This is a genomic window from Neorhizobium huautlense (assembly GCF_002968575.1).
Classification (GTDB): Bacteria; Pseudomonadota; Alphaproteobacteria; order Rhizobiales; family Rhizobiaceae; genus Neorhizobium; species Neorhizobium huautlense.
Genome location: NZ_PVBM01000001.1, coordinates 1 through 57,192, shown reverse-complemented (window position 1 = coordinate 57,192; position 57,192 = coordinate 1). Strand labels below are relative to the sequence as shown.

Here is a 57,192-nt window from a genome sequence, read left to right as displayed (position 1 = left end):
CGGCATTGCCCGGTTTTCCGCAGGTGGTTCGGCGGGAGCTGCGGAAGGCAAGTCGCGTGATACCGGGCGTAAAGACGCTGCCGGCGTCAAATTGGCGGCGGTCGATATCCCGCTTTCGATGACGATATCGGTGGGGCCGCCGATCATGATCAGATGTTCGATATCGTCGCGGCGAACGAGGACGAGGCGCCGGCGCGTGTCGACCGCAGCGGCATCAAGCACCTGAAGCCGAGGTTGACGGTTCTTTCCGCCTCGGACGAAGGGCGATGGACCGTTTCGGCCGCGAATCATCCACAAGACGCCTGCTAGCAGGAGAAGGCCTACACCCACTCCGACGACGGCGATCACGAGGCGGCTGCCATAGGTGCCTAAAAGGTCTCCGAACATGTGTTGCCACTCCTCATGCGAATGCTGGCGTAAAAGACGATTTTTTTCCTGCCGAGGCAAGTTGCCGATCGCCGTTGTCCAAACCTGACAACCGGCCTGAAATGACAAAGATAGGTCAGCTTGGCAAACTGTCCCGGGTTTTGTGGCCCTGTGGAGCTTTTTGCCGACTATGCAAGTTGCTAAGAAGGAATCGCGGGATTCTTCCCGCGGGTGACCAGGGCCGCGAGGCTGGCCGAAATGCGAGGAATTGATGACGAAGTTGCAGCAAGGCGGCAACTACGAAGCGCCATTGGTGGAACGGAGCGCACGCGGCGGCACCATCGTCCGGATCGTTCTTCTGGCTCTCGTGCTTTGCGGCGTTGCGGCCGGTTTCGTGTTGTTCCAGCACGCACTCGACAATGAGGTCGTGCTCGGTCTGCTCGGTATTCTTGCCATGGTGGGGATTTTTTTTCTTGTCTCCTCCCTGATAGGCCTCGTCGAGGTTATGCCGCAATCGCGATCGGACGAACTTGCACGCGGTTTTCTAGCCAGTCATCCCGACGGCATCCTCATTACTGATCCCAAGGGGCGTGTTCTTTACGCCAACGCCGCCTATGGCCGGATGACCGGTGCGACCAAGGCGAGCAATGTGCAATCGCTGGAAGCGCTGCTTTCCAGGACCCGCGAATCGACGGAGGCTCTTTACCGTTTGACCACCGCGTTGCGGGAAGGCCGCGAGGGGCATGAGGAGTTCAGGCTGCTGCAGCCGCTCGGTCGAGCGACGGGCAACGGTTCCGGTGCGCACTGGTATCGCCTCAAGGCGCGGCTACTTGGAGCTTCCGGCAAGAGCCAACTCGATATCTGGCAAATCACCGACATCACCTCCGAACGCGAGGATCAGGAGCGCTTCTTCCGCGAATTGCAGAACGCGATCGATTATCTTGACCATGCCCCGGCCGGTTTTTTCTCTGCCGGACGGAAGGGCGAGATCTTCTACCTCAATGCGACGCTCGCCGAATGGCTGGGTATCGATCTGACGAAGTTCACGCCGCGCTCGATGACGATTGCGGATATGGTGGCAGGCGAGGGCATGGCGCTGATCCAGTCCGTTCAGGCAGCCCCCGGACTGAAACGGACGGAAACCCTGGACCTCGATCTACGCCGCACCAACGGCCAGAGCCTGCCTGTTCGCCTCGTGCACAATGTCAGCGCCACCCGGGATGGCGCGCCCGGCGAAAGCCGCACGATCGTATTGGCGCGGCCGAAGGGCGGAGAAGGGGATCAATCCGCGTCTGCCATGCGGTTTACCCGGTTCTTCAACAATACGCCGATGGCGATCGCATCAGTCGACGGCGCGGGCAAAATCCTCCGCATCAACGCGCCGTTCCTCAAGCTGTTTGCAGGGGTGGTTTCGCGCGACGAGATCGACTCGGGCGTGGAGCTCGAGCGCATCGTGCACGAGAACACACGCCAGCAGCTGATGCAGGCGCTTGCCGCCGCCAAGGACCGGCAGGGGGACATTCCGCCGATCGACTCTCGCCATCCGGGCGATGAGAATCGTTATGTGCGCTTTTATGTGAATGCCGTGATCGACGAGAGCGACGAGGCGCCGGAGGAAGCGGCCATCGTATACGCGGTGGAGACGACCGAGCAGAAGGCGCTCGAGACCCAGATGGCCCAGACGCAGAAGCTGAACGCGGTGGGAACGCTGGCAGGCGGCATCGCCCACGACTTCAACAATGTTTTGACGGCGATCCTGCTTTCGTCCGACCATCTGCTTTTACAGGCGCGGCCCTCCGACGCGAGTTTTGCAGATCTCATGGAGATCAAGCGGAACGCCAATCGTGCGGCGGTGCTGGTGCGGCAGTTGCTTGCCTTCTCGCGCAAGCAGACCATGCGTCCGGCGGTGCTGAACCTCACCGATGTCGTGGGTGACCTGCGCATGCTGGTCGACAGGCTGATTTCCGGCACGAATGTGAAGCTGGAAGTGGATTACGGACGCGACCTGTGGCCGGTCCGCACCGACCTTTCGCAATTCGAACAGGTGCTGATCAATCTGTGCGTCAACGCCCGTGACGCGATGCCGACTGGCGGGACGATCCTGATCAAGACACGCAATGTGTCTGCGGAGGAGGCGTCGGATTTCCACCAGGCCGACCTCCCTTCGGAAGATTTCGTCATGGTCGAGGTCTCCGATACCGGCACGGGAATCCCGCCTGCAATCATGGACAAGATCTTCGAACCCTTTTTCACCACCAAGGAAGTCGGGAAGGGAACTGGGCTTGGCCTTTCGATGGTATACGGCATCGTTAAGCAGTCCGGCGGTTATATCTATCCCGAATCGGAAGTCGGTCGCGGGACTAGTTTCCGGATATTCCTGCCGCGCCACATTCCCGAGACGCCTGCGGTCACTCCAGGAGCTGCGGCTACCGCCGAGCCAGCGCCTTCCGTGCCTGTTCCGCCGGCGTCTGCCGCCGAGGACATGGACCTCACCGGAAAGTCCGCAGTCGTGCTTCTGGTCGAGGACGAGGAGGCGGTGCGTCGCGGCGGCAAGCGGATGCTGGAGACGCGCGGTTACACGGTCCACGAGGCGGGTTCCGGCGTAGAGGCGCTCGACATCATGGAAGAGCTGGAGGGCAGGGTCGACATCGTCGTCTCCGACGTGGTGATGCCGGAGATGGACGGACCGACGCTGCTTGCCGAGCTCCGCAAATCGTATCCGGACCTGAAATTCATCTTCGTGTCCGGCTATGCCGAAGATGCGTTTGCCCGCAACTTGCCGGCCGATGCCAAATTCGGTTTCCTGCCGAAGCCGTTCTCGCTGAAACAGCTCGCCGTCGCCGTCCGGGAAATGCTCGATTCGGATTAGGAAGATGCCGATCGAAATTCCGAACTTCCGCGATTCGTCCCGCAATTGCAGCGAGACGTTTGTTTTCCCAAGTGAATTTTCATGTGATTCATTGGCGTGAACATGACGGGAACGGAAGCCGAATAGCTATTTTCCGTCAAACTGTTGATCGGCTATTGCCAAATGAGAACAAAATAGGTACATCAGCTTTATCGGCTGCTTCATTGCTTGCGCGGCGGCAATAACCTAAAGGTGGGATCTCATGGCACAGAATAGTTTGCGGCTGGTAGAGGAAAAAGGCGTGGACAAGAGCAAGGCGCTGGAAGCGGCACTGTCGCAGATCGAACGTTCCTTCGGCAAGGGATCGATCATGAAGCTCGGCTCGAACGAGAATATCGTCGAGATCGAAACGGTTTCCACGGGCTCTCTGAGCCTCGATATCGCACTCGGAATTGGCGGTCTGCCCAAGGGCCGCATCGTCGAGATCTACGGCCCGGAAAGCTCGGGCAAGACGACGCTCGCATTGCAGACGATCGCCGAAGCGCAGAAGAAGGGTGGCATCTGCGCCTTCGTTGACGCAGAACACGCGCTCGATCCGGTCTATGCCCGGAAGCTTGGCGTCGATCTCCAGAATCTCTTGATCTCGCAGCCGGATACGGGCGAGCAGGCGCTTGAAATCACCGATACGCTGGTCCGCTCCGGCGCCGTCGATGTTCTCGTCGTCGACTCGGTCGCAGCGCTGACACCGCGCGCCGAAATCGAGGGGGAGATGGGTGATAGCCTGCCGGGTCTGCAGGCCCGCCTGATGAGCCAGGCTTTGCGTAAGCTGACCGCCTCTATCTCCCGCTCGAACTGCATGGTCATCTTCATCAACCAGATCCGCATGAAGATCGGCGTCATGTTCGGCTCTCCGGAAACCACCACCGGCGGCAATGCGCTGAAATTCTATGCGTCGGTTCGTCTGGATATCCGCCGCATCGGCCAGGTGAAGGAACGCGAAGAGGTCGTGGGCAACCAGACGCGCGTGAAGGTCGTCAAGAACAAGATGGCGCCTCCCTTCAAGCAGGTTGAATTCGACATCATGTATGGCGAAGGCGTTTCCAAGACCGGCGAACTGATCGACCTCGGCGTCAAGGCCGGCATTGTCGAGAAGTCCGGCGCCTGGTTCTCCTACAACAGCCAGCGTCTCGGTCAGGGCCGCGAGAACGCGAAGCTCTTCCTGCGCGACAACCCAGAGCTTGCCCGCGAGATCGAGATGTCGCTCCGCCAGAATGCGGGCCTGATCGCCGATCGCTTCCTGCAAAATGGCGGGCCGGATGCCGACGACGGCGACGCCGCCGCAGAAATGTAAGCGGTTCCGCCGCATTCAGGGTTTCCCTGGCCGCTTACTTTTGAGCCGGCCGCCATCGAAAGATGAGCGGCCGGTTTCTCGTTCGGTTGGAGGGTGGGGCGGCTGGACAGTTGGGGGTGCGGACGATACAAGCCTTTGGTTTCGAATAACAGCATCGCATCCGGCGGTAAAAAGGGCCTAGCATGAGCGGCGTGAATGAAATCCGGTCGACCTTTCTCGACTATTTCCAGAAGAATGGACACGAGGTCGTGGCCTCAAGTCCGCTGGTGCCGCGCAACGACCCGACGCTGATGTTCACCAATGCCGGCATGGTGCAGTTCAAGAATGTCTTTACCGGTCTGGAAAAGCGCCCCTATTCGACGGCTGCCACCGCGCAGAAATGCGTGCGCGCAGGCGGCAAGCACAATGACCTCGACAATGTGGGGTATACCGCGCGCCACCACACCTTCTTTGAGATGCTCGGCAATTTCTCCTTTGGCGACTATTTCAAGGAACGCGCGATCGAGCTCGCCTGGAACCTGATCACCAAGGAATTCGGCATCGACCGGAACCGCCTGCTGGTGACCGTGTACCATACGGACGATGAAGCTTTCGGCCTCTGGAAGAAGATCGCTGGGCTGGCTGACGAGAAGATCATTCGTATTGCGACAAGCGACAATTTCTGGGCCATGGGTGATACCGGCCCCTGCGGCCCCTGCTCGGAGATCTTCTACGATCACGGCGACCATATCTGGGGAGGTCCTCCCGGTTCGCCGGAGGAGGATGGCGACCGGTTCATCGAGATCTGGAACCTCGTCTTCATGCAGTATGAGCAGGTGACGAAGGAGGAGCGGATCGATCTGCCGCGTCCGTCGATCGACACCGGCATGGGCCTGGAGCGGGTTGCGGCTCTTCTGCAGGGGCAACACGACAACTATGACATCGACCTTTTCCGCGCGCTGATTTCAGCCTCGGAGGAGGCGACCGGCGTCAAGGCCGAAGGTGAACGCCGAGCCAGCCACCGCGTCATCGCCGACCATCTGCGTTCGTCCGCCTTTCTGATTGCCGACGGCGTTCTGCCGTCCAATGAAGGCCGTGGTTACGTGCTCCGCCGCATCATGCGCCGCGCCATGCGTCATGCGCAGCTTCTGGGCGCTCGTGATCCGCTGCTCTTTAAACTCCTGCCGACGCTGGTGCAGCAAATGGGCCGCGCCTATCCGGAACTGATCCGCGCCGAAGCGCTGATCGCCGAGACGCTGAAGCTTGAGGAAACCCGCTTCCGGAAGACGCTCGAGCGCGGACTTTCTCTCCTTTCCGATGCAACAACGACGCTCGGCAAGGGCGACATGTTGGACGGAGAAACTGCCTTCAAGCTCTACGACACCTATGGTTTCCCGCTTGATCTGACGCAGGATGCGTTGCGTGCTCGCGAAATCGGCGTGGACATCTCCGGGTTCACCGATGCGATGGAGCGGCAGAAAGCCGAAGCCCGCTCCCATTGGGCCGGCTCAGGCGACAAGGCAACCGAGACGATCTGGTTCGAGCTCAAGGAGAAATTCGGCGCGACCGAGTTCCTCGGCTACGATACCGAGGCGGCAGAAGGCGTGGTGCAGGCGATCGTGCGGGATGGCAAGACGGCTGAGAACGCTGCTACGGGAGAGCAGGTTCAGGTCGTCGTGAACCAGACGCCGTTTTATGGCGAATCCGGCGGACAGATGGGCGATACCGGTGTGATCTCCACCGACAATGCCACGCTGAATGTCACGGATACCCAAAAGAAGGGCGAGGGTCTCTTTGTCCATACCGCGACGGTTGCTGCAGGTGTGCTGAAGGTGGGCGAGGCGGTCGCGTTGACGGTCGATCATGTCCGCCGGTCGCGTATCAGATCCAACCACTCCGCCACCCACCTCCTGCATGAAGCGCTGCGGGAGGTGCTGGGCACGCACGTCGCCCAGAAGGGGTCGCTGGTGGCGCCGGAACGTCTGCGCTTCGACGTATCGCATCCGAAGCCGATGACAGCCGAGGAATTGCAGAAGGTTGAGGACATCGCGAATGCCATCGTCCTTCAGAATGCGCCGGTCGCCACCCGCCTGATGAGCGTCGATGACGCGATCGCGGAGGGCGCCATGGCATTGTTCGGCGAGAAATACGGCGACGAGGTGCGTGTCGTCTCGATGGGCAAGGCTATTGCAGGCCCCAAGGCCGGCAAGCTCTATTCCGTCGAGCTCTGCGGCGGAACGCACGTGAATGCAACGGGTGATATCGGCCTCGTGCGTATCCTTTCGGAGAGTGCTGTGGCCGCTGGTGTGCGCCGTGTCGAAGCCGTCACCGGCGAAGCGGCCCGTGCCTATCTTGCCGAGCAGGATGAAAGGGTGAAGACGCTTGCCGGTGCACTGAAGGTGCAGCCGGCCGACGTCGTTTCCCGGGTCGAGGCATTGGTCGACGAACGGCGCAAGCTCGAACGGGAACTGGCGGAAGCGAAGCGCCGGCTCGCCATGGGTGGCGGGCAGGGCGGTTCGACCGATGATGTCCGCGAAATCGCAGGCATCAAATTCATGGGTAAGGCATTGGCGGGCATCGACGCCAAGGACCTGAAAGGGCTGGCAGACGAAGGTAAGGCAAACCTCGGTTCCGGCGTGGTCACTCTGGTCGGCGTCTCGGAAGACGGCAAGGCGAGTGCCGTCGTGGCGGTAACGCCTGACCTTACCGGCCGCTTCAGCGCGGTCGACCTGGTGCGGATTGCTTCTGCAGCACTCGGCGGCAAGGGCGGCGGCGGTCGACCGGACATGGCTCAGGCCGGCGGTCCGGATGGCGCCAAGGCCAATGATGCGCTCGAGGCGGTTGCGGCTGCGCTGGGCGCCTGACCAATCTCAGGGAAGGCGGGCTGAACCCGCTTTCCCTCTTCAAGGAAAGATCAATGGGCGTGAACGCCATGATTGAGGACGAACTTGAAGGGGCCATTGACGGCCTGCTGCCCGCTCTGTTTCGCGACGCGCCAAGTTCCGTCTCGTTCAACAAGCTGCGCAAGCGCCTGCTCCGTCAGGTGCGCCAGGCGTTTGACGATTTCCAGATGCTGAAAGGCCAAAAGCGCTGGCTCGTCGGTCTTTCGGGGGGCAAGGATTCCTATTCCCTGCTGGCGATCCTGCTGGATCTTCAATGGCGCGGCCTTCTGCCGGTCGAATTGATGGCCTGCAACCTGGATCAGGGACAGCCGAATTTTCCCAAACATGTGCTGCCGGATTACCTTGCGTCGATCGGCGTGAAGCACCGGATCGAGTATCGCGACACCTATTCCATCGTGAAGGAGAAGGTGCCGGAGGGCGCGACCTATTGTTCGCTCTGTTCGAGGCTCAGGCGCGGCAACCTCTATCGGATCGCGCGAGAGGAGGACTGTGATGCTCTCGTTCTCGGGCATCACCGCGAGGACATTCTGGAAACCTTCTTTATGAACTTCTTCCACGGCGGCAGGCTCGCTGGCATGCCGGCAAAGCTTCTGAATGATGAAGGGGATTTGATGGTCTTGCGGCCACTCGCTTACTGCGCCGAGGACGATCTGGCAAAATTTGCCTCCGCCATGCAGTTTCCGATCATCCCATGCGACCTTTGCGGATCGCAGGACGGCCTTCAGCGCAATGCGATGAAGGCGATGCTTGCGGATATCGAGGCTCGCATGCCGGGCCGCAAGGACGCGATGCTGCGAGCTCTTGCCCATGTCAATCCGTCCCACCTCCTCGACCCGAAACTTTTCGATTTTTCCGGCCTCCAAGCCACAAGAACCTGAGACTTTTCAATGACCCCTCCGCTAGACGTCACCAAGCTTGCCGACCTTTTGCGCCTTGCTGCCAAATCCGAGATTTTGCCGCGCTTCCGAAGGCTGGGAAATGACGATGTCCGCTCCAAGAGCGAGCCGACCGATCTGGTGACGGAAGCGGACGAAGCGGCAGAGCGCTTGATCCGGCGCGAGATGGAGGCGATCGCCCCCGGTGCGCTTTTCGTTGGGGAAGAATCGGTTGCCGCCGATCCGTCCTTGCTCGGCAAACTCGCCGATGCGGAATTCGCGGTGGTCGTCGATCCGGTCGACGGCACTTTCAACTTCGCCTCCGGCATTCCGGCCTTTGGCGTGATGGCGTCGGTCGTGTGGAAGGGCGAAGTGATTGCTGGCATCATCTATGATCCCATGGGTGACGACTGGATCATGGCTGAAAAGGGTGCCGGTGCTTTTCTGCGCCGGCCGGATGGCGAGGCGATCCGACTTTCCGTTGCCAAATCCCGTGCGATCGATGCGATGGTCGGCATGGCTTCGCCCGGCTATTTCTTCGGGGAAGATCGCGAACGCATCCTCGGCAATCTCGCCAAGGTCCGATTCTTTGCAAACTATCGCTGCTCGGCTCACGAATATCGCACCTTCGCGGGCGGCCACGTACAGTTCGTACTCTACAATAAGCTGATGCCCTGGGATCATCTGGCCGGTACGCTGATCGCTGCCGAGGCGGGCGGTTATATCGCCCGCTTCGACGGCTCAGCCTATCGCCCGCACCACGTCGATGGCGGCCTCCTCGTCGCCACCGACAAGGAGAGCTGGCAGATGCTGCGCGACGAGATCATCGGGCACTAAACGGCTCGATCATTCCGGCCTTCGACGGTCCAACGCTAGACCCGTGGGTTATGCGGCTGGAAGAGTTTTCCCTTCTCGCCGATCAGCACGAAGATCAATCCGACAATAGAGACGGAAAAGAAGCCGACGACCAGTGGCAGCGCAGTACCGTCGAAAGCCTGGCCAATGGCCACGCCGATAAATGATCCGCCGACCGTACTCATGAAGCCAAGCGCCGAAGAAGCCGTGCCGGCGACGTGTCCGAGCGGCTCCATGGCCAGCGAGTTGAAGTTGGACCCGATCCAACCGAATTGAAACATCGCGAGAGAAAAGAAGACGAGGAACAGCAGGATCGGCATCGGCTGCGGGCCGAATATCTGCACGAGCATCCATATGAAGGTGATCGTTATGAAGCCGAAAAGCGAGCCGTGGGAGAGGCGCCGCATGCCGAAACGACCGACGAAGCGAGCGTTGAGGAAGGAAGACAGGGACATGAAGACGGCAACCGCCGCAAAGGCGACCGGAAACCATATCCCGAGCTCATAGATTCCCACATAGATCTGCTGCGCCGAATTGATGAAACCGAACAATGCCCCGAAGATGAAGGTGCTGGCGATCGTGTAGCAGAGCGCAATCCGGTTGGTCAGCACGATGCGGAACGCATCGAGGATAGAGGAGGCCGTAAAAGGTCTGACGTCGGCGGAATCAAGAGTCTCGGGCAGGCGGACATACATCCAGAAGCCCATGGCAAGCGAAATGACCGCTATGAACGCAAAGATCAGGTGCCATTCGCCGAAGAACATGATGACCTGTCCGGTTCCGGGGGCGATGATCGGTACGATCATGAACACCATCATGATAAGCGACATGACTTCCGCCATCGCACGACCGCCATAAACGTCGCGGACGATGGAGATGGTGATGACACGCGTAGCAGCGGCGCCAGCGCCCTGGATGAAGCGCAGGATAAGCATCGTGGCGAAGGAGGGAACGACGATGATGCCGATCGAGCAGACGACATAGATTCCGATGCCGAACAGCATGGGTATGCGCCGGCCAAAGCGGTCGGAGAGCGGTCCATACAGGAGCTGGGCGACACCGAGTCCAAAAATATAGGAAGAAACCACATATTGCCGGTGGTTTTCGCTTTCGACGCCGAGCGAGGCGCCAATCTCTTGAAGTCCCGGAAGCATGATGTCGATGGCAAGCGCGTTGAGAGCCATCAGCATAGCCATCATTGCTATGAACTCGGGCCGGCTCATGCCGCGCAAGCGATCAACGGCCGTTTGTGAAAAATTTGTCACAGCACTTTCCTAAACAATGGGAAAGGCGCCGTGGGAGCGGCGCCTTGAAATTCATTCTCAAAAATCTGGGGCGTCGCCCGGCGCATTCATGCTGCGCCGCGAACGGAGATTCCCTGCTCCTGGAGATGGCTCTGCAGCTCGCCCGACTGGAACATCTCGCGGACGATATCGCAACCGCCAACGAACTCGCCCTTGACATAAAGCTGCGGAATGGTGGGCCAGTTGGAATAATCCTTGATGCCCTGGCGAATGTCCGCGTCGGCGAGCACATTTACACCCTTATAGTCCAGACCCAGATAGTCGAGAATCTGAACGACCTGGCCCGAGAAGCCACACTGCGGGAACTGGGGCGTGCCCTTCATGAAGAGAACGACGTCGTTCGTCTTCACTTCGTTGTCGATGAATTCGTTAATTCCGCTCATGTCATATCCTTTCACATGCGGTTTCAAGGACCGCTGCGCTGCGTTATCTTCCCTAAATAGCAATGTGGCCGGTGGAATTCCAGCGGAATAACCTCGGTATGGCCTGCGAGGCGTATCTAGCGACTGCGCTGCTTGCTGCGGCTTGCAGCGGTGCGCCGGCGGCTAACCTGTTTCCGGGCCGGCCGTGTGGCGCGGGATGTTTTCTTGACGAAGCGGCCGGTCGAAGCAGATCGCGTCTGTCGTTTTTTCCGCTTGGTGGTTGTGCGACCGTGGGACTTCTTCAGAAGCTCCTTCACGACATTTTCCACCACGCCCGTGATGATCTCCTTGATAAGGTCGGGCATCGTCAGCTCAATCTGCGGGAGCTGATGTCTGTAGAGCCAAAGCGTGCAAAACTCCGCCCATATTGCCCTTCAGCGCCTCGTAGACCATCTGATGCTGTTGCACGCGGCTTTTGCCGCGGAACTGCTCCGCCACCACCTCGGCTGCGTAGTGATCGCCATCGCCGGCGAGGTCCCGAATTGTCACCCTGGCACCTGGAATGCCTGCCTTGATCAGATCTTCGATTTCACCGGGTCGCATTGCCATGATGTATTCCTTTTCTCCTCCGCAGACTCATGCGGACCTTTTTTAGGAGAGAGTGCCCCAAACCCGTTCTTCGGTCAAAGCGGGATAGCGGAAAACCTCAGATTTCACATGCCTCTGAAGCTCAATGATTCGAGAGCGAGTGCTTGAACCGGGTAAGGCTCGCCTTGGCGCGTTTTCCAAGCGGTTCGACCTGCTGACTTCTCGAAAAGCGGAAAATCCAGGCAGCACTGAAAGTGAGAATCATGAAGCCATAGGATTCGAGACTTTCTTCCATCACCACGATGTCCAGTTGCTCGGCAAGCTGGCTGAGACCGAGTACCACGGCTGCGAACCCCAACGGCCATGAGAGGCGGGGATGAATGGCGCGGGAGATGCCACCTCTGTGACGATACTCGAAAACGATCGTCGCGATCAGTAGGATCAGAACAGCTGCTGCGATAATAATCGGCAGCCACGTCTTCGAGACGCAATAAACTGTCACACTTCCACGGCATATTGGCATCTCGCGAGCAAAGAAGACGACTGAAATACAAGTTAAAGCAGTGGCGACGAAGCGAGCCAATATGCGTGTCTTTGTGGCTGCAGCGATCCCCAGCAATGCGGTGATCGCCAGCGACAAGGATTGCAGATCCTCGATCGGGCCGTCCTCTGCGAAGATCACGGAAGTGGGCATTCCCAGCTTTGCGAAGATCAGCCAAGCGAGGGCGTTCAGGCAAAGTGTAACGATGAGCGCGTCAAGCCAGATGCGCTTGTATTGCCAGGTGGGGCCTGACGACCTCAACCAGGCCAGGATCCGTGTGTGCATTTTTCGCGTGATATCCAGTTCGTAAACATGGATTTTTACGCGGCAGGATCGAGTCCATCAATCCCTGCGGAGCCATAAATATCAGAGACAACAGCGGATTTCGCTGTCGTCTCTGGAGAATTGCCGCTGGAATTCAGTTGGTTCAGGCCATGAATTGTGGAAACCAGCTTTCGTTGGCGTTCACAAGGTCGGTGACTGCGACATCGAGAAGCTCATCGACAGTCAGATTTTCGCCGGTCACGGTTCCGAGCAGCCGGAATGGGACGCCTGCGCTTTCTGCGCTCGCCTGCACGAAATTGGCCAAATCAGCCGACACGGCGATCACGTAACGTGCCTGATCTTCACCGAAGAGAAGAGCATGTGCCGGTCCGCGCTGTTCCTTGAGGCTAATCTTCATGCCCTTGCCGGACGCCATCGCCATTTCTGCCAGCGCAAGAGCAAGTCCGCCGGAGGAAATGTCGTGGCAGGCGGTGACCTGGCCGTTGCGGATCATGGACCGGACAAATTCGCCATTGCGGCGCTCGGCCGCCAGATCGACTTCCGGCGGCGGACCGTCAATCGTGTCGAGGATATCGCGCAGGTAGATCGAGGAGCCAAGGTGGCTGCCGTCGGTCCCGATCATGATCAGCCGATCGCCTTCTCTGGCCGAGCCGATCTTCGCCATCTTCTGCCAGTCGGGCAGCAGGCCGACACCAGCGATTGTCGGAGTCGGAAGAATCGCGATGCCATTCGTCTCGTTGTAGAGCGACACATTGCCGGACACGATGGGGAAATCGAGCGCCTTGCAGGCTTCACCTATACCCTTGATGGCACCGACCAACTGGCCCATGATCTCAGGCTTTTCCGGATTGCCGAAATTGAGATTATCGGTGGCGGCGAGCGGTTCCGCGCCGGTCGCGCAGATATTTCTCCAGCATTCGGCGACAGCTTGCTTGCCGCCTTCGAAGGGATCGGCCTCGACATAGCGCGGCGTGACGTCGGAGGAAAAGGCGAGGGCTTTTGTCGGATGGTTGTCGACGCGTACCACGCCGGCATCGCCGCCTGGACGTTGCAGCGAATTGCCCTGGATCAGCGTGTCATACTGTTCCCACACCCAGCGGCGGCTGGACTGGTTCGGCGAGCCGACGAGCTTGAACAAGGCGTCATTGTAGTCTGCCGGTACGGCAACTTGCGATGCGGGAAGGGGAGCGCGGCCGTTCGACTGGATCCAGGGGCGGTCATATTCCGGCGCCTCGTCTCCCAGTTCCTTGATCGGCAGGTTCGCCACTTCCTCGCCCTGATGCAGGATGCGAAAGCGCAGGTCGTCCGTCGTCTTGCCGACGATTGCGAAATCGAGGCCCCATTTATGGAATATTGCCTCGGCTTCCTTTTCCTTCTCCGGCTTCAGCACCATGAGCATGCGCTCTTGGCTCTCCGAGAGCATCATCTCATAGGCGGACATGCGGTCTTCGCGCACCGGAACCTTATCCAGGTCCAGTTCGATACCGAGATCGCCCTTTGCACCCATCTCGACCGCGGAACAGGTAAGGCCCGCGGCTCCCATGTCCTGGATGGCGATGACTGCGCCGGTTCCCATCAATTCGAGGCAGGCTTCCAGCAGGCACTTTTCGGTAAAGGGGTCGCCGACCTGCACGGTCGGGCGTTTTTCTTCGATCGACTCGTCGAATTCGGCGGATGCCATCGTCGCGCCACCGACCCCGTCGCGCCCCGTCTTTGCTCCGAGATAGACCACCGGCAGACCGACGCCTTCAGCTTTGGAATAAAAGATGGCATCGGTGCGGGCGAGGCCGGCCGCGAACGCGTTGACCAGGATGTTGCCATTGTAGCGCGGATCGAATTCCACTTCGCCGCCCACCGTCGGCACGCCGAAGGAATTGCCATAACCTCCGACGCCGGCGACGACGCCCGAGACCAGGTGTTTGGTCTTCGGATGATCCGGTGCACCGAAACGAAGTGCATTCATGGCCGCAACCGGTCGCGCGCCCATGGTGAAGACGTCGCGGAGAATGCCGCCGACGCCGGTAGCCGCGCCTTGATAGGGCTCGATATAGGAGGGATGGTTATGGCTCTCCATCTTGAAGACGACACAATCGCCGTCGTCGATATCCACCACGCCCGCATTTTCGCCCGGCCCCTGGATGACGCGGCGACCTTTGGTCGGCAATGTCCGCAGCCACTTCTTCGAGGATTTGTAGGAGCAGTGCTCGTTCCACATGGCCGAGAAGATGCCGAGTTCCGTAAAGGTCGGCTCGCGGCCGATCAGATCGAGAATACGCTGGTACTCGTCCGGTTTGAGGCCATGGGAGGCGACGAGTTCAGGGGTGATCGCGATGCTGTTCGGAATGGTCATGATCTACTCTGGATGACAGGGCCAAGCTTTGGCGCTCTTTAGCCTATGTCGCCGAAAGGTGCGACAGGAAAATGCTGCCTTGCAAGGTGACAGGCTAAGTATATCCGGGACAAAAAAAGCGCCGCAACGCGGCGCTTCATTCTTCAACGGGACGTGTGATCCGTCAGAACTTGTAACCGACCGCTATGCCGGCGTAGGAAAGGCCATCGTTCTGGTCGCAAATATCCGCATTGGAGGAATGTTCGATCGTGGCGAGAACGCGCCAGTTTTCCGTTATGTTGTAACCCACGGCGGCTGATTCATGAAACTGGGCACGGCAACCTACATTCGGCCGATCGTTGGGATTATCGAGGCTTGCATCGGTAAGCGAGCCGCCGAAACCGAGATCGATGAAGAGTTTGTCGGTGACATTGGCGGTCCAGGTAAAGCCCGCAAAAACCTGATTGGCGCCGCCGGAGGTCGACACGATCGCGCCGACATGCACCCTTGGACGCAGCATATGATCAAGGAAGCTTTCGGCGTGTCGTTGATCGAACGGGTCGAAAAAGACTGTGGCCGAAGGGAAAAGCCCTGGTTCGAACGTCTTCTTGTCATGGATTGATCCGGAGAGGCCGATACGGACTTCGTCGAAGAGGCGTTCCTGGGCCAGCGCCGCCGATGATATGGCGGACGCCGTCAAGACGGTCCCGACGACGCAACCCAACAGTGCTTTGTTCATTCCTATCGCCCTTCATGCGGACCACTGGCTCGCGGTCAATACGATACGCGTTGGCGCTCGCATTCTCCCAAGCGGAAGTGGTACAGCGAGAGGCGATAGCCGTCCAGCAACCTTAATTGGTTGTTATGAATTGCGGCGAAAAAACGTAAAGATTCATGCGGTTCGGTGCAGCTCTGCAACAGGTCGCGAGTGCAGGAGATTTGCCCGGTTCAGCAGCCGCTTGTGCCGCCGGCCCAGCGCAGAACGTCGCGCTTGATTCGTTCGCCGTCGGCAGTACCCATCAGCGGTCCGAAAGCGTCGAGACGGGCAGGATTGCCTTCCGCCTGGACGACGAGGACAGGTCGCGATTCCGGACTATTGCGCGGAACTGCAAGGATGCGAGGGCGGCCGGAGAAGGAGTTCAACTCAGGCGCCAACCGGTATGGCTTGAACGCTGCGTCTCCGGATTTGAACCAGCACGAGTTTGCCGCAAGCGCGACGCGTTCCATCGTCGGCAATGCGGCGCGATTCGGGCCGGATGCCGGGCGCTCCGACTGGCATGCGGAAAGCAGAAGGCCGAGGGCCGAGACGGCGAGTACCACGTGAAGGCGGATGGAGGGGGCCATCATAACGTCCTAAGGTGAAATCAGGATATCCAGTCGTCGAGCAGGAGACGACAACGTCAGGCGGTGGCGGCCACCACGTCCAGCGCAGAGGCAAAGATGCCGCGCCCGTCACTGCCACCGTGTGCGGCTTCGATCAGGTTCTCCGGATGCGGCATCATGCCGAGCACATTGCCGCTGCGGTTCATGACGCCTGCGATGTCACTCAAGGAGCCGTTCGGATTTGTGCCCTCTGCATAGCGGAAGACGACCTGCCCATTGTCTTCCAGAGAGGACAACAGTTTGGAATCGACAAAGTAATTGCCGTCGTGATGGGCGACGGGGCAGCGGATCACCTGGCCCTTTTCGTAAGCACGGGTGAAATCCGTTTCGGCATTCACCACCTCGAGCTTCACTTCCTTGCAGACGAACTTCAGCGACGAGTTGCGCATCAGCGCTCCGGGCAGCATGCCTGCCTCGACGAGGATCTGGAAGCCGTTGCAGACACCCAGCACCTTGACGCCTCTATCGGCCTTTTCCTTGATGGCCTGCATGACCGGCATGCGGGCGGCGATCGCACCGCAGCGCAGATAATCGCCATAGGAAAAGCCGCCTGGAATAACGATCAGGTCAACATCGGGAATTTCGGTCTCCGTCTGCCAGACGGTGATCGGCGCCCTGCCGGAAATCTTGGTGAGGGCGGCAATCATGTCGCGGTCGCGATTGAGACCGGGAAGCTGGACGACGGCGGATTTCATGGGGCGTTTCAACCTCAATGGCCTCGAAAGTATCCGGTTCCGAGGCAGTTGCAGATATCGATCCGGCGCCTGCAGCGCCGAATCCGCGTCTTAGTCGAGGGAGATCGCGTAGTTTTCGATCACCGTATTGGCGAGGAGCTTTTCGCACATGGCCTTCAGATCGGCCTCGGCTTTGGCCTTGTCGGCACCGTCGAGTTCGATGTCGAAGACCTTGCCCTGCCGCACATGGCCTACCCCGGCAAACCCGAGACTGCCGAGTGCGCCTTCGATCGCCTTGCCCTGCGGGTCCAGAACGCCATTCTTCAGCGTGACCGTCACGCGTGCCTTGATCACTGATCTAACCCCCGAATTTATTTGACCAGAACCGGACCCGTGCCCCGGATCGGTTCGTTTTCGTTGATGATGCCGAGACGGCGCGCTACTTCCGAATAGGCTTCCAAAAGGCCGCCCATATCGCGGCGGAAACGATCCTTGTCCATCTTCTCCCTGGTCTCGATGTCCCAGAGGCGGCAGCTATCCGGCGAAATTTCATCGGCGAGGATGATGCGCATCATGTCGCCTTCGAAGAGGCGGCCGCATTCGATCTTGAAGTCGACAAGCTGAATTCCGACCCCGAGGAACAGGCCGGAGAGGAAGTCGTTGACGCGAATTGCAAGCGCCATGATATCGTCCAGTTCAGCGGGGTTCGCCCAGCCGAATGCGGTGATGTGCTCTTCGGAAACCATTGGATCGGCGAGCGCATCGGACTTGTAGTAGAATTCGATGATCGAGCGGGGAAGGACCGTGCCCTCTTCGATACCGAGCCTGCTCGAAAGTGATCCGGCGGCAACATTGCGCACGACGATCTCGAGGGGAATGATTTCCACTTCCTTGATGAGCTGCTCGCGCATGTTCAGCCGGCGGATGAAATGCGTGGGAATGCCGATCTTGTTCAGATGGGTGAAGATGTACTCGGAGATACGATTGTTGAGTACGCCCTTGCCGTCGATGACGTCATGCTTCTTTTTGTTAAAAGCGGTGGCATCGTCCTTGAAGAATTGGATCAGCGTGCCGGGTTCAGGGCCTTCATACAGGATCTTGGCCTTGCCTTCGTAGATACGGCGGCGACGGTTCATAGTTTCTTGTCTCGTTGTTGGCGCCGCTCGCGGGCGCGATGGATGATGTTTGAGCGGTCCCTTATCGGAAAAGAAAGCGTTTCACAATGCAGGCCTCCAAAAGCTTTATGGGGCGAAGGTTTTGCGTAAAGCACTATCAGGAATCATCTGCCGGCCAGAGTACAGGGATTCCTGAAGCTTGTATTTCAGCCATCGCCAATGCCGAGCAAAAAGGGCGGCAATAAACAAGAAAAGCGGGGGTGCACGCTTTTCGCGCTCCGAATTGAGCCTTGGCCGGTTAACGCCTCTCAATAGAGCGGTACGGTCAATCGCGCCTACCTGTTGACCCTCGACCACAAAGTTCCAGAGGACATAGCCATCAAATTGCGTCATGATTTCGGCGCAGCGCATCCGCCGTTTATAACGGATCACCTGCGACGACGACCGTACCGTGCAGGAAGAGTTTCGTTTCTGTCAATTTTGCATCGGGATTTCGTCTTGCAACGAGCCTGAATCGATCTCGGCCAATTGCGCTTCGTTCCTCTTTTGATTAAGGGGGCAGGGCAAAAGTCCAGCTTGGGAGACCCGAAATGAGCGGCATCAGCGATCGCGAAAAAGCCTTCGAAAACAAGTTCGCCCACGATCAGGAGCTGAAATTCAAGGCGCTCGCCCGCCGCAACAAGCTCATCGGCCTTTGGGCTGCCGGTCTGCTCGGCAAAGCGGACGCGGAAGCCTATGCCAAGGAAGTGGTCGTCGCCGATTTCGAAGAGGCGGGTGACGAGGATGTTTTCCGCAAGCTTCGCGGTGATTTCGATGCAGCCGGCATTTCCGTCTCCGACCAGGATATTCGGGTGAAGATGATCGATCTGCTCGCTGATGCCGTAAAGCAGATCGAAGAGCAGTAAGTCTCATTTATTGAGGTGAAGACAAAGCCGCGCCGATCGGGCGCGGGGCTTCGAGCTATTGGGCTGAAGATTCCGTGGCCGCAAAGTCTTCTTATCAAGATCGCGGGCTCGGGCCGTGGGCTCGCCATTTGTCCGACCGAATGAAATCGGCAATCGCAGGCCCGGGCATCGGCCTTGCGAGTGCGTAGCCCTGTAGAACGTCGCATCCGAGATCGCGCAGGACCCGGATATGCTCGGGTGTCTCCACGCCTTCGGCGATGACTCGAATGTTTAGTGACTTGCCGATTTCGATGATCGAACCTACGAGCTTTCTTTGCTCTTGCGATTGAGAGACGAGACGTACCAGTTGGCGATCGATCTTCAGGGCCCGAGGGCACAGTCGAATGAGGCCGATGATTGACGCATGTCCCGTGCCGAAATCGTCGATATCGATATCGATGCCGAGTTTCCTGAGCCGGGACAGGTTCTTCAGGACGCGATCGTCACACTCGTCGAGGAATATCGATTCCAACAGCTCGAACGAGACGGTGCCGGGCTCGATCTTCAGCTTCTTCAGCTTTCGCGACAGCGACGGATCGTGCAGCCGACGGTAGGAAACGTTGACCGAGAGTTTCGGTATCGAGATGCCGTCACGCCGCCATGCGCGAAAATCCGCGAGCGCCTTGTCGAGAATTATCGCGTCGATCGAGGCCACCGCATCCAACTCTTCGGCGGTTTCGAGAAATTTATCCGGCGACAACATCCCGTGCTCCGGATGCATCCATCGTGCGAGCGTTTCCACCCCGGCGATCTCAAGGGTCGTGGCATCGAATTGGGGTTGGTAGAAGGGGATGAATTCGTTGCGTTCGAGGCCTAGCAAAATTTCATCGGACAGACGTTTGATGCTGATGATCTCGTTCTGAGTGTCCGCAGAGAAAAACTCATGACGGTTGCGGCCCTGGTTCTTGGCGCGGTAAAGTGCGATATCGGCGTTGAGAAGAAGGTGGCGGGCGTCGAATATGGGCCCTGTTTCACAAGCTATACCGACACTCGCGCCGAAGCGGCAGTCATGACCTTCATATAAAACAGGCTTGCGTAGCTCCTTGATGATGCGTTCCGCAAGATTGGACAGCTTGCGCGGAGATCCCTGGAAGTTTGACAGGATGACGAATTCATCGCCCCCGATGCGGGCCACGAAATCACCCTTACGAACAGTGTTTTTCAGGACGGTCGCGGCGTGTTTCAGCATCGCATCGCCGGCGCTGTGGCCAAGCGTGTCGTTGATTTGCTTGAAGCGGTCGAGGTCGATATGCAAGATAGCCAGGCCATGCCCGTTGCGGCCGCACTCCGCTGCCATGTGGTCCAGCATCTCATCCAGGTAACGCCTGTTGGGCAGATCCGTCAGATAGTCGTGCATCGCGTTGTGTTCGATGCGGCTACGGGCGGCTTCGAGATCGCGATTGCGGGCTTCGGCAAGCATTTTGGCGCGTTCCAGCTCACGATGCAGCATCACGTCGGCCGTCACATCCCAATTGGCCCCGACCATCTTCTGGTGACCGTTACCATCGATGAATGGCATGGTCCGGGTGCGGATTACACGCTCTGAGCCGTTCTGGAGGACGACCCTGTACTCGTCGGAAAAGCGCTCGGGCCTGGCGATGTGTCTGCGAACATTGGCCTGGACGCGCTCGGCATCATCAGGGTGAAGAAGGCTTTCCCATAGTCCGCCGATCACCACGGTCTCACTTTTCTCCAGTCCGTAGATCCGGAACATCCGCTCGTCCCAGTCGACTTCGCCGGTATCAAAGTCGGATTCATAAACGCCTATGCCTGAAATTTCCAAAGCCATATCCAGCCGGCGCGACATGCGCGCCATAGCCTCTTCGGCTGCCTTGCGGGCGCTTATGTCAGTGTCAGTACCGACGACGCGCGTGGCATTGCCGTGGGCGTCCCATTCGACGCATGCGCCCCGGCATTCGATCCATATCCAGTGACCCTGTTTGTGGAGCTCCCTATATTCAAAAACGGCGAAGTCTGGGTCGCCCGCATTTTGGCGTTCCATCGCATGAACCACATGAGCCCGATCGTCCGGATGCACCAGTTCCAGCCAGGCCTGCGTACTCGCAGCAAGCGGATCGTCGGGGGACATTCCGCGGATCTGCCGCCACACGGGCGAGTAGTATTTCTGGCCGGTGGCGTAGTTGTGATCCCATACACCCGAGACCGAACTCACAAGAGCATTGTTCCAGCGACTTTCGCGTTCGGCGAGATCCTCGATGTGTCGCTTCTGTTCGGTAATATCCGACAAGAGGACGGCAATGACTGTCTGTCCGTTAAAGGCAGTGGCGAGTGGCGCCAACGAGACGAGTGCAGCTCGGCTCGCAGCTTCGGATTTGTCGAGTCGGACTTCCAGCCTTTGGGGTGTGAGACAGGCGACCAGCTCGTCGAGCTTTTGGCTAAAGGTCGAGCGGTCCTGCGTGTGAACAAGATCTGCGAACAATCTCGGTTGGCAACTGTCGCCGATCCATTCTCTTCGAAACGAGGCGTTGGCAAATAGCAGCAGACCGGCGTCATCGATTGCAGCCATCGCAAAGGGAAGAACCTCAAAGACCGTTTCAACCACGCTGATATCAACTCCGCTGCCGAAGTTCAGAGGGCTTGAAAGAACATTTGACGGCATCTGTGCGCTGCCTGGCTCGGTGCTTGGGAGAGCGCAAGTTAGCAAAAGTCAATTAAATTCTACTTAAGATTGCCGTCCTAATTGCTGCACCTGAAATCCGGAGGGCTTCATTCAATTCGCGCCTAAGGTCTCAAGCGGCTCAGGAATTGGGCAAATACCATTGTTCCTTCCGGCCACGGCCCGTGGCCCGACTCCGCGTTGATATGACCGGCATAGCCAGCATCAACGAGCAGCGAACCCCACGCGGAGGCAATATCGTCGGCGTGTTCGAAGGAGCCGAATGGGTCGTTGCGGCTGGCGACAGTCAAGGAAGGAAAGGGAAGAGGATCGCGCGGATAGGGACCAAAAGTCATCAGGTGTTTGGGCCGTATGGCGGGATTGTCGACTTCAGGCGGAGCCACGAAAAAAGCGCCCGCGATGGTGTTTCTGAAATGCGGAATTGCGTGGATGACAGACGGGATTCCGAGTGAATGGGCCACCAGCACCACGGGACGGCTTGAGGCGTTCACCTCTTCGGCAACGCGAGCAACCCAATCGTCGCGCACCGGCTTCGACCATTCCGCTTGTTCGACGCGTCGGGCTGTCTTGAGCTTTGCCTCCCAGCGGCTCTGCCAATGGTGGGGACCGGAATTGGTATAGCCCGGGATGATCAGGATATCGGCTTCAGAGGCTTTCATGAGAACGCGATTTGAGTAGCAAAATGATCGAAGTCAAGTGAGAGGCGACATATGCGGAAAATTTTGCTAGAATATCGGCGCCGGTTACCTTGCGAAGCGTGTCGGCTCTTTTTCGTCGGACGTACATAGCTCGTCGATCGGTTTAGTGCACCTCTGATCCCGTTTCCCCATGCGGGCTCTCATGTGAGTAAATGCCGCTGCGGTCACCTCTTGGCTCGAAATGCTGCAGCGTGCGGAAAGCTAGGCTGAGGAGGAGAACCTTATGACGGCGTTTCATATCATGGCCGGAGCGGACAGCGGTTTTGCGCGCCCGGCAATCCGAAAGATCGGGATTGCAGACATCACCGACGCGCTCAGAATGGGCTGGAGCGATTTTCGCGAAAAGCCTTCGCACTACGTGTTCTTGTGTCTGATCTACCCGCTCGCCGGTGTATTCCTGATGGCCTGGAGCGCGGGTGCCAATCTGCTGCCCCTGCTTTTCCCCCTGATGTCGGGTTTTGCCCTGCTCGGACCGGTGGCGGCGCTCGGCCTCTATGAAATAAGCCGCCGGCGCGAAAATGGCGAAGACAGTTCGTGGCGGCACGCCTTCAGTGTGCTGCGATCGCCGGCGTTGCCGTCCATTCTGGCCGTCGGCTTTTTCCTGTTCGTGCTTTTCATATCATGGCTCCTGGTCGCACAGTCGATCTACGCCGCCTATTTCGGCGACGTGCCGCCGAGTTCGTTCTCGGCTTTCTTCAATGAGGTTATGACGACCCCTCAAGGCATGGCGCTGATATTGTGGGGAAACCTGGCTGGCTTCCTTTTCGCAGTGGTGGTCCTGGCGACGACGGTGGTCGCGTTTCCACTGATGCTCGACCGGGACGTCGGGGCGGCGGCTGCGATCGACACGAGCGTGCGGGCGACGATCGCCAATCCGGTGCCGGTCGCCCTGTGGGGACTGATCGTCGCTGCCTTGCTGGTGGTCGGGACGATCCCGATCTTCGCGGGGCTGGCGGTCATCATGCCGATCCTCGGTCATTCGACCTGGCATCTTTATCGCAAGCTCGTGGTATCTCCTTCGGTCCCGGCCCAAAGATGAAAAGAGCCCCTGGTCGCGGAACTGCGGCCAGGGGCTTTGCAAAAGGCGCTATTAGCTATCAGCCAAAGACACGGCTGAAGATCGTATCCACGTGTTTGGTGTGATAACCGAGGTCGAATTTTTCGCGGATATCCTCCTCGGTGAGCGCCGCACGGACCTCCTCGTCGCCGAGCAGCTCTTCCAGAAAGTCCTTACCTTCCTCCCAAACCTTCATGGCGTTGCGCTGCACGAGGCGATAGGCATCCTCGCGTGAAACGCCAGCTTGCGTAAGGGCAAGCAACACCCTTTGAGAATGAACAAGCCCGCGGAACTTGTTCATATTCTTCATCATATTCTCGGGATAGACGAGCAGCTTGTCGATTACGCTGGTCATGCGCGCCAGTGCGAAATCAAGCGTAACAGTCGCATCCGGTCCAATCATCCGCTCGACGGACGAGTGGGAAATATCCCGCTCGTGCCACAGCGCCACATTTTCCATCGCAGGCAGCGCATAGGAGCGGACCATACGGGCCAGACCCGTCAGGTTCTCGGTCAGCACCGGATTGCGTTTATGCGGCATTGCCGAAGAACCCTTCTGACCTGGGGAGAAATATTCTTCGGCTTCGAGGACTTCCGTACGTTGCAGGTGACGGATTTCGATTGCGAGGCGCTCGATCGACGACGCAATAACGCCGAGGGTGGCAAAATACATGGCATGCCGATCGCGTGGGATAACCTGCGTCGAAACCGGCTCCGGCTTCAGCCCCATGGCCGCCGCGACGTGTTCCTCCACCCGTGGATCGATATTGGCAAAGGTGCCGACTGCTCCAGATATCGCACAAGTAGCGATCTCATCGCGCGCTTCGAGGAGCCGGGTCTTGTTCCGGTCGAATTCTGCATAGGCCTGGGCGAGCTTGACGCCAAAGGTCGTGGGCTCTGCGTGAATGCCGTGGCTGCGGCCGATGGTGACCGTGTCCTTGTGCTCGAATGCGCGGCGTTTCAACGCTTCAAGCAGCTTGTCGATATCAGAAAGCAGCAGGTCGGTCGCGCGGACGAGTTGTACGTTGAAGCAGGTATCAAGGACGTCGGAAGATGTCATGCCCTGATGCACGAAACGGCCGTCAGGCCCCACGAACTCCGCAAGATGCGTCAGAAAGGCGATGACGTCATGTTTCGTGACCGCCTCGATCTCGTCGATGCGTGCGACGTCGAATTCCGCCTTGCCTCCTTTTTCCCAGATGGTCTCAGCAGCCGACTTGGGGATCACGCCGATCGCGGCCAGAGCGTCGCAAGCATGCGCCTCGATTTCGAACCAGATGCGGTATTTGGTTTCGGGCGACCAGATGGCGACCATTTCGGGCCGGGAATAACGCGGGATCATGGGTTTCTGTTTCCTAAAAGAGTATTGGCGCCGCTGTAGCAAGAAGCGGGCGTGAGCTCAAGTTTTCCGGCGGGTGATAGACAGTCAGCGAGGCGTATTCAGCGGGATGGCAATCCAGCGTCCATCTTGCCCTTCGAAGCCGGCGCTCAAGACCATGACCAGAGCCACTTCCACGGGCGTACTTCCGCCTGAGGATCCATTGACGATCCCACCCAGCCGATAGCCGCTGACACAGTTGCGAGAAAGAGGAATGTGCCGATCTTCGTGGACAATCTCGTCAGTCGGCATTCCGTCGCGTTCAGTAAAGCGAAGACGAAATGCAACGGTCCGGGATATCAGGCCCTCGCAGCGCGGATCGAGAGGCTGCGGAAGTTCCTCGAGTACGAGCGTGTTCGGCTTGCCGATCGCTGGGAGCGCCGCAACGCTCAAGTAACGCAGCCGGTGCGGATCTGCGTCAACCTCCGTGGCCGGGTTGAAAGCGACAAACTCTGCGGGATGATTGGCAAGTTCGTGGCTCTCGATCACCGCTCCGGCGTCGTTGCGGACACGCCAGCGGGCCTTTGCAATTGTCGCGTCATCCTGCTCCAGACGCACTCGAAACGGCGTTCCGGGAAGAAAGGTATCGTTGGTGAGATCGAGAACATAGATATTCGCATAGGGAAAACCGGATCCATCATGGATGCCGTATTCTTCATAGGCAAATGTGTGGCCATCGGCAGAAAAGCCGATCGGCTGGATGCTCGCGATATCGGCCGCGGATGTCGTATCTGCAAAGAACATTGCAGCACATGCCAATAGCGAATACCGCAAGCTAGACATCATCCGCGTCCATTCTCGGCGGCGGCCTTGAGCCGCGCAATATTCTCTCGATAGGCTGTGATTCCGTCGCCTTTGTAAACTGCGGAGCCTGCGACGAAGACATTGGCGCCGGCTGCCGTCGCCGCGCCGATGGTTTCGGCCGTAATGCCACCGTCAACTTCGAGCTCGATCGGTCTGTCGCCGATCAGGGCCTTGGCCGCGCGTATCTTTTCGGTCATTGCCGGGATGAACTTCTGGCCACCGAAGCCGGGGTTGACGCTCATGATCAAGATCAGATCGACGTCATCGAGAACATTCTCCATCGCCGCGAGTGGTGTCGCGGGATTGAGAGTGACGCCTACCTTCTTCCCGAGGGCGCGGATCGTCTGCAGCGAACGATGCAGGTGCGGGCCAGCTTCGGCATGGACGGTGATGCCGTCACAGCCTGCCTTGGCAAACGCCTCGAGATAGGGGTCGGCCGGAGAGATCATCAGATGGCAGTCAAAGAACGCCGATGTGTAGGACCGCAGCGACTTGATGACATCAGGTCCGAACGAGATGTTCGGTACGAAATGCCCGTCCATGACGTCGAGATGGACCCAATCGGCCCCCGCATCGACGACATCGCGCACCTCTTGCCCGAGCTTTGAGAAATCGGCGGCGAGAATGGACGGCGCTATGCGGATCGGCAGGGTCATCAGCGGAGGTCTCCAAGTTTTTCGCGACCCTTAGCATCAGCCGGTTGGGGGGACAATCGTCACTCGGTCGCAGGATGAACCAGAACAAAAGATGTCCCGCGCCATTCGAGCAGACGGAACGGATTTTCCTTCAGTTCATGCCCTTCGTCGAAGGCGATCGGACCGATCGCGGTGTTGAATGAACTCCTGCCTATAACTCCAGTCAGGGGCTGGTTCGCCGCTATGGAAACCGCCTCGTGCGCAAGCTCCACGGCGGCATAGGATGGCAGCATGTAGCCGTCCGGATCGATGTTTTTCGCCTGCAAGGCCGCAACGGCTGCAACTGCGGAAGGTAGTGCGGCGTAGTCGGGAAGGGCGACAGCGAGGACGCCTTCGCGGAGCGGCACCGGGCGGTTTGCAGCCCTCAGGGCATCGCCACCCATAAGTGCAAGCTGAAGATTTTCCGACGCGGCATCGCGGGCTATGATTGCTGCGTCGTTGCGGTCGCCGCCGACGAAGACCCGGGTTGCTCCGGCCTTTGCTACACGACGCACCAGCGCCACCTGTTGCTCCTGACCGGGCCGAAAAGTGTCGGAAAAGACCGGTGTTATGCCTGCCGGTTCGAGCTTCTGGCGGATCGCACTTGCAAGCTCGCGGCCATAGATGGTGCCGTCTTCGACAAATGCAATCGGCTCCGCTTTCCATAGGCCGAGGATGATCTCGGAGAGCTTTTCCGCCTCATCACCTTCAACTGGCGCCATTCGATAAAAAGGCCAGCCATTGCGCAGTGTGTCCTCCATCAGGATCTTTGAGCGGACGGAAATGCTAATAGCTGGAATTCGCGCTGCCTTCAGTTGCGGCAGCGCAGTCGTGAGGGTCTCTACGCACAGGAAACCTATCGCGGCTACGGCCTTGGCCTCAGCGAGGCTCCGGGCCACATTTGCGCCGCCGCTTTCCTCGCAGCTTTCCTCGACCTCGACGATCGTATCCCCGGTAGCTTCGGAGGCAGCGCGCGCGCCTTGAAAAATCTGATTTCCAAGTGAAGCATAGGGGCCGGAACGCGGGGCAACGACACCGATCACCGCAGCCGATGCCGATCCGCATCCCAGAAACGAAGCTAGCACTCCGGCGATAACAAAACGTCGTGCTGTCATGCTTTTCCTTGGATCTTGCCGTTGGGGGCCACATTTAGCTTTCTCGTCGCAGCCGTCAAAGAGAATCGGCTATAGGATGTAAAAACCCGCTGCTCCCGTGGACATCAAGTATTTTTGTCACCATATCAAGGGAGTGATGAGGGACGTGGCCCCTGGAGATGCCTTTGACGGACCAGCCTTTTCTCGATCCCGTCCTTTATCGCAACGGTATGGCGCGTTATGCCGGCCATGTTCAGGTGGTAACCACCGAGTTCAACGGGGTCAGGCGCGGCGTGACCGTGACTGCCGCCTGTTCGGTTTCGGACAATCCGCCAAGTGTGCTGGTGTGTCTGAACAGCAGCAATGCGAATAATGCAATCTTCGCCGAAAGCGGCAGATTTGCGCTGAATTCGCTGGCGGCTCACCATCAGGGATTGGCGACCGCCTTTGCCGGTTTGAGCGGAGTGCCGGCGGATGAGCGGTTTTCGCTGGGAAGCTGGAAGACCCTTTTCACGGGGGCGCCGGTTCTGTCAGATGCCATTGTCTCGTTCGATTGCCGGCTTACCGAGATCAAGCAGGCCTCTACGCATTTTGTTATGTTCGGTGAGGTGAAAGCAGTCCATTTCGGCCCGGAGGCATCCTCGCTCATCTATCTGGACCGCGGCTTTCGAACACTTTAGAACGCTGTTTGAAGGGGTACAGTCATGCCGGACGGAACTTCAGGCACATTGCCCGCCTCGATCGATGAAACAATCGCGTTTCTTGCCGCCGGTGACTATCTTGCCGGCAGGTCTCTTGCGACGGTGATCTTCCTGGCGCTCAAGATGAAGCGCCCGCTCTTTCTCGAAGGCGAGGCTGGCGTCGGCAAGACCGAGATCGCCAAAACCCTTGCAACAGCTCTCGGCAGGCCGTTGATCCGCTTGCAGTGTTACGAGGGCTTGGACATTTCCTCGGCAGTCTACGAATGGAACTATCCCGCGCAGATGCTGGATATCCGGTTGTCGGAGGTGACAGGCATCGAGAGCCGGGAGCGATTGGAGGCCGATCTCTTCTCAGAACGTCATCTCATTCGTCGCCCGGTGCTGCAGGCCCTTGGTCGACCCGGCCAACCGGCCCCGGTATTCCTGATCGACGAACTGGACCGCACCGACGAGGCCTTCGAAGCGTTCCTTCTGGAAGTGCTGTCCGATTTCCAGGTGACGATCCCCGAGCTTGGCACGATCAAGGCCTCCGAGCCCCCCATTGTCATCATCACGACCAATCGGACCCGCGAAATTCATGACGCGCTGAAACGCCGCTGTCTTTATCACTGGGTCGATTACCCGGACGCGGCGCAGGAACTCGAGATCATCCGCCGCAAGGTTCCGCAATGCGCCGAGACCTTGTCGCGCCAGGTGGTTGCCTATGTCCAGAAACTCAGAACGCTCGATCTCTTCAAGAACCCAGGTGTGGCGGAGACCATCGACTGGGCGACGGCGTTGACGGAACTTGACCGGATCGCGCTCGACCCGGAGACGATTGCCGATACGCTGGGCACTCTCCTGAAATATCAGGACGATATCGCGCGGATCAAGGGTGGCGAAGGTGAGCGGGTTCTTGCCGAGGTGAAGGCGGAACTGCAGGCGGCGGTGTAGGTCATGATGACGAGCGGAAGTCAGGACGGCATCGTCGTTCCACCCGTACCGGTGGGGGATGGGCGGCTGGCCGAAAATCTCGTCTATTTTTCCAGGGTGCTCCGTCGAGCCGGTCTGAAGACCGGCCCAGCCGCGGCTGCCGACGCGATCGTTGCGGTAGACGCAATCGGTATTGGCTCCCGTGAAGAATTTCACGCCGCGCTCTCGGCTGTTTTTGTCAAGCGCCATGAGGACCAGGCGGTCTTTGACGAGGCATTTCGGATATTCTGGCGCTCGCGCGACCTCGTGGGCAAGATGATTGCGATGATGTCGCCCAGAGTGCCTGACCATCATGAGCGAGAAAAGCAGAAGGCGGCCGCGACGCGAGTCGGTGATGCACTGACCGGCGATCAGCCGAAAGACACAACGCGCAAGGCACCTCCAGAGATCGAGATCGACTCGCGCTTCACCACCTCCGGCAGCGAAATCCTGAAGCGCATGGATTTTGCCCAGATGACGGCGACCGAACTGGCGCTGGCCCGCCGCGAACTCACTAGGCTGGTCCTGCCGCTCGACGAGGTCAAGACGCGGCGCTTCCGCTCATCAAACCGGCCGCCCACCATCGATCCACGCGCCAGCATGCGCCAGGCGATGCGGAGTGGGGGCGATCTCATCCTTCCGCGCTTTCGACAACGCAAGAAAGCACCGCCGCCTCTTGTGGTGCTGGCCGACATATCCGGCTCGATGAGCCAATATACGCGCATCTTTCTGCATTTCCTGCATGCGCTTACCGAAAGGCGGGCGCGGGTTCAGACCTTCCTGTTCGGTACGCGGCTCACCAATGTAACCCGGCAAATGCGTCGCCGCGATCCGGACGAGGCGCTTGCGGGCTGTACAGATGCCGTGCGCGACTGGTCCGGTGGCACGCGGATCGGCGCGACGCTTTCCGAATTCAACCGCCTCTGGTCGCGCCGGGTGCTTGGCCAGGGGGCTGTCGTGCTGCTGATCACCGATGGGCTTGAGCGAGAGGGCGTGAAGGAACTGGAAAAGGAAATGGATCGCCTGCACCGTTCCTGCCGGCGGCTGATCTGGCTCAATCCGCTGTTGCGGTTCGAGGGTTTCGAGGCAAGGGCGCAGGGTGTTCGTGCGATGTTGCCGCATGTGGACGAATTCCGGGCCGCCCATAATCTGCAGTCGATTGCCGATCTTGCCGTCGCATTATCGGATGACCACACGAAATCGGCGGATCCGCGCCGCTATATACATTCACGGAGGGTCGCATGACTGCATCTGAAACTCTCGATCCATTGCTGACCGCGCAGACCTGGAGAGAAAGCGGTCGCGACGTTGCCGTCGCCACCGTGGTCGAGACATGGGGTTCGGCGCCGCGCCCGTCGGGCAGCCATCTGGTCATCGACGGCGAAGGCAATTTCGAAGGCTCGGTCTCCGGCGGTTGCGTTGAAGGCGCCGTCATTACCGAAGCGCTCGACGTCATCACGTCAGGCGTCCCGAAGATGCTCGAGTTCGGGGTAGCGGACGAGACCGCCTGGCGCGTCGGGCTCTCCTGCGGAGGCAAGATCAAGGTCTATGTGGAAAGGCTTGCCTGATGGAGCTTCAAACGCTCGCAAGGCTTAACGCGGCTCGGCAGGCCCGCAAGGCTGCCGTCGTCGCAACCGATCTTTCCGGCGGCGGGGTGCGGTTGATCCTGGAAGGCGAATCCGTTCCAGGTCCGCTCGGTGAGGAGGTCGCCAAGGCGTTCCGAAGCGGCAAAGCGACGACAGTGGAGACGGACGGGCGAGCGCTTTTCCTTAATGTTCATCTGCCGCCGCCGCGTATCGTGGTGATCGGAGCCGTGCATATCAGCCAGGCGCTGGCCCGCTTGGCCCCGGTAGCCGGCTACGATCTGACGATCATCGATCCGCGTACCGCGTTTGCGACGGAGGAGCGTTTCGGTGGTGTCGAACTGGTCGCCGATTGGCCGGAGGACGTGCTGAAGGAGCAGCCGCTCGACGCCTATACCGCTCTGGCCGCGGTTACGCACGATCCGAAGATCGATGACTTTCCTCTGTCGGAGGGGCTCAGGGCCGGCTGTTTCTATGTAGGAGCGCTCGGGAGCCGCAAGACGCATGCAAAACGCGTGGAGCGATTGAAGGAAATGGGACGGACGGACGAAGAGATCGGCCGAATTGCCGCTCCGATCGGATTGGATATCGGTGCCGCAAGCCCGGCGGAAATCGCCCTTGCCACTCTCGCTCAGATCGTCCAGGCCTTCCGCCGCCGCAATCTTGTCACTGATGGGTGATCGGGAATGAAGTACGGAACCTTCAACCTCGACGAAGCGGAAGGCGTGGTGCTGGCGCACAGCATCCGACTGCCTTCAGGCCGCATCTCAAAGGGACGGATTCTGTCCAAAGAGGATATAGCCAAGCTATCTCAGGAAGGCGTAGCGTCCGTGGTGGCCGTGCGGCTCGATCCGGGTGACATGCTTGAAGATCAGGCAGCCGCCGCCATCGCCAATGCCATCGTTCCCGACAATCTGCGTTTCTCCGACGCCACCACGGGACGGGTGAACATCTATGCCAAAGCGGATGGTCTCTTCGTCGCCGACAAGACCGTAGTCGACGCACTGAACCGGATCGATCCGGCGATGACGCTCGCCTGTCTGGCCGACCATGTCACGGTCCGCGAAGGCGATATGGTGGCGACCGTTAAGATCATTCCTCTGGCGGTCAGCGGCGACAGGGTCGGGGAGGCCGTTGCCCTGCTGTCTGGAGCCATCCCTTTTCAAGTGAAGGTTTTCCATCCCCGCGCGGTGACATTGGTCGCGACAGAACTTCCGTCGCTGAAGACGTCGGTCATGGATCGGACGGCCAAACTTCTGGAACAGCGCCTTGCAACATCCGGCAGCCGCCTGACGAAGGAAATCCGTATCCCACACTCAGCGGAGCGGCTGACCGAGGTTCTTCGGGAGATCAAGGCCCAAGAGACGAGCGAGCCGGCTATGATTGTCGTTTTCGGCGCTTCCGCCGTGGCAGACAAAGACGACGTGATACCTGCCGCGATCCGCCGGGCCGGCGGAGAAGTGCATCACGTCGGAATGCCGGTCGATCCCGGCAATCTGCTCGTGCTCGGCCGGATCGGGGATGTGCCTGTGCTTGGTGCCCCCGGCTGCGCACGTTCTCCAAAAGAGAACGGTTTCGATTGGGTGTTGAGCCGCTTGATGGCGGGCGAGGCCGTGACGTCGTTCGATATCACCGGCATGGGAGTGGGCGGACTGCTGATGGAAATCGCCAGTCGCCCCAACCCCCGCGATTCTGTCGTGAAAAAGACGGCGGATCTGTCGGTGGGTGCGCTGCTACTGGCGGCAGGCCAGGCACGGCGCATGGGGAATGCCGGTCTTCACAAGCTGCTGGCGGAGTTCGATGGTATACCTCTGGTACGGCGCACGGCGACGATGTTGCAGAGTTCGCAGGCGTCTCCCGTCGTCGTCGTTACGGGCCATCGCCGCAAGGACGTGGAAACGGCGCTGACCGGTCTGAATATCTCGGCCTGTTTCAATCCAGATTACGCATCCGGTATTGCAAGCTCCCTGGTCGCCGGTTTCTCGAGCCCGGAACTTGCATCGAAGGACGGTATCTTGGTGATGCTGGCGGACATGCCGGGCGTGACTGCCGAGCACGTGGGCATGCTGATCGCTGCGTTTCGCGAGTCCGGCGGCGACGTGGTGATCCGGTCGGTGTCCGGCGGGAAGCGAGGAAATCCGGTTATACTGCCGAGAGCGGTCTACGCGGCGGTTCTGGAGCTTCAAGGTGATGTGGGTGCGCGCGCCATCATTGAGAACTCGGGCTTGCCCATCATCGATATCGACATCGGCCCCGCGGCGCATCTCGATGTGGATACGCCGGAAGAGGTGACGGCAGCGGGCGGTATTCTCAGGGGGTAAGGATGGACAATGCCGGGATCGAGGAGATGTTTGAGGGGCTTGGCCCCGTATCGATCCGCCGTATGTTCGGCGGCAAGGGTATCTATCATCAGGGACTGATCATTGCGATCGACCTGCGCGACGAGATCATGCTGAAGGCGGACGAGGTTAGCGGTCCCGAGTTCGCCGCAGCCGGTGCGCGGCAGTGGGTATACGAAAACAAGAAAGGTACCGCCGTACCTATGCCTTATTGGTCGATACCCGAAGAGGCATTCGACGATCCCGATGAAATGAAAAAATGGGTGCGGCTCGCATTCGAAGCCGCATTGCGGGCAAAATCTACCTCTTGAGGCTGGTCCGCTTTTAGCCATGGGCGTTTCGGTCCGCCGGGCTTGTCTCTATTGCTTTTGCGCCGTTTCGAGGTGCGAGAATGCCTTGGCAGAGAACGCTGAAAGCGGCTGTGGGGGATCCTTCGGATCGAACCAGCCTATTTCAGACAGTTTGTCCGGTTCGGTCAGAGTCGGTTCGCCGTAAAAATCCCGTGTGACATAGATCAGCGAGACCCAATGCTGCCGGTCCGCCTCGATAATCTCTTCAGCCATGCAGAGAAACTCGACACTGCCGATTTTGAGGCCCGTTTCTTCTTCCGCCTCGCGGCGCGCTGCATCGGAGGACGGCTCCATCGGATCAACTTTGCCGCCGACGATGTTCCAGAAACCGGCTTCCGGTGCCTTCATGCGCCGGCAGAGCAAGACTCTTCCGTCGTCGCGCAGGATAACGAGACCTGCACCGACGCCAGGAAAATCAATACCAGGTCTTGCCACCGAAGTTTAAGCCTTGGTGCCGTTCGCCACGATCAGCATGAATGCGGGGATATCGTCGCCGAAGCCGATCGGCGTCGGGCCATCATCGTGGTCCCGGTGGTAACGCTGGCGGCGCTCGCGATTGTCATCGTTTGCGGGTGCCGGGCTTGGCCGCGTATTGCGGTTGCCGCCATTGTTCTGCGGCTTCCTGTCTGCCTTGCGTTCCGGTTTCACGTTTTCTACCCTAGCTTCCACAAGTGCCCCTTCGGCTGCTTCAATCGAATTATCCTGGATCTTCGTGTCAGCCTTGTGACTCGAATCGCCGCGCCCCGAATCGCTTCTTCGGCCGCGGCCGCGCTCCTTATCACGATCGCGACCTTTGCGGCCACGATCATTCTCATGGCTTTCCATGGGAGCGGGCAGGGCAGTCAGATCGCCGCTCAGCCAGTCGATCTTTTCACCGATCAGTTTCTCGATCGCATCCAGATATTTGGTGTCCGACCGGGTGACGATCGTAAAGGCTCGGCCCGATCGTCCGGCACGACCGGTGCGTCCGATGCGATGGACATAGTCTTCCGCATGAATCGGCACATCGAAATTGAAGACATGGCTGACGTCCGGAATATCCAGACCACGTGCGGCGACGTCCGAGGCGACGAGCAGCGTGATATTGTTGTCCTTGAAATTTGCCAGCATGGTCGTCCGTGAGCGCTGATCCATGTCACCATGTAGCGCGCCTACGGAGAAGCCGTGCCGCTCAAGGGAACGGAAGAGATCGGCGACGTCCTTCTTGCGATTGCAGAAGATGATCGCGTTCTTCAGGTCGTCCTGCGCCTTGACGAGATCGCGCAGTACGGCGCGTTTCTCGTAATCCTTGTTATGCGACGCGACGAGCCGCTGCGTCACTGTCTTGGCGGTCGTGGACGGCTTGGCCACCTCGATGCGCTCAGGATTTTGCAGGAAGCGATCGGCAAGCTTCTGGATCTCCGGCGGCATCGTCGCGGAGAAGAACAATGTCTGCCGGGTGAAGGGAATCATCTTGGCGATGCGCTCGATATCCGGGATGAAGCCCATGTCGAGCATACGGTCGGCTTCGTCGATCACGAGAATCTCGACGCCGGTCATTAGAAGCTTTCCGCGTTCGCAATGGTCGAGAAGCCGGCCCGGCGTGCAGATGAGGACGTCGGCGCCGCGCTCAAGCTTTCGGTCCTGATCTTCGAAGGAGACGCCACCGATCAGCAGTGCGACATTGAGCTTATGATTCTTGCCGTATTTGTCGAAGTTTTCTGCGACCTGCGCTGCTAGTTCACGGGTCGGCTCCAGGATCAGCGTGCGCGGCATCCGGGCACGGGCACGGCCCTTTTCCAAAAGCGTCAGCATCGGCAGAACGAATGAGGCAGTCTTTCCCGTTCCGGTCTGCGCTATACCGCAAATGTCACGGCGCTGCAGGGCGTGCGGGATTGCCCCGGCCTGGATCGGCGTAGGGATGGTGTAACCCGCGTCAGTGACAGCGGAGAGGACTTTCTGGCTCAGGCCAAGATCAGCGAATGTGGTCAAAGGGAATTACGTTTCCGTTCCGGTTCTGTACGAACTCTGTGCTAGTCGGCGCAATACAGCCGACAACTGGTCCGCGACATAGGACCAAAAACGCTGAAAGTCAAGGAAAACAGGGAATTCCGCTGGGGGATTGGTGAATGAACATCCTAAATGGAGAAGCCGGCTATCGTTCGCAAGTAAAGAAATTGTCTTTTGCCAATTATCGGTTCAGTTGAGGTAGGTCGTGAGCTTCATTCCGGCGTTCAGGAAATGAATGGGATCGACGGCATTACCGCCTCGGCGAACCTCGTAGTGCACGTGCGGCCCCGTTGAGCGCCCGGTGGATCCGGCTCGTCCAACGACGTCGCCGGTGGCAACCGTGTCGCCCTCCTTGACCAGGACTTTTGACAAATGGCCGTAGCGTGTCGTCGTGCCTTGACCGTGGTCAATCTCGACCATGTTGCCGTAGCCGCCAGAAGGGCCAGCCGTGACGACCCTGCCGGAACCTGTCGCCTTCACCTCCTGACCGGTTTCGGCCTCGAAGTCGATTCCGGCATGCAGTGCCAATTTTCCCAGGAAAGGATCAATGCGATTTCCGAAGCGGCTGGTTATCGCATGGCCGGGGGCTGGATTGCCGAATGGCAGGTCGCGTGCCGTTTCACGCACGCTTTCCAGGCGGCTGAGAGCTGCATCGAGCTCGTCGAGCGAGGCGTCGAATGTGCCAATGTCTACCTGAGGCTCCACATAGGGGCCGCCGACGCCGTCGGCAGGGCCGGCTTTCGACGCGGAGGCGACCTCCACACCGGTCCGTCTGAGGATGGCGGTGATCGCATCAGCAGTCTGCGATGCGCCGGTCGTCAGGTCGGCGATCTTGACGAGTTGTTCCTTCTCGAGGTCTTTCAGCGAAAGCGTCACCCTGGAAAAGACGCGATCAGCTCGATCGGAGATATTTTCGCGCAATGATGTGTAGCCAAGGGCACTGGATGTGTCGAGTGGTGTAGCAGCGGTCTTTCCGGAAAGCAGCTTGTCGATGGCCTGCAAACCGCTTCCGCCGTTCATCGACGCCTGACGCTCCTTCAGGGGCGACTGCGAGGTGGCCGGAGTAGAAGGCTCCGGTGCCGTCAGTCCCGATTCCTCCGCACGATTCAGCAAGGATCCGAGCTTTCCGTGGCGCGAAAACAATGCGCTCTGCTGTTCCAGCAGCTTCTCAACCTTCTGTTCGACGACCTGCTGATCTAGCAACTGCCGGGAGGTTATTCGGTCCAGTTGAGCCCGCAGGGCTGCGATCCGATCTTCGTAATCGTGCTGCATGCGGGCTTGCCGAGCCATCGTCGCACCGATCAGGTCGTCCCGGATCACGAGATAAGAGGTCGCTGCGAGATAGCCGATCGCAAAAACGGCGAGAAAGCAGAATGTCAATGCGGCCATCCAAGGCCGAATGATCATATGGCGGACTTTCTCGCCGCTGGCGAAAATGAGGACGTGCTGAGGCGCCCGTTTCCCAAATACCCGGCTTTCGGTTCCCTTCGCCACGTGAATCCCCCAGAGATACGACTCGTTTTCGCCGTCGTCCCGTTGATGGGGATTACACATGCTTATGGTTAACGAATAATTGCCTCAGGCGTTGCTGCTTGAGCTCAATGAGCGATAGAAGGAGGGCGTCAGGCCCGCTTCTGCCCGCGCGACGTCATTGAACGGGGCTTTGAGGGACCCGCGGAAATTGGCGCGTACCAGTTGCTGAAATGTTGCCGCGGGATCTTTGCGCTCGCGGGCGCAGAGAAAGCGGAACCATTTTGCTCCGACGGCGACGTGCCCCTTTTCGTCGTTGTAGATCACGTCCAGAATCGCCGCCGTCTCGAGATCGCCGCTTTCACGCATCTTCGCCTGCAGCGATGGCGTTACGTCAAGGCCGCGGGCCTCAAGGATCAGCGGCACGACGGCAAGCCGAGCGGTGAGGTCATTGCGCGTAGAATGGGCTGCTTGCCACAGCCCGTCGTGGGCCGGCATATCGCCGTACTCGGCGCCAAGATCGTTCAATCGTGCCCGTACCATCCGGAAATGCTTGGCTTCCTCGAAGGCAACCTGCATCCAGCCGTCGAAGAAGGAATTCGGAACAGGTTCGGTGGCGAAACGCGCAACGATGTCGAGTGCAAGATCAACGGCATTGAGCTCGATATGGGCGATGGCGTGCGGGGTCGCAATACGGCCGTTGACGGTGTGCAGCGAGCGCTTTCCGACAGCTTTCGGCGGCACCAGTTCAGGCTTTTCCGGACGACCGGGACGTTCGGCAAGAGGAGGGTCGAGTGGAGAGCGCAGGGACAGCCGCCGTTCAAACCACCGGGTTGCCGTTTCCTGCGCAAGCCGTGTCTTGATGTCGAGATCGGCCGAAAGAATGGCCGTTGTGGCGCCGCCTCTCAAAGAAGTGATGGAGAATTCTCCCGGCATCTGACCGTCCTGTTATTGCGTCCTGAGGCTTTCAAGAACGTTCTCGGCATGGCCGGCGACTTTAACCTTGGGCCAGATCTTCGCGATCCGTCCGTCCGCGCCGATTAGGAAGGTCGTGCGTTCGACCCCCATATAGGTGCGGCCATACATGCTCTTTTCCTTCCAAACGCCATAAAGATTGGCAACAGCCGTATCTTCGTCCGAACCGAGAATGATCGACAGGGCGTGCTTCTTGGCGAATTTGTCGTGTTTCCTGATGCTGTCCGGCGAGATGCCAATGATGGCAGCCCCTGCTTTTTCAAATTCCGGCAGAAGCGAGGTAAAGGAGATCGCCTCCTTGGTGCAGGCCTCGGTGTCGTCTTTGGGATAGAAATATACGACGACCGGTTTTCCCAAAAACGCTTTCAAAGACACCGTTTCGCCACCGTCGCGCGGCAGTTCGAAGTTCGGGGCAATGTCGCCAACAGCCAATTCTGGCATGGTTTTCCTTTCTTTTGCCGGTATCTTGAATCATATTCGCCGCAATCGGTATATAGTGGCCGGCGAGGCGTCCAGCCACACACGCGAATATGGAAAGACAGATCTCAACCTGATGGCGGAAATTCGCGGAGAAAGGGTCGACTTCAACCGCAAGGACATCGTTCCACTGCACGAACTTCCCTCGGCCCGGGCTGAAGATCCGATTATCGTGAATTGTCCGCCTTTGCCAACGCGGATGAAGAGATTCAGCAAGGTTGTTGCACTGTTCGTGGTGCTGGTCATACTTGCAGTGGGCAGCGCCATTTTCGCAATCGAAGGAGGCGTCGCCGACAGCACGCTTTCGGCACGCGCCCAGGCCGCGCTCAACGATGCGATAGGTCCGCGGTATGCCGCGACCGTCGGTTCTACGGCCATCCGCTTTGACTCCGGCCTTCGCCTTGCCCTGGAAGCGCGCAATGTCGACATCGTCGAGCAGGCAACCGGCGAACATCTGAGCCGTGCCGGCGCCATGCGTATGGCAATCGATCCTCTCGCTCTCTTAAGCGGGCGCATATCGATCAAGCATATGGAGGCAGAAGATATCCGCCTCGATACCGCGCAATTGCCATCGGGAGACCCCCTGCCGCTGTCGGAAGTCCGGGTCGACGGCATGCCGGCGCTCCTCGAGCAGGCTTTCCAGCGTTTTGACGAAGCGCGGGGCCTCATGGAGCGAACAGGGACCGGTTCGATCGATATATCCGGAATCGAGATCCTTCTTCCTGCGGCGCCGGGGCGCAAGCCGATCGCACTTGTCGTGGACGATCTGAAACTGGCCCGCAGCCTCGATGGTGAGGTTGAGGTCACTGGCGCGATAAGCCTCAATGGCCGGCGCGCTACGCTGACGGCCGCGTCGAAGACGATTGAAGGTGTCACCACATCCTTATCGGCGAGGTTGGCTGGACTGGAGGTGACACCTTTTCTGCTCCAGCGAACCGAAGACGGCGCTCCTCGTGAAGGCATCGAAGGGTCGCTTGATCTGGATCTCGCCGCGGTCCGGGCGCGCGAGATGACACAGCCGCGCATCACGGCGACGTTGCGTCAATCTCCCGGGCATTTCTATTTCGATGGGCTTCAACAGTTATTTACAGGCGCAACGATCAATGTTGCCTACGATTTTTCGAAGAACTCGATCGAGCTTCTGAGATCGGAGGCGCGTTTCGGGCCGACCGTCCTTCCGTTTACCGGCGCCGTGATTGACCTCAACAGGCTCAATCCGGACGACAAGCGTGTCGGTTTCGGCCTCGATCTTTTGATCAGCGGCGGGACCGCCGTCGGAGCCACGGAAAGTGAAGAGCCCACGCGCTTCGATCTTAAGGCAAACGGGCGTTACCTCTCCGCAGACCGCGAACTGCAATTCGACGAGATGGCGGTCTCCAGCCCCATGGGACGGATGGCGGGGGCTCTCAAGGTCCGTTTTGGAGAACAGTCGCCGGAAATCAGTTTCGGGGCTCAATTGCCGCAGATGCAAGTCACGGCGGTAAAACAGCTTTGGCCGTTCTGGATGGCGCGAAGGCCGCGTGAATGGGTGATGGACAATATGTTCGGCGGCACGGTGACGAATGGTTCGCTCGCCGTCTTCATTCCGGCTGGCCGGATGAAAGGGCCGGGCGTTCCGATGGAGCTCAACCAGAACGAATTGCAGATCAATTTTGACCTTGCCGATGCCCGTATCAATCTGCCAGGCGACATCCCTCCGCTCCGCGATATCGACGGTCGCTTCGATCTCAAAGGAGAGGCGTTGGCAGTGGATATCGCACGTGCCATGTCCTTTTTCCCGTCGGGCCGCTCTGTCGTCGTGGATGGTGGCCGCTTTTCCATTCCCTCCACCTACGCAAAACCGTTGATGGCGGACCTTTTCCTGAAGCTCGCGGGACCAGCCGACGCGGTGACGGAACTTGCAAATTTTCGGCCAATCAGCGCACTCAAGGGGACAGAGTTCAAACCGGAGGACTTCTCCGGGAACGCACGGGTGGACCTTAGGGCACGCATGGGCCTTATCAAGGCCCACAACCCGCCCGAACCGACCTGGAACGCCCACGCGGAGCTTGACGACGTCAGCCTCGCGCCGGAGTTCTCCGGGCGTAAGATCGGCGCTCTCAACGGAACTCTGGATGTCGACACGCAGGTCGCTCGGCTTGTCGCAAAAGGCACGATCGACGATGTACCGGCCGATATCACGCTCGCCGAACCGATCGATTCGGCCTCACGCGCCAAGCGCGAGCGGATCATCAAGACCGTGCTCAACAACGAGCAGCGTCAGAAGCTGGCGCCCGGCCTGTCGGAAATTGTCGACGGATCGATATCGGCGCAGTGGACCTGGGTTGACGAAACGCGCCAGACCGTGGCGCTGGATCTTGCCCGGGCGACGCTTTCCGTTCCGTGGCTCGGTTGGACGAAAGGCAGCGGGATACCGGCCAAGGCCCAATTCGAACTCTCCGAGGCGGGCGAACATACCAACATCCGGAATTTCGAACTCTCCGGAGAAGGATTCGGTGCTCGCGGCAACCTGTCTCTCAACCGAGACAGTCTGACAGCGGCTGAGTTTTCTCATGTGCAACTTTCACCAGCCGACAATTATGCGGTTGCGGTGAAACGCGGGAAGGACAGCTTCGACATATCGATCACAGGATCAACCGTGGACGTCCGTCCGGTCATTACGCGGCTCAAGGCTGACAAAGTGAGTGGAAGCGGCGGTGGCCGCGGTCGCGACGACCAGGATAACGCTACGGTCCGCGCCAAGCTTGAGCGCCTGATCGGATTTAACGACCAAGTCCTGTCGAATGTGTCGGTGCTGTTCTCGAGCCGAAACGGGAATATTTCGAAGGCCGATTTTTCCGGTATTACGGAAAGCGGACAGGCGGTCGTCAGCGAAATGAGCCGTGGCGATACGATTTCGCTGACGAGCGGCGATGCCGGTGCCGTCATTCGCTTCATGAACCTTTACAACAACCTGCGGGGCGGGCTCCTGAACCTGCGGCTGAGAGCTGAGGGTGAAGCCTGGGCGGGGTCTCTGGACCTGAGAAGCTTCTCGCTCGTCAACGAGACGAAACTCCAGTCGCTTGTGTCTACACCCGACCAAGAGGGACGCAGCCTGAATTCCGCGACTAAGCGCAACATCGACGTGACGTCGGCGAAGTTCCAGCGGGGTTTCGCAAGCCTGCTTTACCGCAATGGCACGTTGGCGGTGGAGAACGGTGTGGTACGCGGCGAACAGATCGGCGCGACGTTCCAAGGGCTGGTGCGTGACAGCAAGGGCAATATGGATATGACCGGCACCTTCATGCCGGCCTACGGGCTGAACCGTCTGTTCGGAGAATTGCCGATCATCGGCGCCATCCTTGGCAACGGACGTGATCGCGGCCTGCTCGGCATCACCTTTAAGCTCGAAGGGCCTTTCGACAAGCCGCGGCTGACGGTCAATCCGCTATCGCTGATCGCGCCCGGTATCTTCCGGCAGATCTTCGAATTCCAATGAAAAGGGCCGCAGTTGCGGCCCAAGGCGAAGTCTCTCTTGCGTCCAATCAAATCGGCCGGACAAGGATATGCTTCTTCTTGCCGAGCGACAGTTTGATGACGCCATCGGCGGTCACCTCACCGGTGCCGATCATCTTGCGTTCGTCGCTCACGCTTTGGTCGTTGATGCGAACCGCACCGCCCTGGACGTGACGACGCGCTTCGCCGTTCGACCCTGCCAACCCCGCACGAACGATGAGGGTCAACAGTCCTATGCCGGCATCAAGCTCGGCAGCCGGCATCTCGACAGAGGGCAGATTTTCGGAAAGTGCGCCCTCTTCGAAGGTCTTGCGCGCCGTCTCTGCTGCCTCCTCGGCTGCGGCACGGCCGTGCAGGATCGCCGTAACCTCCGTGGCAAGGATCTTCTTGGCTTCGTTGATCTCCGATCCGCCTAGCTGCGAAAGCTTGGCGATCTCATCCATGGGCAACGTGGTGAACAGCTTTGCGAAGCGGACAACGTCCGCGTCCTCGGTATTGCGCCAGTACTGCCAGAAGTCATAGACGGGCAGAAGATCCTTGTTCAGCCAGACCGCGCCGGACGCCGACTTGCCCATCTTGGCGCCGGAAGAGGTGGTCAGCAGCGGCGAGGTCAGCGCATACAACTGAGGCGCCCCCATGCGGTGACCGAGGTCGATACCGTTGACGATGTTACCCCATTGATCCGAGCCGCCCATCTGCAGCCGGCAGCCGTAGCGTTTCGCCAGTTCGACAAAATCGTAAGCCTGCAGGATCATGTAGTTGAATTCGAGGAAGGACAGGGACTGCTCGCGGTCGAGACGTGTCTTGACGCTGTCAAACGACAGCATTCGGTTGACCGAGAAATGCCGGCCGACGTCGCGCAGGAATTCTAGGTAGTTCAATGGACGCAGCCAGTCGGCGTTGTTGATCATCAGAGCCGGATTGAGCTCGCGATCGTAGTCGAGGTAATTAGCGAAGACGTGCTTGAGCGAGGCGATGTTGTCCTCGATCATCTCAACCGTCATCAGCTTGCGGGCTTCCTCCTTGAAGGAAGGGTCACCGACCATGCCGGTGCCGCCGCCCATCAGCGAGATCGGTTGGTGCCCGGTGGCTTGCAGCCAGTGGAGCAGCATGATCTGGGTGAGATGGCCCACGTGCAGGCTCGAAGCTGTGGGATCATAGCCGATATATGCCGTCACGGTTTCCTTTGAAAACAGCTCATCGAGGCCTGTATCGTCGGAGACCTGATGGATGAAACCGCGCTCGTCGAGCGTGCGTAGGAAATCGGACTTGAACCTGGACATGATTTATCTCTGGCAGGATGGTGTTTTGGATACGTGCCGGGCGTCTAGCACTGTTTTTCCTGCCGATCACTTTAAAAGTGACGCCGAGGATGTTCAAATTCCGTAATGAAGCATCCGCAGAGATAGATTCGGCTCTCGATGGGGTTGATCTAGAACATGGTGCGGATCTCTTGCTGCTGCATAGCTAAACATTAACGTTTTTTTGTTTTTGAGGCTTTACTATCTTTCTGACACGCTAAACGGGTGGGTGCAGGGTGCTGCAGTGATTGGTTGATGAACGGTCCGGCCTTTCTCCTGGCGGTGAATTTTGTCATCGCCATCTGCTTTTCCCTGGTCTTCGTCGTGGTTTCGACGCGAAGCCGCTCACGAACTGCTGCGCTATGGTTTGCGGCAGGTTTTGCAGTCGCATCGCTGTCATCGCTGTGCGAATTACTTGTTGCCTATACCGAGCTGATAAGATTCTGGGCCTTCGGTGCCTTCGCAGCTGTGCTGGGCGGCCTGCTTCTTCTTCTGATCGGAGTGGGAGAGCTTTATGGCCGCAAGATCAAATTCGCCTATGCCTGCGTTTTTTTGGCCGCAAGCACTGTTCTCGACATGTGGATATACGATTTGCCGCGCGGCACCGTAGCCCATGCTTTTTCTTACCAGGCGCCCTTCGCGATCGTGGTACTGACAGGGGCGGCATCTGTTTTCCTGTCCACCCGCAGACTGATAATCGACAGAGCCCTGGGGGCGTTGCTGTTGGTGACCGGTCTGCATTTTTTTGCCAAGGCGGGTTTGGCAGTACTTTCCGGCGCGGGAACGACCGCCAAGGACTATATCCACACCAATTACGCCCTGATCTCGCAGAGTTCGACAGCCGTTCTCGTCGTGGCGGTCGGATTGACTCTGCTTTCGGTCCTGGTGCTGGAGATCATGGCCGACGAACGTAGCAATTCAGAGAGGGACGCGCTTTCCGGGCTGCCCAATCGACGCGGCTTCGAAAACGGCGTGAAGGCTGCCATGTCGCACGCTGCGAATGTCCGGCATGCAGTCATCATATGCGATCTGGATTATTTCAAGAACATCAACGATACCTATGGGCATCATGGCGGCGATCTGGTGATCCGAGCGTTTGGCGATCTACTGCAACTGATGGCTCCGAAAAGTGCGGTGCTCGGACGCATCGGCGGCGAAGAGTTCGCTGTCTTCATGCCGAACACGACAGCGGAAATGGCCCTGTTGCTTGCCAATGCTCTCAGGAGCGGAACGATGGGTATTCAGATCGGCGCACTCTCGCCTTCCTTCAGGGTCACCGCAAGTTTCGGGGTGGCCGAAGTCGAGCAAGGCCAAGAATTTGTGGACGCCATGCGCAACGCGGATGACGCTCTTTACGAGGCAAAACGCTCCGGCCGCAATTGCGTCCGGCAGGCCACACCGTCCGCGCTTCCCAGATCGGCACCCATCAAGATCGTAAAATAGCAAGAGGCCGCCGAAGCGGCGGCCCAAAGCTTTTGATAAAATCAGCGGATTCGCTTGGCAGCAGGTTCCGGGACAAGTTCGCCATTGAGGCGACGGTCGAGATAGTCCTCGCATTCCGACATCAAGTCTTCGACGCGGCCGTTAAAGAAGTGGTTGGCGCCTTCGACGGTGCGATGGGTGATCAGGATGCCTTTTTGCGTCTTCAGCTTTTCTACGAGGCCATTGACGTCCTTTTCCGGCGCGACCTTGTCGGCATCGCCGTTGATGATCAGGCCCGAGGAGGGGCAGGGGGCGAGGAAGGAGAAGTCGTAGATATTGGGTTGTGGAGCTATCGACATGAAACCTTCAATCTCTGGACGGCGCATCAGGAGCTGCATGCCAATCCAGGCGCCGAATGAATAACCCGCTACCCAACAGCTCTTTGAATCCGGGTGAAGGCTCTGTACCCAGTCCAATGCAGATGCGGCATCCGAGAGTTCTCCCGCGCCGTGATCGAACTCGCCCTGGCTGCGTCCGATGCTGCGGAAATTGAACCGGAGCGTCGTGAATCCGCGCTTCTGGAACATGTAGAAGAGCTGGTAGACAATCTGGTTGTTCATCGTTCCGCCGAACTGCGGATGAGGATGGAGAATAAGCGCAATGGGAGCGCTCTTTTCCTTGGAAGGCTGATAGCGGCCCTCCAGGCGGCCGGCGGGGCCGTTGAAAATGACTTCGGGCATCGGTACTCCGGTCAACGTGCTAAGGTTCTACGTTCTAAGGTTCTAAGTCGGTCATCACGTCGAGTTTGACTTGACGAAGCCGCTCAGCTTTTCTAAAACCAACTTTAGAACCATTCGAAACTTTGGGCATCTTTGAAGTGACGCCCGATGCGATGTCTCATAAGGCAAGGCTCGAGGAAATTTCAAGGAAAATGCGGGGCGCCCTGTCTGCCGCCCCTTACCCAACTCCTATTTAGAAGCGGAAACCAAAAGGCCAATGGCGCTGAACCGTATATATCTTGACTGGAACGCGACCGCGCCTTTAAGCGCGCAAGCTCGTGCCGCCATGATGGATACGCTTCGGTTGCCGGGCAATCCGTCATCTGTGCATGGCGAAGGAAGAGCCGCGCGTGCTGCGATGGACAAGGCGCGCCGGCAGGTGGCCGCGCTGGTGGGGGGGGAGCCGGCGCATGTGATTTTCACGAGCGGTGCTACGGAAGCGGCCAATCACGTATTGACCTCGGACTTCCTGATGGGTCGTGCTCCCCTGATAATTAGCCATCTCTATGTTTCGGCTATCGAGCATCCGGCAATTCGCGAGGGCGGGCGCTTCGAGCCCGGCAGGCTCTCGGAGGTGCCGGTAACACGTGATGGCGTCGTGGATCTGCCGGCCCTTGAGGAAATCCTTGGCCGCCATGATCGAAGCTCTGGCCTCCCGATGGTCGCCGTCATGCTGGTCAACAATGAAACCGGTATCGTGCAGCCGGTCGCGGAAGCCGCTACTCTAGTGCATGCCCATGGCGGGCTGATGGTGGTCGATGCCGTGCAGGCAGTCGGTCGTATCTCAGTTGACATCAATGCGCTGGACGCCGATTTTCTGATCCTGTCCTCGCACAAGATCGGTGGGCCGAAGGGCGCGGGTGCGCTGGTGTCGCGTGGCGAGGCTCTGATGCCGAAGCCGCTGATCCGGGGCGGCGGTCAGGAGAAAGGTCATCGCTCCGGGACCGAGAATTTTCACGCGATCGTGGGGTTCGGCGCCGCTGCGGAGGCCGGGCTGGATAATCTCGGGCAGCGCAGCTCCGCCATAACCACCCTGCGAGAACAGCTTGAGCAAGGCATGCGTCAGGCCGCCCCGGATGTCATCATTCACGGCGCCGAAGTTGGCCGCGTCTGCAATACGTCCTTTTTCACCCTGCCAGGGTTGAAGTCGGAGACAGGGCAAATCGCCTTCGATCTGGAAGGTATCGCACTGTCGGCAGGCTCGGCCTGCTCTTCCGGAAAAGTTGGCGAGAGCCACGTTCTCACGGCCATGGGGCACGACCCGAAGCTCGGAGCTCTCCGAATTTCGCTGGGCGCGGATACAACGAGCGATGATATTGCACGCGCACTCGCTGCTTTCGCGAAGATCGCTGCTCGGCGAAAACCGGCGGGAGAGGCCGCTTGAGCCGATCGGTAAATTTGCGGAAGCGCAAATTTCCACTTGCCAAAAGGTGTGAAAACAGCCTTCTGGCGCTTACATAGGGTGGCAGCTGCCGCCCGTGACGATGACAAGAATTGCCGGAATTTGAACCGGCAAGATTTGGAGAATGAATATGCCTGCTGTCCAGGAAACAGTCGAACAGGTCCGCCGGATCGACATCGACCAGTACAAATACGGCTTCGAGACCGTCATCGAAGTGGACAAGGCGCCGAAGGGGCTTTCGGAAGATATCATTCGTTTCATTTCGGCTAAGAAGCAGGAGCCGGAATGGATGCTGGAATGGCGCCTGGAGGCCTACCGTCGCTGGTTGACGATGGAAGAGCCGACATGGGCGCGCGTCACCTACCCGAAGATCGACTTCAACGACATCTATTATTACGCGGCACCCAAGAACGTGACTGGCCCGACCTCCCTCGAAGAGGTGGATCCGGAGCTTCTGAAGACCTACGAGAAACTCGGTATTCCCCTTAGGGAGCAGGAGATCCTCGCGGGCGTCCAGAAAACCCGGGTTGCCGTCGATGCCGTCTTCGATTCGGTTTCGGTCGTCACAACTTTTAAAAAGGAACTTCAGCAGGCCGGCGTGATCTTCATGTCGATTTCTGAAGCGATCCGCGAGCATCCGGAACTTATCAAGAAGTATCTCGGCTCCGTCGTTCCGGCGTCGGATAACTTCTATGCGACACTGAATTCGGCGGTCTTCACTGATGGCTCTTTCGTTTTCGTGCCGAAGGGCGTCCGTTGCCCGATGGAGCTCTCCACCTACTTCCGGATCAACGAGAAGAACACCGGCCAGTTCGAGCGCACGCTGATCATCGCGGAAGAAGGCGCCTACGTTTCCTACCTCGAAGGCTGCACAGCGCCCCAGCGCGATGAAAACCAATTGCATGCTGCTGTGGTCGAACTCGTTGCGCTCGATGACGCTGAAATCAAATATTCGACGGTACAGAATTGGTTTCCGGGCGACGCCCAGGGCAAGGGCGGGATCTACAATTTCGTCACCAAACGTGGCGATTGCCGCGGAGCGCGTTCCAAGATTTCCTGGACGCAGGTTGAAACCGGCTCGGCGATCACCTGGAAATACCCGAGCTGCATTCTGCGAGGCGACGACAGCCGCGGCGAATTCTATTCGATCGCCGTATCGAACGGCCACCAGCAGATCGATAGCGGCACCAAGATGATCCATCTCGGCAAGAACACGTCGAGCCGCATCATCTCGAAGGGCATTTCCGCTGGTAAATCCAACAATACTTACCGTGGCCAGGTGTCGATCCATCGCAAGGCCGAGAACGCCCGGAACTTCACCAACTGCGATTCGTTGCTGATCGGCGACAAGTGCGGCGCGCACACGGTTCCGTATATCGATGTCAAGAACGCTTCGGCAAAGATCGAGCACGAAGCGACCACGTCGAAGATTTCGGACGATCAGAAGTTCTACGTCATGCAGCGCGGCATTCCGGAAGAAGAGGCGATTGCGCTCATCGTCAACGGATTCGTCAAGGAAGTGATCCAGGAACTGCCGATGGAGTTCGCCGTCGAAGCGCAGAAGCTGATCGGGATTTCTCTGGAAGGAAGTGTTGGCTAACATGTGACGGCAAGAGGGTCGCGGGCATGTTTGATCCCCTTAATCTGGTCTACTACGCCCTGATATGCGGCTTTCTTGCGGCCTTTGCGCCGAATTTCGGAGGGCGTGCAGCCCGGGCCGGGTGGGGCCTTGCGGTGGGCGCAATCGCGGTCTTCCTTCTGCCGTGGGTCCGTAGCGCTCTCGGCTTTTGAATTTGGGCCGGTCCAGATTGGCTGGCCTCACTGAGACAAAGAACGAATGGAAAAATATCATGCTTGAGATCAAGAACCTGCATGCCCGTATTGCCGAGGACGGCACCGAAATCATTCGCGGCCTGAACCTTACCGTCAAGGCGGGTGAGATCGCGGCCATCATGGGGCCGAACGGCTCCGGCAAATCGACCCTTTCCTACATCCTCTCCGGCCGTGAGGACTATGAAGTCACCGAAGGTGACATCCTCTATAACGGCGAGAGCATCCTCGAGCTTGACCCGGCCGAGCGTGCCTCCAGGGGGATCTTCCTCGCGTTCCAGTATCCGGTGGAAATCCCTGGTGTTGCCACCATGCAGTTCCTCAAGGTCGCGATGAACGAGCAGCGCAAGGCGCGTGGCGAAGCGGAACTGACGACGCCGGATTTCATCCGTCGCGTCAAGGAGGCCGCCGAGAAGCTGAAGATCGACCAGGCCATGCTGCGCCGTCCGCTCAACGTCGGTTTCTCCGGCGGCGAAAAGAAGCGCGCGGAGATCCTGCAGATGGCGCTGCTGGAGCCGCAGCTTTGCGTGCTGGACGAAACGGATTCCGGCCTCGATATCGATGCGTTGAAGATCGTCGCCGATGGGGTCAACGCGCTGAAATCGCCGGACCGCGCGGTCATCGTCATCACCCATTATCAGCGCCTGCTCGATTATATCGTACCGGACAGCGTGCATGTCCTCTACAAGGGCCAGATCATCCGCTCCGGCGATAAATCGCTGGCGCTGGAACTGGAAGAGAACGGTTATGCCGATATCATCGGAGAAGCGGCTTAAGCGCCAAGGAGAGACGTTGTCATGAATATGCAGACGACAAGTCGCCTGACGGCTGCCGAGACCGCACTGGTCGAAGCATTCGCGGCCCAGATCGGAGAATTTCCAGGAAACGGAGCCGTCATCGGCACCCGTGACCGGCTGTTGGATGATCTCAAGAAGGGCGGTCTTCCCACCCGCCGGATTGAGTCCTGGCACTATACCGACCTCAAGAGCCTGCTGCGTCAGGTTCCCGACGTTACGCCTGTGGCAGCGGTCGATCCCATCACGGCATTGGTCGACGGCTCAAAGATTTTCTCGGTCGTGCAGGGGATTGCGGATCCGAAGGCATCTGCGGACGGCATCGAAGTCGCCGTCTACAAGAATAAACTTACCGATGGCTCGGCTGTCGCGGATCTGGCCGCACTCGGAAATGACGATGCGATCGGTCGGATCAACGGCAGCTTCGTGCGGGACGGTTTTGCTCTTACGATTCCGGCAAATATTGAACTCGAGCAACCGCTTGAACTGCAGGTCCTGCATGCGGGCGGCCAGATTCACACGCGTTTCCCGGTTTCCTTCGGGGCCGCTTCCAAAGCGACGATCATCGAACGTCATCGGGCGGTGACGGAGGGCGCGGCCCTCGTCTCCTCGATCAGTGACATTCGGCTGGATGACGATGCGGAAGTCACCTGGATTATCGTGCAGCAGCAGGGCGCAGCAGATACCCATCTCGGCCAGATCCGCGTCAAACTGGGGCGGAAAGCCAAGCTTCGGCTTTTCGTGGTCAATGCCGGCGGCAAACTCGTTCGCCAGGAGTTGCGGATCGACGTTGAGGGTGAGGGCGCCGAATTGACCTTGCGCGGCGTCAACCTGCTCGGTGGCGAGAGCCACACGGATGTCACGCTGATGCTCGGCCACAACGTGCCCCACACAAATTCGACCGAGACCATCCGCAACGTCGTGTTCGATCGGGCCAACGGTGTTTTCCAGGGGATGATCCGGGTTGCGCCGGATGCCCAGAAGACCGATGCCAAGATGGCCTGCAACACGTTGCTTCTCTCGGACGACGGCGGCTTCTCGGTAAAACCGGAGCTTGAAATCTTCGCTGACGACGTGATCTGCGGTCATGGTGCGACGGTTGCCGATATCGACAGCAACCATCTCTTTTACCTGATGGCGCGCGGCGTTCCGGAGAACAAGGCACGGGCCATGCTGGTCAACGCCTTCGTGGCGGAGATCGTCGAGGAATTCGAGGACGAAAAGCTGGTCGAGGCGCTGGAAAGCGTTATTTCGTCCTGGCTTGAAAGGCATGCCTGACATGGACCAGAGCAATCCGGCGGTAACTTATGACGTGGAAGCGATCCGGCGGGATTTTCCGATCCTGTCGACGATGGTCCATGGGAAGCCGCTGGTCTATCTGGACAGCGGCGCCTCAGCGCAGAAACCGCAGGTGGTGATCGACGCCATCAGCCACGCCTATTCCAGTGAATATGCAAACGTCCACCGCGGCCTGCACTACCTCTCGAACGCGGCGACGGAGGCCTATGAAGCGGCTCGCGAAAAGGTGCGCCGCTTCCTGAATGCCGGCTCTGTCGACGAGATCGTCTTCACCAAGAATTCGACAGAGGCAATCAATACCGTGGCCTATGGCTGGGGTATGCCTATTATCGGCGAAGGCGACGAGATCGTTCTGACGATCATGGAGCATCATTCCAATATCGTGCCTTGGCATTTCATCCGCGAACGGCAGGGCGCCAAATTGGTATGGGTGCCGGTGGATGACGAGGGTGCGTTTCATATCGAGGACTTTGAAAGATCGCTGACCGAGAAGACCAAGCTTGTCGCGATCACGCATATGTCGAATGCACTCGGCACGATCGTTCCCGTAAAGGAAGTCTGCCGTATCGCGCACGAGCGGGGTATTCCGGTCTTGATCGACGGCAGCCAGGGGGCGGTGCACATGCCGGTCGATGTTCGCGACATCGATTGCGACTGGTATGTGATGACCGGCCACAAGCTTTACGGTCCGTCGGGCATCGGCGTTCTTTACGGAAAGACGGACCGGCTGAAGGAGATGCGGCCATTCCAGGGTGGCGGGGAAATGATTTTCGAGGTGGCGGAGGATACCGTCACTTACAACGATCCGCCGCATCGTTTCGAAGCCGGCACTCCGCCGATCGTCCAGGCGATCGGACTTGGTTACGCCCTCGATTACATGGACAAGATCGGTCGTGCCTCCATCGCTCGGCATGAGGCGGATCTCGCCGCTTATGCGGCGGAGCGGCTGAGGTCGATCAATTCCTTGCGAATCATCGGAAATGCGCCCGGCAAGGGCAGCATCTTTTCGTTTGAGCTTGCCGGGATCCATGCGCATGACGTGTCCATGGTGATCGATCGCAAGGGGATTGCCGTGCGAGCCGGCACGCACTGCGCCATGCCGCTCTTGAAACGTTTTGGCGTCACCTCCACATGCCGGGCATCGTTCGGCATGTACAATACGCGTGCAGAGGTGGATGCCCTTGCCGATGCGCTGGATTATGCGCGTAACTTCTTTGCCTGAGGAATCGTTGTCATGGCTGTCGATGAAACGGAACTGAAATGGGACGCCCGGGAGGGGATCATCGAATCCTCCATTCCGGCAGAGGAGCTGGCGCGTCTCAGCGACGATATCATCGCTGCGCTGAAGACGGTTTATGACCCGGAGATCCCGGCTGATATCTTCGAACTGGGCCTCATCTACAAGATCGATATCGAAAACGATCGAATGGTGAAGATCGTAATGACGTTGACGGCGCCCGGATGCCCGGTGGCGGGGGAGATGCCCGGCTGGGTGGAAAACGCGGTCGGCGCTGTCGAGGGCGTTTCCGGGGTGGAGGTGGAAATGACGTTCGATCCGCCTTGGACGCCGGAACGGATGTCGGAGGAGGCTCAGGTCGCCGTCGGCTGGTATTGATCCGTTTACGACCGAACATTACATTGACCGTGAAGCACCCGGACCTTGAATCCGGCTGTGGAAGGAGAATAGGCCCATGGGCTTTGCAGTGATGACGATGACTGACGCCGCTGCCGCGCGCGTCAAACAGATTGTGGCCGGGTCCGGACCGGAAGCGCAGGGTGTGCGCGTCGGGATCAAGAAGGGCGGCTGCGCCGGCATGGAATATACCATCGATCTTGTTACGACCGCCAATCCCAAGGACGACCTCGTCGAGCATGATGGCGCCAAGGTTTGGGTCGAGCCTTCTGCGGTGCTTTATCTTCTTGGCACGCAGATGGATTTCGAAATCAGCAGAATCCGTTCGGGCTTCACCTTCGTAAATCCCAACCAGACATCGGCCTGCGGCTGCGGTGAGTCGGTCGAATTGAAGCCCGCCGACCTTGCCGCGCTTGCCAAGCAGCGTGAAGCCGAAGCCCACGTTTGATTGCTATAAAATGCTGACGAGGAGGGGGCCATTCGGCCCTTTCTTTTTTCGTCGGCTATTCGTGCCGTAACGCCTCTATCGGGTTAAGCTGGGCCGCACGGCGAGCCGGAAAATAGCCGAAGATCATGCCGATTGCCGCCGAGAAGGCAAAGGCCACAAAGATGATAGAGGGACTCGTTACGAAGGGCACGCCGAGAACGCTGACGACACCGTAAGCGAGCAGAAGGCCCATCAGAATGCCGGTCACGCCCCCAAAGATGGACAGCATCACCGCTTCGACCAGAAACTGCATCAAGACCTGATTTTCCAACGCCCCGATCGCCAGCCTGATGCCGATTTCGCGCGTGCGCTCCGTTACGGAGACCAGCATGATATTCATAATGCCGATCCCGCCCACCAGAAGGCTCACAGCAGCCACGGCTCCAAGGAGTCCCGTCAGAAGCATTGTAGTGCCGGTCATGGTGGAGGCGATCTGCGACATGTCATTGACCGAGAAATCGTCCTCCCGACCTATGCCGATGCGTCGGCGTTCTCTCAGGAGGCTTTCCACATCCGATTGAACCCCGGAGGTGGAGACGCCGTCGTGGGCTGAGAGGATGATGCTCGAGATCGTGGTTGTTCCGCCGATCCGCCGCTGGTGAAGTTTAAGCGGCATCAGCACCGTATCGTCCTGATCATCTCCCATGCCCGACTGTCCCTTGGCGGCAAGCAGTCCGACGACGGGGCAGGAGACGTTGCTGACCCTGATTGTCTCTCCGACCGGATCAGCCGATCCGAAGAGCTCTTTGCGCAAGGTCTCTCCTATGATGCAGGCGGCCTGCCCGCGCTCCTCCGCGGGCAGAAACTCGCGTCCGGATACCAGATCCCAGTCCTGCGCGATCAGGTAGTCGTTGGTAGTGCCGATTGCGCTGGTCGAATGGTTCTGGCCACCGGCCACAACGGTGGCGGTACCGCGGTTGATCGGCGCAACAGCTCTGAGGCCCGACACCTGATCCCTTATCGCCTCCACATCCTTGTCGTCGAAGCGTTTGGCCTCGGTGCTGGCGCGGCCCGGCCCCCATTGGCCGGGCCGCACGAACAGCGTGTTGGTGCCAAGTCGCTGGAGTTCGGTTTTTACCTGGGCCGTGGTGCCATTGCCGATCGTGACCATGGCGATGACGGCCGCAACGCCAATAACGACACCGAGTACGGTCAGGAATGAGCGCAATATATTCCTGCTGATGGCGCGCCAGGCAAGTTTTGCCGTCTCAATGAACAATTTCCGCCTCCTTTCGACCAACCTCATCGGAGGTGAGGCGGCCGTCGACGAAGCGCAGAAGACGTCGGCCATAAGCTGCTATGTCTTCCTCGTGCGTCACCATGATCACGGTAATGCCCCGCTCGTTGTTGAGGCGGGTGATCAGGTGCATGATCTCGGTGCTTGTCCTGGTATCGAGGTTACCGGTCGGCTCGTCTGCGAGCAGAACCGCCGGGTCGGTAACGATCGCCCTGGCGATCGCCACCCGCTGTTGCTGGCCGCCGGACAGTTCCTGTGTCGTGTGATTTTCCCGTCCCTTCAGTCCCACTTGCTCCAGTGCGGCCATGGCGCGCGTTCGGCGCTCGCGAGCGTCCATGCCGCGATAGGTCAACGGCAATTCTACATTCTCGACCGCGGACGTTCGCGCCAACAGATTGAAACCTTGGAATACGAAGCCAAGCATATGCCGGCGCAGCAGCGTCAATTGAGTGCGATCAAAACCGCTGGTTGGCATTCCTTGAAAAAGATATTCGCCCGAGGATGGCACGTCGAGCCCTCCGATGACGTTCATGCAGGTGGACTTCCCCGACCCCGACGGTCCCATGATCGATACGAATTCCCCCTGCGATATCAAAAGATCTACATGGTCGAGCGCGCGGATCGTCGCCTCGCCGCGGCCGTAGAACTTCGAAACCTGCCTGAACTCGATGAGAGGGGCCTGCATCGGATCGCCTCAACCGTTTCGCGCTGTCGCGGAGGTAATCACCAGATCGCCCTCCTTGAGATCGCCCGATTGCAGGGCCGTGAATCGGCCGTCGGATGATCCCGTCTGAACGCTCAATCGCTGCGGTTGGCCGTTCCGCAGCACCCAGATGCTGCGCGCGGATTTGTCGGCGCTGTCGCTGCCGGAGGCTCGGCTGCCGCCAGGGGGGCGTGGGGGCCGGAAGAGCCGCGTAAGCATGCTGCCGCTGGACCGAGACACGGCCGGCGGCGAGTAGCGAAGTGCGGCGTTTGGAATAAGAAGGGCATCCTTGACCGACTCGACATTGATGTCCGCCGTTGCCGTCATGCCCGGCCTGAGGAGGAGTTCCTGGTTGTCGACCGTCAGGATCGCCTTGTAGGTGACGATATTCGACACGGTTTCCGACGCGAACCGCACGGTCTCTATCTTAGCTGGAAAGGTTCGATCCGGATATGCATCCACCGAGAAGACGGCGCCCTGACTTTCCCTCACCTGGCCGACATCCGCCTCATCGACGGCGACCTGCAGTTCCATTTGCCGGAGGTCTCCGGCAAGGGTGAACAGGACCGGGGCATTGAGCGAAGAAGCGACGGTCTGGCCGGGATCGACATCGCGCGTCAGCACGATACCATCGATAGGCGACACGATTGTCAGCTTGGAGAGGTTTACTTCCGCCAGGCGCAATGCGGCTTCAGCCGACTGTACTGCAGCGTCATTGATGGCTTTGGTGGCCAGAGCGGATTCGTAGGTATATCTCGCGGCATCCAGCTCCTGCTGGCTGGAAACACGATTGCTGACGAGCCCGCTCAGGCGGTCAAGGCTCGTTTTGGCTGAAGCGGCTTCTGCTTCGGCCTTCAGGACATTGGCTCTTGCCGACGCCAGTTGAGCCCGCGCGCTCTGGACATCGGCTTCCTGTTTGTTCGTATCAAGTTCTGCGAGCACTTCGCCCGCTTTGACGGCGCTGTTGTAGGTGACGTTGACCTTGCGGACCGTGCCCGACAGCTCACTGGATATATCGACCTGCTCGGTCGGTTGGACCGATCCGGTGGCCGTGACGATGACCGAAAGGTCGCCGCGCTCCACCGGCACCGTGCTGTAGGTATATTGCGGGCCGCTGCTGCCGAGATAGGTGTATGCTGCAGCCGCTGCTGCCAGAAGGACGACGAGCAGGATCGGCCAGAAGAACCGACGGCGCTTCCTGCCGGATCTTGAAGTCGTGAGAATTTCGGCGAGGTCGGCTGTGCCGGTGGTCCTCTCTGCTGGTTCCAACGTCTTTTGCACGTTCAAGGTCGTGTCCTTAGTGGGGGAGCCGGATCCGCTCGCGATCCTACCTGTTTCCGTATCATGGCACCGGGTATCCGGTTGATGCACAGCTGTCGTACAAATCTCCATGCTTCCGATGACATGAAACGCGTCGAGGATGAACTTAAATATCGGTAAGGTAGTTCGACCTTGATCCGCATCAGCCTGCGGCTGTTTTTTCCGATGCATCGATATCTCTGCTCGCACGTTGTACGGCCGCAGAGAAGGAGATCACCAATGATTGATGCTGCGAGAATCAAGGAACATGCAGAAGTCATCGGCGCAGACGGCGTCCATGTCGGGACCGTCGATGGAGTCGAGGGCAGCCGGATCAAGCTCACCAGGAAAGACAGTGGTGAAGGAGGGCATAGAGGCCATCATCATTTCATTCCACTCGATCTTGTTGCCGATATCGAAGGAAACACGGTGCGGCTTTCAGCCAATAGCGATGTGGCCGTCTCCTTTGAAGAGGAAGAAGGCGGCGGATCGGTTCATTGAGAAGGAGATGCCGGCGCCCATGGGCGCCGGCTCAAACTGTGGAGATGGGCCTGTTCTATTGCGTGGAACTTGGTACGCCAAAACGCTCTGGCATGAATGCCGTTTCCGAGGGCGGGCCGCTGAGGCGATCGGTTTTGGCCGTTACGGATGGCCCAGCCGAATGCAACAGAAGCACAGCTAGCAAAGCCCCGACGATGGCTGATCCCAAGGCGATGAGAATGTTTCCGGCGTTCATGGCGATACCCTCCTTTTATATTTCAACATCCTAAAGAACGAAATGTTCCGCGAGGGAGTGCAGCCTCGAGCGTAGCGTGTTTGAGAGCAGCCACGCTTCCTGCGTGCACCTCCAGACGCCGACTGCATCAATCATATGTCGAGGCGGTGAGGGGATTGAGCCGCCTGGAGTGACGCGGCATTGGACGCGATAAGATGCGGGATAGTCAATTTTGAGCTGAGAGTTCTGCTGGCGAAGCCATGATCTCACCGCCGCCAAGACCTTGATCCGCATATTTGAACACCAGGATACTGAGTACCGAGGCAACCATCACAATGAAGATAATTCGCATAGAAGCTCCTTCGGCCGCATCAACGTGATGACTGACGAAGAAGTTCCATCGCTCCCGTCTGTAGAAACGCCCGGGCGAGGGCGGCGTGCCTGGAAACGGACAAGCAACGCGCGAGGTTAAGCTGAAAGAAGATCGAGGGTGGGAGTCTTATGTCCGCAGTCGCGCATATAAGAAAACCGTTTCGGGGATCGTCCGGGACAGAGTTTCAAGGTGCCCGACCTGAGAGATAGGTGACGTTTCGTACCGGAGATGGGGTATTCGGCTTTCGCCTCATCTTCCACGGTGATGCAGGAGGTGCTGCGCTTCGAGCTGATGATAAAACGTGGTCTGTCCAAACAGCCACAAGCATCAGGAAAGGAAGCGCAGCATGAAGCACTTTATTGGCCTCGATGTCTCGGTGAAAGAGACCGCCGTTTGCATTATCAATGAATCCGGCAAGATCTGTCGTGAGGTGAAGGTGGTCAGCCACCCTGACGATCTCATTGCAGTGCTGAAGGGCCAGACCTTGAACGTCGAGCGGGTCGGACTTGAAGCCGGACCTTTGTCGCAGTGGTTATTCGAGGG

At 58.9% G+C, this 57,192-nt stretch carries 53 protein-coding genes and 3 pseudogenes (1 of these 56 only partly in view); 27 read left to right on the top strand and 29 right to left on the bottom strand.

Translation table 11 applies throughout. From position 1 onward, the window contains the following. Positions 1-387 carry the beginning of a flagellar biosynthetic protein FliO gene (locus C5L12_RS00270; RefSeq protein ID WP_105370018.1) on the bottom strand. It extends 597 nt beyond the left edge of the window, so only the first 387 of its 984 coding nucleotides appear in the window; the start codon lies at positions 385-387; its stop codon lies beyond the left edge, outside the window. A gap of 250 nt (positions 388-637) precedes the next feature. On the opposite strand from C5L12_RS00270, the gene cckA reads away from it, so the two are divergent. The 5 genes from cckA (at position 638) to C5L12_RS00245 (ending at position 9,159) form a co-directional block, all read left to right on the top strand. Then, complete coding sequence (gene cckA, locus C5L12_RS00265) at positions 638-3,235, top strand: cell cycle histidine kinase CckA (RefSeq protein WP_105370017.1); 2,598 nt, start codon at positions 638-640, stop codon at positions 3,233-3,235. A 241-nt stretch (positions 3,236-3,476) separates the two neighbouring features. Then, positions 3,477-4,565, top strand: a complete 1,089-nt coding sequence (gene recA / locus C5L12_RS00260) for a recombinase RecA (RefSeq protein ID WP_105370016.1) — start codon at positions 3,477-3,479, stop codon at positions 4,563-4,565. Between the two features lie 182 nt (positions 4,566-4,747). Beyond that, positions 4,748-7,408, top strand: coding sequence for an alanine--tRNA ligase (alaS, locus tag C5L12_RS00255; protein ID WP_105370015.1), 2,661 nt, complete (start codon positions 4,748-4,750; stop codon positions 7,406-7,408). A gap of 53 nt (positions 7,409-7,461) precedes the next feature. Continuing rightward, positions 7,462-8,325: a tRNA 2-thiocytidine(32) synthetase TtcA gene (ttcA, locus tag C5L12_RS00250; protein ID WP_105370014.1), complete on the top strand. Its 864-nt coding sequence runs from the start codon at positions 7,462-7,464 to the stop codon at positions 8,323-8,325. 9 nt (positions 8,326-8,334) lie between these two features. Continuing rightward, positions 8,335-9,159, top strand: a complete 825-nt coding sequence (locus tag C5L12_RS00245; RefSeq protein WP_105370013.1) for an inositol monophosphatase family protein — start codon at positions 8,335-8,337, stop codon at positions 9,157-9,159. A gap of 35 nt (positions 9,160-9,194) precedes the next feature. Here C5L12_RS00245 and C5L12_RS00240 read toward each other — a convergent pair whose 3' ends face one another. The 11 genes from C5L12_RS00240 to purC form a co-directional block, all read right to left on the bottom strand. Continuing rightward, entirely contained in the window at positions 9,195-10,400 is a 1,206-nt protein-coding gene (locus C5L12_RS00240) for a multidrug effflux MFS transporter (protein ID WP_105370336.1), read from the bottom strand. A 128-nt stretch (positions 10,401-10,528) separates the two neighbouring features. Then, positions 10,529-10,864: a Grx4 family monothiol glutaredoxin gene (grxD, locus tag C5L12_RS00235; RefSeq protein ID WP_105370012.1), complete on the bottom strand. Its 336-nt coding sequence runs from the start codon at positions 10,862-10,864 to the stop codon at positions 10,529-10,531. A gap of 116 nt (positions 10,865-10,980) precedes the next feature. Then, positions 10,981-11,208: a hypothetical protein gene (locus C5L12_RS00230; RefSeq protein WP_105370011.1), complete on the bottom strand. Its 228-nt coding sequence runs from the start codon at positions 11,206-11,208 to the stop codon at positions 10,981-10,983. A 7-nt stretch (positions 11,209-11,215) separates the two neighbouring features. Then, positions 11,216-11,452 (bottom strand): BolA/IbaG family iron-sulfur metabolism protein, encoded by a 237-nt coding sequence (locus tag C5L12_RS00225; protein ID WP_105370010.1) that lies wholly within the window; start codon positions 11,450-11,452, stop codon positions 11,216-11,218. A gap of 121 nt (positions 11,453-11,573) precedes the next feature. Continuing rightward, positions 11,574-12,113: a hypothetical protein gene (locus tag C5L12_RS00220; RefSeq protein WP_157948969.1), complete on the bottom strand. Its 540-nt coding sequence runs from the start codon at positions 12,111-12,113 to the stop codon at positions 11,574-11,576. Positions 12,114-12,399: 286 nt separating this feature from the next. Beyond that, positions 12,400-14,607, bottom strand: coding sequence for a phosphoribosylformylglycinamidine synthase subunit PurL (purL, locus tag C5L12_RS00215; RefSeq protein ID WP_105370008.1), 2,208 nt, complete (start codon positions 14,605-14,607; stop codon positions 12,400-12,402). A 163-nt stretch (positions 14,608-14,770) separates the two neighbouring features. Beyond that, entirely contained in the window at positions 14,771-15,325 is a 555-nt protein-coding gene (locus tag C5L12_RS00210) for an acyloxyacyl hydrolase (RefSeq protein ID WP_105370007.1), read from the bottom strand. Positions 15,326-15,534: 209 nt separating this feature from the next. Continuing rightward, complete coding sequence (locus C5L12_RS00205; RefSeq protein ID WP_105370335.1) at positions 15,535-15,930, bottom strand: hypothetical protein; 396 nt, start codon at positions 15,928-15,930, stop codon at positions 15,535-15,537. A 56-nt stretch (positions 15,931-15,986) separates the two neighbouring features. Beyond that, the gene (gene purQ / locus C5L12_RS00200; protein ID WP_105370006.1) at positions 15,987-16,664 is read right to left on the bottom strand and encodes a phosphoribosylformylglycinamidine synthase subunit PurQ; all 678 of its coding nucleotides are present in this window, start codon (positions 16,662-16,664) and stop codon (positions 15,987-15,989) included. Between the two features lie 90 nt (positions 16,665-16,754). Then, positions 16,755-16,997, bottom strand: coding sequence for a phosphoribosylformylglycinamidine synthase subunit PurS (purS, locus tag C5L12_RS00195; protein ID WP_105370005.1), 243 nt, complete (start codon positions 16,995-16,997; stop codon positions 16,755-16,757). Positions 16,998-17,014: 17 nt separating this feature from the next. Further along, the gene (gene purC, locus C5L12_RS00190) at positions 17,015-17,779 is read right to left on the bottom strand and encodes a phosphoribosylaminoimidazolesuccinocarboxamide synthase (RefSeq protein WP_105370004.1); all 765 of its coding nucleotides are present in this window, start codon (positions 17,777-17,779) and stop codon (positions 17,015-17,017) included. Positions 17,780-18,348: 569 nt separating this feature from the next. Between purC and C5L12_RS00180 the strand changes: the two genes are divergently transcribed. Beyond that, a complete protein-coding gene (locus C5L12_RS00180) occupies positions 18,349-18,663 on the top strand; it encodes a DUF1476 domain-containing protein (RefSeq protein ID WP_105370002.1) in 315 nt (104 codons plus the stop codon). A gap of 94 nt (positions 18,664-18,757) precedes the next feature. Here C5L12_RS00180 and C5L12_RS00175 read toward each other — a convergent pair whose 3' ends face one another. Together C5L12_RS00175 and C5L12_RS00170 are read right to left on the bottom strand one after the other, a co-directional pair. After that, complete coding sequence (locus tag C5L12_RS00175; RefSeq protein ID WP_425350716.1) at positions 18,758-21,265, bottom strand: sensor domain-containing protein; 2,508 nt, start codon at positions 21,263-21,265, stop codon at positions 18,758-18,760. Positions 21,266-21,444: 179 nt separating this feature from the next. Further along, entirely contained in the window at positions 21,445-21,999 is a 555-nt protein-coding gene (locus tag C5L12_RS00170) for an RBBP9/YdeN family alpha/beta hydrolase (RefSeq protein ID WP_105370000.1), read from the bottom strand. A gap of 262 nt (positions 22,000-22,261) precedes the next feature. Here C5L12_RS00170 and C5L12_RS00165 point away from each other — a divergent pair, with 262 nt between their 5' ends. Next, positions 22,262-23,077 carry a DUF2189 domain-containing protein gene (locus tag C5L12_RS00165; protein WP_105369999.1) on the top strand — a complete coding sequence of 272 codons (816 nt, stop codon included), beginning with the start codon at positions 22,262-22,264 and terminating at the stop codon, positions 23,075-23,077. A gap of 58 nt (positions 23,078-23,135) precedes the next feature. On the opposite strand, the gene purB is transcribed toward C5L12_RS00165, so the two are convergent. The 4 genes from purB to C5L12_RS00145 all read right to left on the bottom strand — a co-directional run bounded on the left by purB (position 23,136) and on the right by C5L12_RS00145 (position 27,066). Further along, on the bottom strand, positions 23,136-24,437 hold the full coding sequence (gene purB / locus C5L12_RS00160; protein WP_105369998.1) for an adenylosuccinate lyase: 1,302 nt from the start codon (positions 24,435-24,437) through the stop codon (positions 23,136-23,138). Between the two features lie 84 nt (positions 24,438-24,521). Beyond that, complete coding sequence (locus tag C5L12_RS00155; RefSeq protein WP_157948968.1) at positions 24,522-25,256, bottom strand: DUF2259 domain-containing protein; 735 nt, start codon at positions 25,254-25,256, stop codon at positions 24,522-24,524. Continuing rightward, a complete protein-coding gene (gene rpe, locus C5L12_RS00150) occupies positions 25,256-25,933 on the bottom strand; it encodes a ribulose-phosphate 3-epimerase (protein WP_105369996.1) in 678 nt (225 codons plus the stop codon). Before rpe ends, C5L12_RS00155 begins: the two co-directional genes overlap by 1 nt. Before the next feature lie 59 nt (positions 25,934-25,992). Continuing rightward, on the bottom strand, positions 25,993-27,066 hold the full coding sequence (locus tag C5L12_RS00145) for an ABC transporter substrate-binding protein (RefSeq protein WP_105369995.1): 1,074 nt from the start codon (positions 27,064-27,066) through the stop codon (positions 25,993-25,995). A gap of 158 nt (positions 27,067-27,224) precedes the next feature. Here C5L12_RS00145 and C5L12_RS00140 point away from each other — a divergent pair, with 158 nt between their 5' ends. Genes C5L12_RS00140 through C5L12_RS00110 form a run of 7 tightly spaced genes read left to right on the top strand, consistent with a single transcriptional unit; the run spans position 27,225 to position 32,930 of the window. Then, entirely contained in the window at positions 27,225-27,725 is a 501-nt protein-coding gene (locus C5L12_RS00140; RefSeq protein ID WP_105369994.1) for a flavin reductase, read from the top strand. A gap of 24 nt (positions 27,726-27,749) precedes the next feature. Next, positions 27,750-28,679, top strand: a complete 930-nt coding sequence (locus C5L12_RS00135; RefSeq protein WP_105369993.1) for an AAA family ATPase — start codon at positions 27,750-27,752, stop codon at positions 28,677-28,679. Positions 28,680-28,685: 6 nt separating this feature from the next. Continuing rightward, a complete protein-coding gene (locus C5L12_RS00130; protein WP_105370334.1) occupies positions 28,686-29,942 on the top strand; it encodes a vWA domain-containing protein in 1,257 nt (418 codons plus the stop codon). Continuing rightward, entirely contained in the window at positions 29,939-30,265 is a 327-nt protein-coding gene (locus C5L12_RS00125) for an XdhC family protein (protein ID WP_105369992.1), read from the top strand. The genes C5L12_RS00130 and C5L12_RS00125 overlap by 4 nt, the downstream gene beginning before the upstream one ends. After that, positions 30,265-30,960: an XdhC family protein gene (locus tag C5L12_RS00120; RefSeq protein ID WP_105369991.1), complete on the top strand. Its 696-nt coding sequence runs from the start codon at positions 30,265-30,267 to the stop codon at positions 30,958-30,960. The genes C5L12_RS00125 and C5L12_RS00120 overlap by 1 nt, the downstream gene beginning before the upstream one ends. 6 nt (positions 30,961-30,966) lie before the next feature. Continuing rightward, positions 30,967-32,601, top strand: a complete 1,635-nt coding sequence (locus C5L12_RS00115; RefSeq protein ID WP_105369990.1) for an NTP transferase domain-containing protein — start codon at positions 30,967-30,969, stop codon at positions 32,599-32,601. Between the two features lie 2 nt (positions 32,602-32,603). After that, a complete protein-coding gene (locus C5L12_RS00110) occupies positions 32,604-32,930 on the top strand; it encodes a TfoX/Sxy family protein (RefSeq protein WP_105369989.1) in 327 nt (108 codons plus the stop codon). 48 nt (positions 32,931-32,978) lie between these two features. On the opposite strand, the gene C5L12_RS00105 is transcribed toward C5L12_RS00110, so the two are convergent. The 5 genes from C5L12_RS00105 to bcp all read right to left on the bottom strand — a co-directional run bounded on the left by C5L12_RS00105 (position 32,979) and on the right by bcp (position 37,844). Beyond that, entirely contained in the window at positions 32,979-33,404 is a 426-nt protein-coding gene (locus C5L12_RS00105) for an NUDIX domain-containing protein (protein WP_105369988.1), read from the bottom strand. Positions 33,405-33,410: 6 nt separating this feature from the next. Further along, positions 33,411-34,940, bottom strand: coding sequence for a DEAD/DEAH box helicase (locus C5L12_RS00100; RefSeq protein WP_105369987.1), 1,530 nt, complete (start codon positions 34,938-34,940; stop codon positions 33,411-33,413). Between the two features lie 207 nt (positions 34,941-35,147). Then, positions 35,148-36,452 carry a M23 family metallopeptidase gene (locus C5L12_RS00095; RefSeq protein ID WP_105369986.1) on the bottom strand — a complete coding sequence of 435 codons (1,305 nt, stop codon included), beginning with the start codon at positions 36,450-36,452 and terminating at the stop codon, positions 35,148-35,150. Between the two features lie 84 nt (positions 36,453-36,536). After that, a complete protein-coding gene (locus C5L12_RS00090) occupies positions 36,537-37,364 on the bottom strand; it encodes a ferritin-like domain-containing protein (RefSeq protein ID WP_105369985.1) in 828 nt (275 codons plus the stop codon). A 12-nt stretch (positions 37,365-37,376) separates the two neighbouring features. Continuing rightward, entirely contained in the window at positions 37,377-37,844 is a 468-nt protein-coding gene (gene bcp, locus C5L12_RS00085; protein WP_105369984.1) for a thioredoxin-dependent thiol peroxidase, read from the bottom strand. Positions 37,845-37,956: 112 nt separating this feature from the next. On the opposite strand from bcp, the gene C5L12_RS00080 reads away from it, so the two are divergent. After that, complete coding sequence (locus C5L12_RS00080) at positions 37,957-41,358, top strand: YhdP family protein (protein ID WP_105370333.1); 3,402 nt, start codon at positions 37,957-37,959, stop codon at positions 41,356-41,358. Between the two features lie 46 nt (positions 41,359-41,404). On the opposite strand, the gene tyrS is transcribed toward C5L12_RS00080, so the two are convergent. After that, a complete protein-coding gene (gene tyrS / locus C5L12_RS00075) occupies positions 41,405-42,658 on the bottom strand; it encodes a tyrosine--tRNA ligase (RefSeq protein ID WP_105369983.1) in 1,254 nt (417 codons plus the stop codon). 273 nt (positions 42,659-42,931) lie between these two features. On the opposite strand from tyrS, the gene C5L12_RS00070 reads away from it, so the two are divergent. Continuing rightward, the gene (locus tag C5L12_RS00070; RefSeq protein ID WP_105369982.1) at positions 42,932-44,119 is read left to right on the top strand and encodes a GGDEF domain-containing protein; all 1,188 of its coding nucleotides are present in this window, start codon (positions 42,932-42,934) and stop codon (positions 44,117-44,119) included. A 41-nt stretch (positions 44,120-44,160) separates the two neighbouring features. Here the strand turns inward: C5L12_RS00070 and C5L12_RS00065 are convergent, their stop codons facing one another. Then, on the bottom strand, positions 44,161-44,838 hold the full coding sequence (locus C5L12_RS00065) for an alpha/beta hydrolase (protein WP_105369981.1): 678 nt from the start codon (positions 44,836-44,838) through the stop codon (positions 44,161-44,163). A 256-nt stretch (positions 44,839-45,094) separates the two neighbouring features. On the opposite strand from C5L12_RS00065, the gene C5L12_RS00060 reads away from it, so the two are divergent. The 9 genes and pseudogenes from C5L12_RS00060 (at position 45,095) to sufA (ending at position 52,283) form a co-directional block, all read left to right on the top strand. Further along, positions 45,095-46,261 carry a cysteine desulfurase family protein gene (locus C5L12_RS00060; RefSeq protein ID WP_105369980.1) on the top strand — a complete coding sequence of 389 codons (1,167 nt, stop codon included), beginning with the start codon at positions 45,095-45,097 and terminating at the stop codon, positions 46,259-46,261. A gap of 148 nt (positions 46,262-46,409) precedes the next feature. Then, positions 46,410-47,879: a Fe-S cluster assembly protein SufB gene (gene sufB / locus C5L12_RS00055; protein WP_105369979.1), complete on the top strand. Its 1,470-nt coding sequence runs from the start codon at positions 46,410-46,412 to the stop codon at positions 47,877-47,879. Between the two features lie 26 nt (positions 47,880-47,905). Continuing rightward, on the top strand, positions 47,906-48,070 hold the full coding sequence (locus tag C5L12_RS28315; RefSeq protein ID WP_165924260.1) for a hypothetical protein: 165 nt from the start codon (positions 47,906-47,908) through the stop codon (positions 48,068-48,070). A 59-nt stretch (positions 48,071-48,129) separates the two neighbouring features. Then, positions 48,130-48,885, top strand: coding sequence for a Fe-S cluster assembly ATPase SufC (gene sufC / locus C5L12_RS00050; protein ID WP_105369978.1), 756 nt, complete (start codon positions 48,130-48,132; stop codon positions 48,883-48,885). A gap of 21 nt (positions 48,886-48,906) precedes the next feature. Beyond that, positions 48,907-49,117 (top strand): annotated as a pseudogene (locus C5L12_RS29190) (Fe-S cluster assembly protein SufD); the annotation flags it as partial. Positions 49,118-49,206: 89 nt separating this feature from the next. After that, positions 49,207-50,181, top strand: a pseudogene (gene sufD, locus C5L12_RS00045) (Fe-S cluster assembly protein SufD); the annotation flags it as partial. A gap of 1 nt (position 50,182) precedes the next feature. Beyond that, positions 50,183-51,424 carry a cysteine desulfurase gene (locus C5L12_RS00040; protein ID WP_105369976.1) on the top strand — a complete coding sequence of 414 codons (1,242 nt, stop codon included), beginning with the start codon at positions 50,183-50,185 and terminating at the stop codon, positions 51,422-51,424. Between the two features lie 12 nt (positions 51,425-51,436). Further along, positions 51,437-51,817 carry an SUF system Fe-S cluster assembly protein gene (locus C5L12_RS00035; RefSeq protein WP_105369975.1) on the top strand — a complete coding sequence of 127 codons (381 nt, stop codon included), beginning with the start codon at positions 51,437-51,439 and terminating at the stop codon, positions 51,815-51,817. 76 nt (positions 51,818-51,893) lie between these two features. Further along, the gene (gene sufA, locus C5L12_RS00030) at positions 51,894-52,283 is read left to right on the top strand and encodes a Fe-S cluster assembly scaffold SufA (protein WP_105369974.1); all 390 of its coding nucleotides are present in this window, start codon (positions 51,894-51,896) and stop codon (positions 52,281-52,283) included. Between the two features lie 55 nt (positions 52,284-52,338). On the opposite strand, the gene C5L12_RS00025 is transcribed toward sufA, so the two are convergent. The 3 genes from C5L12_RS00025 to C5L12_RS00015 are packed head-to-tail and all read right to left on the bottom strand — an operon-like array spanning position 52,339 to position 55,549. Next, positions 52,339-53,541: an ABC transporter permease gene (locus tag C5L12_RS00025; protein ID WP_105369973.1), complete on the bottom strand. Its 1,203-nt coding sequence runs from the start codon at positions 53,539-53,541 to the stop codon at positions 52,339-52,341. After that, a complete protein-coding gene (locus tag C5L12_RS00020; RefSeq protein WP_105369972.1) occupies positions 53,531-54,244 on the bottom strand; it encodes an ABC transporter ATP-binding protein in 714 nt (237 codons plus the stop codon). Before C5L12_RS00020 ends, C5L12_RS00025 begins: the two co-directional genes overlap by 11 nt. Before the next feature lie 9 nt (positions 54,245-54,253). Further along, positions 54,254-55,549 carry an efflux RND transporter periplasmic adaptor subunit gene (locus tag C5L12_RS00015; protein ID WP_425350713.1) on the bottom strand — a complete coding sequence of 432 codons (1,296 nt, stop codon included), beginning with the start codon at positions 55,547-55,549 and terminating at the stop codon, positions 54,254-54,256. Positions 55,550-55,801: 252 nt separating this feature from the next. On the opposite strand from C5L12_RS00015, the gene C5L12_RS00010 reads away from it, so the two are divergent. Further along, positions 55,802-56,062, top strand: coding sequence for a DUF2171 domain-containing protein (locus C5L12_RS00010; protein WP_105369971.1), 261 nt, complete (start codon positions 55,802-55,804; stop codon positions 56,060-56,062). Between the two features lie 440 nt (positions 56,063-56,502). On the opposite strand, the gene C5L12_RS29005 is transcribed toward C5L12_RS00010, so the two are convergent. Further along, positions 56,503-56,628, bottom strand: coding sequence for a hypothetical protein (locus C5L12_RS29005; RefSeq protein ID WP_280952501.1), 126 nt, complete (start codon positions 56,626-56,628; stop codon positions 56,503-56,505). A gap of 367 nt (positions 56,629-56,995) precedes the next feature. Between C5L12_RS29005 and C5L12_RS00005 the strand changes: the two are divergent. Beyond that, positions 56,996-57,192, top strand: a pseudogene (locus C5L12_RS00005) (IS110 family RNA-guided transposase); the annotation flags it as partial.

Excerpts from the sequence above, each read along its gene's own strand:
- purB (WP_105369998.1), bottom strand. The coding sequence starts at position 24,437 with ATGATCCCGCGTTATTCCCGGCCCGAAATGGTCGCCATCTGGTCGCCC.
- C5L12_RS29005 (WP_280952501.1), bottom strand. The coding sequence starts at position 56,628 with ATGCGAATTATCTTCATTGTGATGGTTGCCTCGGTACTCAGTATCCTG.
- C5L12_RS00060 (WP_105369980.1), top strand. The coding sequence starts at position 45,095 with ATGGCGCTGAACCGTATATATCTTGACTGGAACGCGACCGCGCCTTTA.
- C5L12_RS00110 (WP_105369989.1), top strand. The coding sequence starts at position 32,604 with ATGGACAATGCCGGGATCGAGGAGATGTTTGAGGGGCTTGGCCCCGTA.
- C5L12_RS00020 (WP_105369972.1), bottom strand. The coding sequence starts at position 54,244 with ATGCAGGCCCCTCTCATCGAGTTCAGGCAGGTTTCGAAGTTCTACGGC.
- C5L12_RS00135 (WP_105369993.1), top strand. The coding sequence starts at position 27,750 with ATGCCGGACGGAACTTCAGGCACATTGCCCGCCTCGATCGATGAAACA.
- alaS (WP_105370015.1), top strand. The coding sequence starts at position 4,748 with ATGAGCGGCGTGAATGAAATCCGGTCGACCTTTCTCGACTATTTCCAG.
- C5L12_RS00205 (WP_105370335.1), bottom strand. The coding sequence starts at position 15,930 with ATGGCCCCCTCCATCCGCCTTCACGTGGTACTCGCCGTCTCGGCCCTC.
- C5L12_RS00130 (WP_105370334.1), top strand. The coding sequence starts at position 28,686 with ATGACGAGCGGAAGTCAGGACGGCATCGTCGTTCCACCCGTACCGGTG.
- C5L12_RS00240 (WP_105370336.1), bottom strand. The coding sequence starts at position 10,400 with ATGAGCCGGCCCGAGTTCATAGCAATGATGGCTATGCTGATGGCTCTC.
- C5L12_RS00090 (WP_105369985.1), bottom strand. The coding sequence starts at position 37,364 with ATGCCGGGAGAATTCTCCATCACTTCTTTGAGAGGCGGCGCCACAACG.
- C5L12_RS00170 (WP_105370000.1), bottom strand. The coding sequence starts at position 21,999 with ATGAAAGCCTCTGAAGCCGATATCCTGATCATCCCGGGCTATACCAAT.
- cckA (WP_105370017.1), top strand. The coding sequence starts at position 638 with ATGACGAAGTTGCAGCAAGGCGGCAACTACGAAGCGCCATTGGTGGAA.
- grxD (WP_105370012.1), bottom strand. The coding sequence starts at position 10,864 with ATGAGCGGAATTAACGAATTCATCGACAACGAAGTGAAGACGAACGAC.
- C5L12_RS00245 (WP_105370013.1), top strand. The coding sequence starts at position 8,335 with ATGACCCCTCCGCTAGACGTCACCAAGCTTGCCGACCTTTTGCGCCTT.
- rpe (WP_105369996.1), bottom strand. The coding sequence starts at position 25,933 with ATGACCCTGCCGATCCGCATAGCGCCGTCCATTCTCGCCGCCGATTTC.
- purL (WP_105370008.1), bottom strand. The coding sequence starts at position 14,607 with ATGACCATTCCGAACAGCATCGCGATCACCCCTGAACTCGTCGCCTCC.
- C5L12_RS00125 (WP_105369992.1), top strand. The coding sequence starts at position 29,939 with ATGACTGCATCTGAAACTCTCGATCCATTGCTGACCGCGCAGACCTGG.
- C5L12_RS00070 (WP_105369982.1), top strand. The coding sequence starts at position 42,932 with ATGAACGGTCCGGCCTTTCTCCTGGCGGTGAATTTTGTCATCGCCATC.
- C5L12_RS00010 (WP_105369971.1), top strand. The coding sequence starts at position 55,802 with ATGATTGATGCTGCGAGAATCAAGGAACATGCAGAAGTCATCGGCGCA.
- C5L12_RS00230 (WP_105370011.1), bottom strand. The coding sequence starts at position 11,208 with ATGCCCGACCTTATCAAGGAGATCATCACGGGCGTGGTGGAAAATGTC.
- purC (WP_105370004.1), bottom strand. The coding sequence starts at position 17,779 with ATGAACCGTCGCCGCCGTATCTACGAAGGCAAGGCCAAGATCCTGTAT.
- C5L12_RS00140 (WP_105369994.1), top strand. The coding sequence starts at position 27,225 with ATGCCTTTGACGGACCAGCCTTTTCTCGATCCCGTCCTTTATCGCAAC.
- C5L12_RS28315 (WP_165924260.1), top strand. The coding sequence starts at position 47,906 with ATGTTTGATCCCCTTAATCTGGTCTACTACGCCCTGATATGCGGCTTT.
- C5L12_RS00065 (WP_105369981.1), bottom strand. The coding sequence starts at position 44,838 with ATGCCCGAAGTCATTTTCAACGGCCCCGCCGGCCGCCTGGAGGGCCGC.
- sufB (WP_105369979.1), top strand. The coding sequence starts at position 46,410 with ATGCCTGCTGTCCAGGAAACAGTCGAACAGGTCCGCCGGATCGACATC.
- C5L12_RS00080 (WP_105370333.1), top strand. The coding sequence starts at position 37,957 with ATGGCGGAAATTCGCGGAGAAAGGGTCGACTTCAACCGCAAGGACATC.
- sufC (WP_105369978.1), top strand. The coding sequence starts at position 48,130 with ATGCTTGAGATCAAGAACCTGCATGCCCGTATTGCCGAGGACGGCACC.
- C5L12_RS00115 (WP_105369990.1), top strand. The coding sequence starts at position 30,967 with ATGAAGTACGGAACCTTCAACCTCGACGAAGCGGAAGGCGTGGTGCTG.
- tyrS (WP_105369983.1), bottom strand. The coding sequence starts at position 42,658 with ATGTCCAGGTTCAAGTCCGATTTCCTACGCACGCTCGACGAGCGCGGT.
- C5L12_RS00155 (WP_157948968.1), bottom strand. The coding sequence starts at position 25,256 with ATGTCTAGCTTGCGGTATTCGCTATTGGCATGTGCTGCAATGTTCTTT.
- ttcA (WP_105370014.1), top strand. The coding sequence starts at position 7,462 with ATGGGCGTGAACGCCATGATTGAGGACGAACTTGAAGGGGCCATTGAC.
- sufA (WP_105369974.1), top strand. The coding sequence starts at position 51,894 with ATGGGCTTTGCAGTGATGACGATGACTGACGCCGCTGCCGCGCGCGTC.
- C5L12_RS00210 (WP_105370007.1), bottom strand. The coding sequence starts at position 15,325 with ATGAACAAAGCACTGTTGGGTTGCGTCGTCGGGACCGTCTTGACGGCG.
- C5L12_RS00120 (WP_105369991.1), top strand. The coding sequence starts at position 30,265 with ATGGAGCTTCAAACGCTCGCAAGGCTTAACGCGGCTCGGCAGGCCCGC.
- C5L12_RS00145 (WP_105369995.1), bottom strand. The coding sequence starts at position 27,066 with ATGACAGCACGACGTTTTGTTATCGCCGGAGTGCTAGCTTCGTTTCTG.
- purQ (WP_105370006.1), bottom strand. The coding sequence starts at position 16,664 with ATGAAATCCGCCGTCGTCCAGCTTCCCGGTCTCAATCGCGACCGCGAC.
- C5L12_RS00165 (WP_105369999.1), top strand. The coding sequence starts at position 22,262 with ATGACGGCGTTTCATATCATGGCCGGAGCGGACAGCGGTTTTGCGCGC.
- recA (WP_105370016.1), top strand. The coding sequence starts at position 3,477 with ATGGCACAGAATAGTTTGCGGCTGGTAGAGGAAAAAGGCGTGGACAAG.
- bcp (WP_105369984.1), bottom strand. The coding sequence starts at position 37,844 with ATGCCAGAATTGGCTGTTGGCGACATTGCCCCGAACTTCGAACTGCCG.
- C5L12_RS00035 (WP_105369975.1), top strand. The coding sequence starts at position 51,437 with ATGGCTGTCGATGAAACGGAACTGAAATGGGACGCCCGGGAGGGGATC.
- C5L12_RS00225 (WP_105370010.1), bottom strand. The coding sequence starts at position 11,452 with ATGGCAATGCGACCCGGTGAAATCGAAGATCTGATCAAGGCAGGCATT.
- C5L12_RS00040 (WP_105369976.1), top strand. The coding sequence starts at position 50,183 with ATGGACCAGAGCAATCCGGCGGTAACTTATGACGTGGAAGCGATCCGG.
- C5L12_RS00180 (WP_105370002.1), top strand. The coding sequence starts at position 18,349 with ATGAGCGGCATCAGCGATCGCGAAAAAGCCTTCGAAAACAAGTTCGCC.